General features: G+C 63.3%; 59 protein-coding genes and 1 tRNA gene (2 of these 60 running past the window's edge). 41 read left to right on the top strand and 19 right to left on the bottom strand.

Annotated elements, in window-relative coordinates:
• Together aroC and ribB are read left to right on the top strand one after the other, a co-directional pair.
• On the top strand, window positions 1-329 hold the end of the coding sequence (aroC, locus tag NKJ88_RS24100; protein WP_352445812.1) for a chorismate synthase. The gene continues 787 nt to the left of window position 1, outside the view; only the last 329 of its 1,116 coding nucleotides appear in the window; its start codon lies beyond the left edge, outside the window; the stop codon is at window positions 327-329.
• 74 nt (window positions 330-403) lie between these two features.
• A complete protein-coding gene (gene ribB, locus NKJ88_RS24095) occupies window positions 404-1,504 on the top strand; it encodes a 3,4-dihydroxy-2-butanone-4-phosphate synthase (protein ID WP_023668438.1) in 1,101 nt (366 codons plus the stop codon).
• Window positions 1,505-1,833: 329 nt separating this feature from the next.
• Here the strand turns inward: ribB and NKJ88_RS24090 are convergent, their stop codons facing one another.
• A complete protein-coding gene (locus tag NKJ88_RS24090) occupies window positions 1,834-3,057 on the bottom strand; it encodes an MFS transporter (protein ID WP_352445810.1) in 1,224 nt (407 codons plus the stop codon).
• A gap of 118 nt (window positions 3,058-3,175) precedes the next feature.
• Here NKJ88_RS24090 and NKJ88_RS24085 point away from each other — a divergent pair, with 118 nt between their 5' ends.
• The 8 genes from NKJ88_RS24085 to NKJ88_RS24050 all read left to right on the top strand — a co-directional run bounded on the left by NKJ88_RS24085 (window position 3,176) and on the right by NKJ88_RS24050 (window position 9,794).
• Window positions 3,176-3,784, top strand: a complete 609-nt coding sequence (locus tag NKJ88_RS24085) for a TetR/AcrR family transcriptional regulator (protein ID WP_023747550.1) — start codon at window positions 3,176-3,178, stop codon at window positions 3,782-3,784.
• Window positions 3,785-3,877: 93 nt separating this feature from the next.
• Window positions 3,878-4,861: a hypothetical protein gene (locus NKJ88_RS24080; RefSeq protein WP_023747549.1), complete on the top strand. Its 984-nt coding sequence runs from the start codon at window positions 3,878-3,880 to the stop codon at window positions 4,859-4,861.
• A gap of 71 nt (window positions 4,862-4,932) precedes the next feature.
• Entirely contained in the window at window positions 4,933-5,859 is a 927-nt protein-coding gene (locus tag NKJ88_RS24075) for a histone deacetylase family protein (protein WP_023747548.1), read from the top strand.
• A gap of 3 nt (window positions 5,860-5,862) precedes the next feature.
• On the top strand, window positions 5,863-6,114 hold the full coding sequence (locus NKJ88_RS24070; RefSeq protein WP_023668433.1) for an exodeoxyribonuclease VII small subunit: 252 nt from the start codon (window positions 5,863-5,865) through the stop codon (window positions 6,112-6,114).
• A gap of 38 nt (window positions 6,115-6,152) precedes the next feature.
• Window positions 6,153-6,419 (top strand): DUF2277 domain-containing protein, encoded by a 267-nt coding sequence (locus NKJ88_RS24065; RefSeq protein ID WP_023668432.1) that lies wholly within the window; start codon window positions 6,153-6,155, stop codon window positions 6,417-6,419.
• A 10-nt stretch (window positions 6,420-6,429) separates the two neighbouring features.
• On the top strand, window positions 6,430-7,350 hold the full coding sequence (locus NKJ88_RS24060; protein WP_023685413.1) for a pirin family protein: 921 nt from the start codon (window positions 6,430-6,432) through the stop codon (window positions 7,348-7,350).
• Window positions 7,351-7,450: 100 nt separating this feature from the next.
• On the top strand, window positions 7,451-9,364 hold the full coding sequence (dxs, locus tag NKJ88_RS24055; protein ID WP_023685414.1) for a 1-deoxy-D-xylulose-5-phosphate synthase: 1,914 nt from the start codon (window positions 7,451-7,453) through the stop codon (window positions 9,362-9,364).
• A gap of 145 nt (window positions 9,365-9,509) precedes the next feature.
• Window positions 9,510-9,794, top strand: coding sequence for a hypothetical protein (locus NKJ88_RS24050; protein WP_023668429.1), 285 nt, complete (start codon window positions 9,510-9,512; stop codon window positions 9,792-9,794).
• Here the strand turns inward: NKJ88_RS24050 and NKJ88_RS24045 are convergent.
• Window positions 9,791-10,192 (bottom strand): GFA family protein, encoded by a 402-nt coding sequence (locus NKJ88_RS24045; protein ID WP_023692079.1) that lies wholly within the window; start codon window positions 10,190-10,192, stop codon window positions 9,791-9,793. The two genes, NKJ88_RS24050 and NKJ88_RS24045, sit on opposite strands and share 4 nt — an antisense overlap.
• 146 nt (window positions 10,193-10,338) lie before the next feature.
• Between NKJ88_RS24045 and NKJ88_RS24040 the strand changes: the two genes are divergently transcribed.
• Window positions 10,339-11,133, top strand: coding sequence for a TlyA family RNA methyltransferase (locus tag NKJ88_RS24040; protein ID WP_023668427.1), 795 nt, complete (start codon window positions 10,339-10,341; stop codon window positions 11,131-11,133).
• On the top strand, window positions 11,130-12,365 hold the full coding sequence (locus NKJ88_RS24035) for a class I SAM-dependent RNA methyltransferase (protein WP_023668426.1): 1,236 nt from the start codon (window positions 11,130-11,132) through the stop codon (window positions 12,363-12,365). Before NKJ88_RS24040 ends, NKJ88_RS24035 begins: the two co-directional genes overlap by 4 nt.
• Before the next feature lie 66 nt (window positions 12,366-12,431).
• Here the strand turns inward: NKJ88_RS24035 and NKJ88_RS24030 are convergent, their stop codons facing one another.
• From NKJ88_RS24030 to NKJ88_RS24010, 5 genes are all read right to left on the bottom strand, one after another.
• Window positions 12,432-12,821: a type II toxin-antitoxin system VapC family toxin gene (locus NKJ88_RS24030; RefSeq protein ID WP_023687145.1), complete on the bottom strand. Its 390-nt coding sequence runs from the start codon at window positions 12,819-12,821 to the stop codon at window positions 12,432-12,434.
• Entirely contained in the window at window positions 12,808-13,083 is a 276-nt protein-coding gene (locus tag NKJ88_RS24025; protein WP_081725433.1) for an AbrB/MazE/SpoVT family DNA-binding domain-containing protein, read from the bottom strand. The genes NKJ88_RS24030 and NKJ88_RS24025 overlap by 14 nt, the downstream gene beginning before the upstream one ends.
• Before the next feature lie 79 nt (window positions 13,084-13,162).
• Window positions 13,163-14,866 carry a metalloprotease TldD gene (gene tldD / locus NKJ88_RS24020; protein ID WP_352445805.1) on the bottom strand — a complete coding sequence of 568 codons (1,704 nt, stop codon included), beginning with the start codon at window positions 14,864-14,866 and terminating at the stop codon, window positions 13,163-13,165.
• On the bottom strand, window positions 14,863-15,060 hold the full coding sequence (locus NKJ88_RS24015; protein WP_155923284.1) for a hypothetical protein: 198 nt from the start codon (window positions 15,058-15,060) through the stop codon (window positions 14,863-14,865). Before NKJ88_RS24015 ends, tldD begins: the two co-directional genes overlap by 4 nt.
• Window positions 15,061-15,129: 69 nt before the next feature.
• Window positions 15,130-15,714 carry an invasion associated locus B family protein gene (locus NKJ88_RS24010; protein ID WP_352445804.1) on the bottom strand — a complete coding sequence of 195 codons (585 nt, stop codon included), beginning with the start codon at window positions 15,712-15,714 and terminating at the stop codon, window positions 15,130-15,132.
• A gap of 363 nt (window positions 15,715-16,077) precedes the next feature.
• Here NKJ88_RS24010 and coxB point away from each other — a divergent pair, with 363 nt between their 5' ends.
• The 13 genes from coxB to NKJ88_RS23945 all read left to right on the top strand — a co-directional run bounded on the left by coxB (window position 16,078) and on the right by NKJ88_RS23945 (window position 26,012).
• On the top strand, window positions 16,078-16,974 hold the full coding sequence (gene coxB, locus NKJ88_RS24005; protein WP_050485823.1) for a cytochrome c oxidase subunit II: 897 nt from the start codon (window positions 16,078-16,080) through the stop codon (window positions 16,972-16,974).
• A 38-nt stretch (window positions 16,975-17,012) separates the two neighbouring features.
• Window positions 17,013-18,665, top strand: a complete 1,653-nt coding sequence (ctaD, locus tag NKJ88_RS24000) for a cytochrome c oxidase subunit I (RefSeq protein ID WP_023668420.1) — start codon at window positions 17,013-17,015, stop codon at window positions 18,663-18,665.
• Window positions 18,666-18,736: 71 nt separating this feature from the next.
• Window positions 18,737-19,681 (top strand): heme o synthase, encoded by a 945-nt coding sequence (locus tag NKJ88_RS23995; protein ID WP_352445802.1) that lies wholly within the window; start codon window positions 18,737-18,739, stop codon window positions 19,679-19,681.
• Entirely contained in the window at window positions 19,678-19,833 is a 156-nt protein-coding gene (locus NKJ88_RS23990; protein WP_023668418.1) for a cytochrome c oxidase system small membrane protein, read from the top strand. Before NKJ88_RS23995 ends, NKJ88_RS23990 begins: the two co-directional genes overlap by 4 nt.
• A gap of 8 nt (window positions 19,834-19,841) precedes the next feature.
• Window positions 19,842-20,468, top strand: a complete 627-nt coding sequence (locus NKJ88_RS23985) for a cytochrome c oxidase assembly protein (RefSeq protein ID WP_023692073.1) — start codon at window positions 19,842-19,844, stop codon at window positions 20,466-20,468.
• Window position 20,469: 1 nt separating this feature from the next.
• Entirely contained in the window at window positions 20,470-21,351 is an 882-nt protein-coding gene (locus NKJ88_RS23980) for a cytochrome c oxidase subunit 3 (protein ID WP_023668416.1), read from the top strand.
• 77 nt (window positions 21,352-21,428) lie between these two features.
• Window positions 21,429-21,569, top strand: coding sequence for a L,D-transpeptidase family protein (locus tag NKJ88_RS23975; RefSeq protein ID WP_023668415.1), 141 nt, complete (start codon window positions 21,429-21,431; stop codon window positions 21,567-21,569).
• Between the two features lie 13 nt (window positions 21,570-21,582).
• Complete coding sequence (locus tag NKJ88_RS23970) at window positions 21,583-21,969, top strand: DUF983 domain-containing protein (protein ID WP_023685423.1); 387 nt, start codon at window positions 21,583-21,585, stop codon at window positions 21,967-21,969.
• Window positions 21,966-22,721, top strand: a complete 756-nt coding sequence (locus NKJ88_RS23965) for an SURF1 family protein (protein ID WP_352445801.1) — start codon at window positions 21,966-21,968, stop codon at window positions 22,719-22,721. The genes NKJ88_RS23970 and NKJ88_RS23965 overlap by 4 nt, the downstream gene beginning before the upstream one ends.
• 163 nt (window positions 22,722-22,884) lie before the next feature.
• On the top strand, window positions 22,885-23,895 hold the full coding sequence (gene ispH / locus NKJ88_RS23960) for a 4-hydroxy-3-methylbut-2-enyl diphosphate reductase (RefSeq protein WP_023692071.1): 1,011 nt from the start codon (window positions 22,885-22,887) through the stop codon (window positions 23,893-23,895).
• Between the two features lie 7 nt (window positions 23,896-23,902).
• Window positions 23,903-24,865: a homoserine kinase gene (locus tag NKJ88_RS23955; RefSeq protein ID WP_352445799.1), complete on the top strand. Its 963-nt coding sequence runs from the start codon at window positions 23,903-23,905 to the stop codon at window positions 24,863-24,865.
• The gene (gene rnhA, locus NKJ88_RS23950) at window positions 24,862-25,398 is read left to right on the top strand and encodes a ribonuclease HI (RefSeq protein WP_023692070.1); all 537 of its coding nucleotides are present in this window, start codon (window positions 24,862-24,864) and stop codon (window positions 25,396-25,398) included. Before NKJ88_RS23955 ends, rnhA begins: the two co-directional genes overlap by 4 nt.
• A gap of 29 nt (window positions 25,399-25,427) precedes the next feature.
• Window positions 25,428-26,012: a histidine phosphatase family protein gene (locus tag NKJ88_RS23945; protein ID WP_352445797.1), complete on the top strand. Its 585-nt coding sequence runs from the start codon at window positions 25,428-25,430 to the stop codon at window positions 26,010-26,012.
• Between the two features lie 63 nt (window positions 26,013-26,075).
• On the opposite strand, the gene NKJ88_RS23940 is transcribed toward NKJ88_RS23945, so the two are convergent.
• The 3 genes from NKJ88_RS23940 to NKJ88_RS23930 form a co-directional block, all read right to left on the bottom strand.
• Window positions 26,076-26,555 carry a DUF2938 domain-containing protein gene (locus NKJ88_RS23940; protein WP_023731307.1) on the bottom strand — a complete coding sequence of 160 codons (480 nt, stop codon included), beginning with the start codon at window positions 26,553-26,555 and terminating at the stop codon, window positions 26,076-26,078.
• An 87-nt stretch (window positions 26,556-26,642) separates the two neighbouring features.
• Entirely contained in the window at window positions 26,643-27,125 is a 483-nt protein-coding gene (locus NKJ88_RS23935; protein WP_023668407.1) for a peroxiredoxin, read from the bottom strand.
• Window positions 27,126-27,236: 111 nt separating this feature from the next.
• Window positions 27,237-28,043 carry a protein-disulfide reductase DsbD domain-containing protein gene (locus NKJ88_RS23930; protein ID WP_352445795.1) on the bottom strand — a complete coding sequence of 269 codons (807 nt, stop codon included), beginning with the start codon at window positions 28,041-28,043 and terminating at the stop codon, window positions 27,237-27,239.
• 215 nt (window positions 28,044-28,258) lie between these two features.
• Here NKJ88_RS23930 and NKJ88_RS23925 point away from each other — a divergent pair, with 215 nt between their 5' ends.
• The gene (locus NKJ88_RS23925) at window positions 28,259-28,867 is read left to right on the top strand and encodes a YqgE/AlgH family protein (RefSeq protein ID WP_023668405.1); all 609 of its coding nucleotides are present in this window, start codon (window positions 28,259-28,261) and stop codon (window positions 28,865-28,867) included.
• Window positions 28,868-29,062: 195 nt separating this feature from the next.
• Here the strand turns inward: NKJ88_RS23925 and NKJ88_RS23920 are convergent, their stop codons facing one another.
• From NKJ88_RS23920 to thrC, 4 genes are read right to left on the bottom strand one after another with little or no spacing between them, the layout of a single operon-like run.
• The gene (locus NKJ88_RS23920) at window positions 29,063-31,951 is read right to left on the bottom strand and encodes an EAL domain-containing protein (RefSeq protein WP_023706671.1); all 2,889 of its coding nucleotides are present in this window, start codon (window positions 31,949-31,951) and stop codon (window positions 29,063-29,065) included.
• 3 nt (window positions 31,952-31,954) lie between these two features.
• A complete protein-coding gene (locus NKJ88_RS23915) occupies window positions 31,955-32,551 on the bottom strand; it encodes a GNAT family N-acetyltransferase (RefSeq protein WP_023668403.1) in 597 nt (198 codons plus the stop codon).
• Window positions 32,552-32,565: 14 nt separating this feature from the next.
• Window positions 32,566-33,858 carry a M16 family metallopeptidase gene (locus NKJ88_RS23910; protein ID WP_023668402.1) on the bottom strand — a complete coding sequence of 431 codons (1,293 nt, stop codon included), beginning with the start codon at window positions 33,856-33,858 and terminating at the stop codon, window positions 32,566-32,568.
• 14 nt (window positions 33,859-33,872) lie between these two features.
• Complete coding sequence (thrC, locus tag NKJ88_RS23905) at window positions 33,873-35,270, bottom strand: threonine synthase (RefSeq protein ID WP_352445792.1); 1,398 nt, start codon at window positions 35,268-35,270, stop codon at window positions 33,873-33,875.
• A 128-nt stretch (window positions 35,271-35,398) separates the two neighbouring features.
• Here thrC and NKJ88_RS23900 point away from each other — a divergent pair, with 128 nt between their 5' ends.
• The 7 genes from NKJ88_RS23900 (at window position 35,399) to NKJ88_RS23870 (ending at window position 38,679) form a co-directional block, all read left to right on the top strand.
• The gene (locus tag NKJ88_RS23900) at window positions 35,399-36,130 is read left to right on the top strand and encodes a hypothetical protein (protein ID WP_023692064.1); all 732 of its coding nucleotides are present in this window, start codon (window positions 35,399-35,401) and stop codon (window positions 36,128-36,130) included.
• Window positions 36,131-36,329: 199 nt separating this feature from the next.
• A complete protein-coding gene (locus NKJ88_RS23895) occupies window positions 36,330-36,653 on the top strand; it encodes an ArsR/SmtB family transcription factor (protein ID WP_023698528.1) in 324 nt (107 codons plus the stop codon).
• Window positions 36,650-37,075 (top strand): SRPBCC family protein, encoded by a 426-nt coding sequence (locus tag NKJ88_RS23890; RefSeq protein WP_023816778.1) that lies wholly within the window; start codon window positions 36,650-36,652, stop codon window positions 37,073-37,075. The genes NKJ88_RS23895 and NKJ88_RS23890 overlap by 4 nt, the downstream gene beginning before the upstream one ends.
• Before the next feature lie 57 nt (window positions 37,076-37,132).
• Window positions 37,133-37,525, top strand: a complete 393-nt coding sequence (locus tag NKJ88_RS23885) for a VOC family protein (protein ID WP_023668397.1) — start codon at window positions 37,133-37,135, stop codon at window positions 37,523-37,525.
• Between the two features lie 25 nt (window positions 37,526-37,550).
• Window positions 37,551-37,772 carry a hypothetical protein gene (locus NKJ88_RS23880; RefSeq protein WP_023668396.1) on the top strand — a complete coding sequence of 74 codons (222 nt, stop codon included), beginning with the start codon at window positions 37,551-37,553 and terminating at the stop codon, window positions 37,770-37,772.
• Window positions 37,773-37,775: 3 nt separating this feature from the next.
• Complete coding sequence (locus NKJ88_RS23875) at window positions 37,776-38,234, top strand: DUF1801 domain-containing protein (RefSeq protein WP_023732088.1); 459 nt, start codon at window positions 37,776-37,778, stop codon at window positions 38,232-38,234.
• 13 nt (window positions 38,235-38,247) lie between these two features.
• Window positions 38,248-38,679: a DUF1801 domain-containing protein gene (locus tag NKJ88_RS23870; protein ID WP_245260083.1), complete on the top strand. Its 432-nt coding sequence runs from the start codon at window positions 38,248-38,250 to the stop codon at window positions 38,677-38,679.
• A 5-nt stretch (window positions 38,680-38,684) separates the two neighbouring features.
• Here NKJ88_RS23870 and NKJ88_RS23865 read toward each other — a convergent pair whose 3' ends face one another.
• Window positions 38,685-39,371, bottom strand: a complete 687-nt coding sequence (locus NKJ88_RS23865; protein ID WP_352445788.1) for an HAD family hydrolase — start codon at window positions 39,369-39,371, stop codon at window positions 38,685-38,687.
• A gap of 187 nt (window positions 39,372-39,558) precedes the next feature.
• Here NKJ88_RS23865 and NKJ88_RS23860 point away from each other — a divergent pair, with 187 nt between their 5' ends.
• On the top strand, window positions 39,559-40,692 hold the full coding sequence (locus tag NKJ88_RS23860) for a site-specific DNA-methyltransferase (protein WP_023668392.1): 1,134 nt from the start codon (window positions 39,559-39,561) through the stop codon (window positions 40,690-40,692).
• A gap of 219 nt (window positions 40,693-40,911) precedes the next feature.
• On the opposite strand, the gene NKJ88_RS23855 is transcribed toward NKJ88_RS23860, so the two are convergent.
• Window positions 40,912-41,523, bottom strand: a complete 612-nt coding sequence (locus NKJ88_RS23855; protein WP_023668391.1) for an HAD family hydrolase — start codon at window positions 41,521-41,523, stop codon at window positions 40,912-40,914.
• Window positions 41,524-41,545: 22 nt separating this feature from the next.
• Window positions 41,546-42,667 (bottom strand): A/G-specific adenine glycosylase, encoded by a 1,122-nt coding sequence (gene mutY / locus NKJ88_RS23850; protein ID WP_023668390.1) that lies wholly within the window; start codon window positions 42,665-42,667, stop codon window positions 41,546-41,548.
• 50 nt (window positions 42,668-42,717) lie between these two features.
• On the opposite strand from mutY, the gene NKJ88_RS23845 reads away from it, so the two are divergent.
• The 4 genes from NKJ88_RS23845 to NKJ88_RS23830 all read left to right on the top strand — a co-directional run bounded on the left by NKJ88_RS23845 (window position 42,718) and on the right by NKJ88_RS23830 (window position 49,191).
• A complete protein-coding gene (locus tag NKJ88_RS23845) occupies window positions 42,718-43,224 on the top strand; it encodes a DUF721 domain-containing protein (RefSeq protein ID WP_023687168.1) in 507 nt (168 codons plus the stop codon).
• Window positions 43,225-43,391: 167 nt separating this feature from the next.
• Window positions 43,392-44,123 (top strand): DsbA family protein, encoded by a 732-nt coding sequence (locus tag NKJ88_RS23840; RefSeq protein ID WP_023687169.1) that lies wholly within the window; start codon window positions 43,392-43,394, stop codon window positions 44,121-44,123.
• A 69-nt stretch (window positions 44,124-44,192) separates the two neighbouring features.
• The gene (gene smc, locus NKJ88_RS23835) at window positions 44,193-47,651 is read left to right on the top strand and encodes a chromosome segregation protein SMC (protein WP_352445785.1); all 3,459 of its coding nucleotides are present in this window, start codon (window positions 44,193-44,195) and stop codon (window positions 47,649-47,651) included.
• Window positions 47,652-48,882: 1,231 nt separating this feature from the next.
• Window positions 48,883-49,191, top strand: a complete 309-nt coding sequence (locus NKJ88_RS23830) for a hypothetical protein (protein WP_023670691.1) — start codon at window positions 48,883-48,885, stop codon at window positions 49,189-49,191.
• 117 nt (window positions 49,192-49,308) lie between these two features.
• Here the strand turns inward: NKJ88_RS23830 and NKJ88_RS23825 are convergent.
• Together NKJ88_RS23825 and NKJ88_RS23820 are read right to left on the bottom strand one after the other, a co-directional pair.
• Window positions 49,309-49,383, bottom strand: a tRNA-Gln gene (locus tag NKJ88_RS23825).
• Window positions 49,384-49,493: 110 nt separating this feature from the next.
• On the bottom strand, window positions 49,494-49,838 hold the full coding sequence (locus NKJ88_RS23820; protein ID WP_023687172.1) for a VOC family protein: 345 nt from the start codon (window positions 49,836-49,838) through the stop codon (window positions 49,494-49,496).
• A gap of 215 nt (window positions 49,839-50,053) precedes the next feature.
• On the opposite strand from NKJ88_RS23820, the gene ppdK reads away from it, so the two are divergent.
• The 3 genes from ppdK to NKJ88_RS23805 all read left to right on the top strand — a co-directional run.
• Window positions 50,054-52,759, top strand: coding sequence for a pyruvate, phosphate dikinase (ppdK, locus tag NKJ88_RS23815; RefSeq protein WP_352445783.1), 2,706 nt, complete (start codon window positions 50,054-50,056; stop codon window positions 52,757-52,759).
• 173 nt (window positions 52,760-52,932) lie between these two features.
• Window positions 52,933-54,033, top strand: a complete 1,101-nt coding sequence (locus tag NKJ88_RS23810) for a glycosyltransferase family 9 protein (RefSeq protein WP_023703202.1) — start codon at window positions 52,933-52,935, stop codon at window positions 54,031-54,033.
• A gap of 89 nt (window positions 54,034-54,122) precedes the next feature.
• Window positions 54,123-54,840: the 5' portion of a polysaccharide deacetylase family protein gene (locus NKJ88_RS23805; RefSeq protein ID WP_050590348.1), read on the top strand. The gene runs 59 nt beyond the window's last position; the window shows 718 of its 777 coding nt (coding positions 1-718); the start codon lies at window positions 54,123-54,125; its stop codon lies off the right edge, out of view.

Here is a 54,840-nt window from a genome sequence, read left to right as displayed (position 1 = left end):
GCGAACAGAATGCCGACGAGATGCGCATCGGCAATGACGGCAAGCCGGTCTTCCTGTCCAACAATGCCGGCGGCATTCTGGGCGGCATCTCGACCGGCCAGGCGATCGTCGCCCGCTTCGCCGTCAAGCCGACCTCGTCGATCCTGACGCCGCGAAAATCCATCGACAAGGACGGCAACGACGTCGACGTCATGACCAAGGGCCGCCACGACCCCTGCGTCGGCATCCGCGCCGTGCCGATCGGCGAAGCCATGGTTGCCTGCGCCATCGCCGACCATTATCTGCGGCACCGGGGACAGACAGGCCGGGGATTAGGCAGTAGGGATTAGGCAATAAGCCTGCCCGTACTTCCTTCCCTAACTCCTACTGCCCAACCCCTATTCCCTGCGAGCGAAGCGAGCCAATGCCATACGATCAGAAGAAAATCGTCGAAGCCATCCGCGCCTTCGAGCGCGGCGAGATCGTCGTCGTCATGGACGATGACGGGCGTGAGAACGAGGGCGACCTGATCGTTGCCGCCGTGCATTGCAGCCCGGAGAAAATGGCCTTCATCATCCGTCACACCTCCGGCATCGTCTGCACGCCGATGCCGCGCGAGGAGGCCAAGCGGCTCAATCTGCAGCCAATGGTCGCCGACAATGATTCCGCCCACACCACGGCCTTTACCGTCAGCGTCGATTTCAAGCATGGCACCACCACCGGCATTTCGGCCGAGGACCGCACGCTGACCGTGCGCAACCTGGCCAACGGCAATGTCGGCGGTTCGGATTTCGTTCGCCCCGGCCACATCTTCCCGCTGATCGCTAGGGAAGGCGGCGTGCTGATGCGTTCGGGCCATACCGAAGCCGCGGTTGACTTGTGCAAACTTGCCGGCCTGCCGCCGGTTGGCGTGATCTCGGAGTTGGTCAATGACGACGGCACCGTCAAGCGCGGCCCGCAGGTGGCGAGCTTTGCCGAGGAACACGGCCTCAAGCAGGTCTCGGTCGCCGACCTCATCGCCTACCGGCAGCGCAAGGAAACGCTGGTCGAACGCGTCGCCTGCTCCGAAATCGACACACTCGGCGGCAAGGCACAGGTCTTCACCTACACGCTGCCCTGGGACTCCATGCACCATGTCGCGGTCGTTTTCGGCGACATCCGTGACGGCGAGGACGTGCCGGTGCGGCTGCATTCGGAGGATGTGGTGACCGACGTGTTCGGCACCAGCCACCGGCTCGACGCCATTATGAAGGCGATGGGCGAACGCAAGCGCGGCGTCATCGTCTATCTCCGGGAGGGTTCGGTCGGCGTCGCCCATCAGGAGCGCAACCGGCCGATGAGTGCCGACCGTGAGGACCACGAAGAGGCCCGCCGCCGTGAGAACGAGTGGCGAGAAATCGGCCTCGGCGCCCAGATCCTGAAGGATCTCGGCATTTCCTCGATCAACCTGATCGCCTCGCGCGAGCGCCACTATGTCGGGCTTGAAGGCTTTGGGATTCACATCGCGAAAACTGAGATTATCTAGTTCGTCGCGCAAGAGCGACGCTGCCGAAAAAATTGCGCGGGCAGGTCGCCTGCTTCTGCGATTTGCTGAAGCCTCCACGCGTTCGTCATCCTATGGCGAAGCAAGGAGCGAAGCGACGCGGCGCAGACCATAGGATCCATGCCGCGACTTCGACGCGTTGCAACGGTGCAGAAGTCTGCTCCGCTGCACCCTTCGGTCAAGGTAACGGAATGGGTCCTCGGGTCTGCGCGGCCGCTTCGCTCCCGCTCGCGCGTGGATGACGACACCAGAGGCCTCACCTAATTCCGAACGTTTGCGATCGTCTCCAAAGCCAACGTCAGGCCATATCCTCACTCCGCGGGAACGGCGGCCGCGTCGCATCCGTCCAGCTCGCATGTGTGGGTGGCCAGGCTGCGCTGGCCCAGCAACACCGTCACCAATGCGATGACGCCGGCCGCCACCGAGACCCAGAACCCGTTGCGGGCGCCGAATTCATCCACCACCGCACCGGCGGCAAACGAACCGAGCGCCATGCCGATGCCGATGCCTGTCATCACCCAGGTGATGCCTTCGGTCAGCATCGTTTCCGGCACGTGGCGTTCGATCAGGCCGAAGGCGGTGATGAAGGTTGGCGAGATCGCCACGCCGCTGATGAAAACGGTCAGCGCCAGCAGCAGCACCGTGTCGGCGGTGAGCGGCAGCAATGTGCCGAGCGCAACGAGGGCGACCGCGAGGGCCAACTGGCGCTGCAGCGGCGCTTTCAGGTTGAGCGCGCCGACGATAAGGCCGAGCACGAACGATCCCAGCGCATAGACGCCGATGACGAGGCTGGCGGCGCCCGGCTGGCCGAGTTCCTTGGTGATCGCCACCGTGCTCACTTCCGTCGTCGCGAAGGTGGCGCCGACGAAGATCAGGGCGAAGGTGATGATCTGCACCGGCCTGAGCCGGATTGCCGAGCCGCTCGAGACATGATTCACCGGCCGCACTTGTGGTTCGGTCGAACGCTGCAGGATGAAGGCTGCCGAGCCAAGGGCGAGGAATAGCGTGCTGACCAGGACACCGGCTTCCGGGAACAGAGCGGCACTCAAGCCCACCGACAGCGATGCGCCTGCAATGTAGACGAGTTCGTCCGCCGCCGATTCGAAGGCGAATGCGGTGTTCATCTGCGGCCGGCCGCGAAAAATCTCGGTCCAGCGCGCGCGCACCATCGCCGGCATGCTGGGCATGGCGGCGGCCGCCAGTGCCGACACAAACAGCGTCCACACCGGCCAGTCCTGATTGGCTGCGGCAATCAGCACCGCGAAGGCGAGCACGGTGAGGATGGTGGTCGGAATCACGATCCGCGTCTGGCCGAGGCGATCGACCAGCCGTGATATATGCGGCGCCACGAAAGCGTTGCTCAGCGCGAACGTCGCCGAGACAGCTCCCGCCAGCCAGTATTCGCCACGCGTCTGCGAGAGCATGGCCACGATGCCGATCGGCGCCATGGCGATCGGCAGCCGCGCGAGGAAGCCCGCGGCGGCAAACCCCTTGGCTCCAGGGGCACGAAAGATTTCCGAGTATGGGTTTTGCATGGCTGGTTCCTCGACAAAGGCCAATTCGACAATTACATACGATGCGTATGAATATAGGTAGTCGATACGCCGCGTATGTCAATTGGCATACGAAGCGTATGTGAATAAGGCCAGAACCATGCACAGACCCCGCAAGGAGATGATTGCCGAAACGCGCGCCAAGCTGATCACGGCGGCCCGCCACGCTTTCGGCACGATCGGCTATGCCGACGCGTCGATGGACGACTTCACCGCCTCGGCCGGGCTGACGCGCGGTGCGCTCTATCATCATTTCGGCGACAAGAAGGGCCTGCTGCAGGCCGTCATCGCCGAAATCGATGGCGAGATGGCCGTCCGCATCCATGAGATTGCGTCGCGGGCGCCAAGCCGCTGGCAGCGTTTCGTCGACGAATGCACGACCTATATCGAGATGGCGCTGGAGCCGGAAATCCAGCGCATCATGTTTCGCGACGGTCCGGCTGTGCTCGGCGATCCGGCGCAATGGCCGAATGCCAATGCCTGCGTCGGTTCAATGACCGATCATCTGACCAGGCTGCAGCAGGAGGGGGTGGTCGTCCCCGGCGTCGACCCGGAAACCGCCGCAAGACTAATCAACGGCGCCAGCAGCCAGGCGGCACAGCGCATCGCCAATTCGAACGACCCCGAAGCCACGTCGAAGACCGTGGTGGCGGCCTTCCAGCAGTTGCTTGAAGGCTTGCTTAAAAAGCAGGACTCGCAGCCGGTCTGAAATCTCGCCAGCCGATCCCCGGCATTGCCGAGATTGACAATTCCCGGCCCGGGTTCATCCTCGCCGTCCATCTCTGAGGGGAGATTCGGGCGCATGTGGGATTTCGAAATCGGCAGGTCGGTGTCCATCATGATCAGGACATGGCCTTTCATTGCCCTTCGCATGATCATCTATTTCGGCATCACGCTCGCCTATATCGTGGCGACCGGCAGCGGCGCCTCCGTCGGCTATGGCGTCGGCCATGTCTCCACCGATCCCGACGGGCCGCTGTCCTTTGCGCTCTGGGGCGGCATCGTCGGCATCGGCGTCGTTTCGATCGCGCTGTACTGGATCCGCGAATACATCCTCTATGTCGTCAAGGCCGGCCATATCGCCGTCATGGTCCATCTGATCGATGGCCGCGAGATTCCCAATGGCCAGGACCAGATCGCCTACGCCAAGGATGTGGTGAAGGAACGTTTCGCCGAGGCCAACATCCTTTTCGTGGTCGACCAGCTGGTCAAGGGCGCCATCCGCGCCATCACCGGCCTGATCGGCGGCATCGCCGCCTTCCTGCCCATTCCGGGCCTCGGCGGCCTGGTCGCTTTCATCAATACGGTCATCCGCCTGTCGCTGACCTATGTTGACGAGATCATCCTCGGCTACAACATCCGTATCAACTCGTCGTCGCCCTTCGAAACCGCCCGGCAAGGCGTCGTGCTCTATGCCCAGAACGGCAAGACCATGGTCAAGAACGCCGTCTGGCTGGCGGTCATCATGTGGGGTGTGTCCTTCGTCATCTTCCTTTTGATGCTGGCGCCGGCCGCCGCCATCATGTGGTTCATTCCGGGGCAGCTCGGCGGCTGGGCCTTCGTGCTCGCCATCCTCCTTGCCTGGGCCTTCAAGGCGGCCTTCATCGAACCCTTCGCCATAGCCTGCCTGATGCAGGTCTATTTCAAGACCATCGAAGGCCAGGTGCCGAACGCCGAATGGGACCAGCGGCTGGCCGAGGGGTCGTCCAAGTTCAGGGAACTCAGGGATAAGGCGCTGGCCTCCTTCGGCGGCTCGCGCTGGACGCAGCCCGCGCCCGGGGTGTAATCCCTGTTGAACGTCGGGGCGGTGAGGCGTCAAACCATGGTCAAAGCGGCCGGGCGCGCCTATATCGGGTCATGGTCACCAGGCTCTACACCCATCCGATCTTCCTCGAACATCTGACGCCCCCCGGTCATCCGGAGCGGCCGGACCGCTTGCGCGCTATCGAGCGCGTGCTCGACGACGAGGCCTTCACCGCACTCGATCGGGTAACGGCGCCGCAAGGCGACGAGGCCACAATCCTCTACGCCCACCCCGAGGATTTCGTCGCCCGCGTCCGCGCCGCGATCCCTGAAAGCGGCATTGCCTCGATCGACGCCGACACCAGCGCCAGCCCGAAAAGCTGGCAGGCGGTGGTGACCGCCATCGGTGCCGCCAACGCCGCTGTCGACGACGTCTTCGAGGGCCGCGTCGCCAATGCCTTCGTCGCCTCACGTCCGCCCGGCCACCACGCCGAAAAGACCACGGCGATGGGCTTTTGCCTGTTCAACACCGCGGCGATTGCCGCGCGTTATGCGCAAAAGAAACACGGCGCCGAGCGCGTCGCTATCGTCGATTGGGATGTCCATCACGGCAACGGCACGCAGGACATCTTCTGGGACGATCCCTCGGTGCTCTATTGTTCGACGCACCAGATGCCGCTCTATCCCGGCACCGGCGCCAAGAGCGAAACCGGCGCCGGCAACATCGTCAACGCCCCGCTGGCGCCGCAGACCGGCTCGGACATGTTTCGCGATGCCTTGCTGTCGCGCGTCCTGCCGGCGCTCGACAATTTCGCGCCCGATCTGATCATCATTTCCGCAGGCTTCGACGCTCACCATCGCGACCCGCTGGCCGAGATCAACCTCAGCGAGGACGATTTCGACTGGGCGACAGGCCAGTTGCTGGAACGCGCCGGGCGCCACAGCGGCAACCGGCTCGTCAGCCTGCTTGAGGGCGGCTACGATCTGCAGGGACTGGCATTTTCGGTCGCCGCCCATGTCGGGCGGCTGATGAAGGGGTAAAGTATGGCTGGCGAAGCAAATGAAGACGTGAAGGCGATGAGCTTCGAGCAGGCACTCGACGCGCTGGAAAAGATCGTCGATGATCTGGAACGCGGCGACGTGCCGCTCGACCAATCGATCAAGATCTATGAGCGCGGCGAGGCGCTGAAGGCCCATTGCGACCGGCTGCTGAAGGCGGCCGAAGACAAGGTCGAGAAGATCAGGCTGTCGCGTGATGGCAAACCGGTGGGAACGGAGCCGCTCGACGCGGAGTAGTGGAATGGGGCGGGCATAAAGCAGATAGGAGTTCAAGCATGTGCAGAAACATCAAGACCCTGTTCAATTTCGAGCCGCCGGCGACCCATGACGAGATCCGCGACGCCGCCCTTCAATTCGTGCGCAAACTGAGCGGAACGACGCGCCCCTCGCAGCGCAACCAGGCAGCCTTCGACCGTGCCGTCGAGGCGATCGCCGAATCGGCGCATGAATTGCTGCATTCGCTGGAAACCACGCATCATCCGCGCAATCGTGAAGAGGTGGCGGCCAAGGCAAAAGCCAAATCGGCGCTCCGCTTCGCCTGAGGACATCCAGATGAGTTTCTTCCCCGGCAAGGACCCTGAGCCTGGCGATGCCTTCGCCAGCGACCAGATCGAGCTCATGGTCATTCCAAACGCCAAGGACATTGGCGGCTTCCAGGTTCGTCGCGCTCTGCCCACGGCAAAGCGGCGGCTGGTCGGTCCCTTCATCTTCTTCGACCGCATGGGGCCGGCGATCTTGCGCGCCGGCCAGGCGATGGATGTGCGCCCGCACCCGCATATCGGGCTTTCCACCGTCACCTATCTGTTCGACGGCAATATCAGGCACCGCGATTCGCTCGGCACCGAGATGGTCATCCAGCCCGGCGACGTGAATTTGATGACCGCCGGCCGCGGCATTGTCCATTCCGAGCGCACGCCCGAAGAACTGCGCGGCGCGCCGATGTCGGTCTCCGGCCTGCAGACATGGCTGGCCTTGCCCGACGGCAAGGAGGAAGTGGCGCCGGTGTTCGAGAACACGGCCGCGCTCCTTCTGCCCGAGATCGACGCCGAAGGTGTTTCCGGCCGCGTGGTGATCGGCGATTTCCAGGGACTGCGCTCGCCGGTAAGAGCCGACACCGAGACGCTCTACGCCGATCTGAGGCTGGCGCCCGGCGCCAGCGTCAAAATTCCCGCCGACGCCGAGGAACGCGCCATCTACACGCTGGACGGCGATGTCTCAATCTCGGGCGACCGTTTTCCGGCCGAACGGCTGCTGGTGTTCCGGCCTGGCGACGAGATCGTCGTGTCGTCCGAGCGCGGCGCCCATTTCATGCTCTTCGGCGGCGCTTCGCTCGGCTCTCCGCGCCACATCTGGTGGAACTTCGTCTCGTCGTCGAAGGAACGCATCGAACAGGCCAAGCAGGAATGGAAGACGGGCCGCTTCGATATCGTTCCTGGAGATGAGGAAGAGTTCATTCCGTTACCGGACAATTAACGTCAGCATCACCCGCGTCACTGACACGCATTTACATTCGGGCGACGCAGGCATATTTCGCCATGATCGACGCGCATCATAGCTGAGCAGGCCCTTAACAGTGAACGCAACGCTGCATACGCCGCTTCTCGACAAGGTCCGCATTCCAGCCGACCTGAAGAAGCTTGACGAAAGCGAGCTGCCGCAGCTGGCCTCGGAGCTGCGCGCCGAGCTGATCGATGCCGTCTCGCATACGGGCGGGCATCTCGGCGCTGGCCTCGGTGTCGTCGAACTGACGGTGGCGCTGCACTATGTCTTCAACACGCCGGAAGACCGCGTGATCTGGGATGTCGGCCACCAGGCCTATCCACACAAGATCCTGACCGGCCGCCGCGACCGCATCCGAACGCTCAGGCAAGAAGGCGGCCTGTCTGGCTTCACCCGTCGCGCCGAGAGCGAATACGACCCGTTCGGCGCCGCGCACTCCTCGACCTCCATTTCCGCTGGCCTCGGCATGGCCATGGCGCGCGACCTCTCCGGCGGCCACAACAATGTCATTGCCGTCATTGGCGACGGCGCCATGTCTGCCGGCATGGCCTATGAAGCCATGAACAATGCCGGCGCGCTCGATGCTCGCCTGATCGTCATTCTCAACGACAACGACATGTCGATCGCGCCGCCGACCGGCGCCATGAGCGCCTATCTGGCGCGGCTTGCCTCTGGCAAGACCTATCTTGGCCTGCGCGACTTCGGCAAGAAACTGACCTCCTATCTCGGCAAGCGTGCCGATCGCGCCATCAAGCGGGCGGTCGAGCATGCGCGCGGCTACGTCACCGGCGGCACGCTGTTCGAGGAGCTTGGCTTCTACCATATCGGCCCGATCGACGGCCACAATCTCGAGCATCTGATCCCGGTGCTGAAGAACGTCCGCGACCATGCCGACGGTCCGGTGCTGATCCATGTCGTGACCCAGAAGGGCAAGGGCTACGCGCCGGCCGAGGCTGCGGCCGACAAATATCATGGCGTGAACAAGTTCGACGTCATCACCGGCGCGCAGACCAAGGCCCCGGCCAATGCGCCGGCCTACACCAAGGTGTTTGCCGAAAGCCTGGTCCAGGAAGCCCGCCTGGACGAACGTATCGTCGCCGTCACCGCCGCCATGCCGAACGGCACCGGCCTCGATTTGTTCGGCGAAGCGTTTCCGACCCGGACCTTCGATGTCGGCATTGCCGAGCAACATGCCGTGACCTTCGCCGCCGGCCTCGCCAGCGAGGGCTACAAGCCCTTCGCCGCCATCTATTCGACCTTCCTGCAGCGCGCCTACGATCAGGTCGTCCATGATGTGGCGATCCAGAAACTGCCGGTGCGTTTCCCGATCGACCGCGCCGGTTTCGTCGGCGCCGACGGCGCCACTCATTGCGGCGCCTTCGACACCACCTTCCTGGCGACGCTGCCGGGCTTCGTGGTGATGGCGGCCGCCGACGAGGCGGAGCTTCGCCACATGGTGCGCACCGCCGCCTATTATGACGAAGGCCCGATCGCCTTCCGCTATCCGCGCGGCAATGGCGTCGGCGTCGACATGCCGGAGCGCGGCTCGGTGCTCGAAATTGGCAAGGGCCGCATCGTCAGGGAAGGCACCAAGGTGGCGCTTCTGTCCTTTGGCACAAGACTGCAGGACTGTCTGCTGGCGGCCGAGGAACTCGGCGCGGCAGGGCTTTCGACGACGGTTGCGGACGCCCGTTTCGCCAAGCCGCTGGACGAGGATTTGATCCGCCGTCTCGCCCGCTCGCACGAAGTGCTGGTGACGGTGGAAGAGGGCGCTGTCGGCGGTTTCGCCAGCCACGTGCTGCAGTTCCTCGCCCATGAAGGCTTGCTGGAAAGCGGTCTGAAAGTTCGGCCGCTTGTGCTGCCGGACGAGTTCACCGACCACGCCAAGCCGGAAAAAATGTATGCCGATGCCGGGCTTGACGCGGCCGGCATCGTGCGCACCGTGTTCGTCGCGCTCGGCCATTCCGCGCGCGCGCAGCGCGCCTGAATCAAACCTCACGCAGCTGAAGCAGGTGCCTGTGCAAGCCTGACACTTTGTTAACGCTTCTCTTTGGCGTTTCGCTCACCGTCTCTTTTGGCCGTTTTTCAACGCCGCCCTGCTAGAACTGCCTCCAGGCAGGGAGTTAAAAACAATGCGAACGCTTCTGTGCGGCGCGGCCCTTTTGGCCGTCATCGCCGCGCCGGCCATGGCCGAGACGCGCTATGACCGCAAGCTCGAACAGGCGGTGGCAGGCATCGTCGCCCGCAAGATGGGCGATATCAGGGGCGCTTTTTCCTACAAGCAGGTTCCGCAGCTTGTCGTCGTGCCGGACGCACCAGTCGTTGCTGTCGAGCGCCCGCGCAAGCAGGCTTCAGATGACGGAAGCGACGGCCTGATGCCGGCCGTTGAACGGCAGGTCTCACGCACGATCTTCTAAAACCACATATCGCGCACGCAGCGCCCATCGCGCGGCAGGTCGTCATAAGTGTCCAGCCCGTCGAAATGGTCGATCGGCAGGTCGGCGACCGCCTCCGGCGGTGCCAGCCTGACATTGACGGCGATCCGCGTGCGGCCGCTGTCGCTGCGGCGCAAACCGCGCCAGGCAAGCACACAGGCACATGTCGGGCAAAACAGGATTTCCAGCGACGGCGTCTCCTTGCCAGCGCGGGTGTAGGACTGCACAGGCCCCACAAGCCGGATACGCTCGTCGACAAAGTCATAGGCCCAGAGTGTGCCATAGCGGCGGCAAAGCGTGCAATTGCAGGCCGTGATCGGGCCGGGATCGCCTTCCAGGGTCCAGTGGGCGGCGCCGCAATGGCAGGTTCCCGTCAGCATTCGTCTTCCTCCGCATTGCCTGAGCCTCTACATCTTGCCGGACTGGCTGCGCTATTCAACCGGGCGGACTGGCTTGCGGCCCGGGTCTCGACGTCCTCCTATGCCAATGTCCTTGCCTTCGCGGCCGGCTTTCGCCATGAAGGCCGATGAACTCCCCTCTGCCAGCCAGCACACGCCAGCGGCTCGACGAATTGCTCGTCCAGCGCGGCCTGTTTGCGAGCCGCTCGCGCGCCCGCGACGCGGTCGAGCGCGGCACCGTGACGGTCGACGGCGTGGTCGCCCGCAAGCCCGGCCGGACGGTTCTGCCGCACTGTCTCATCGTCATCGACGACCCGGCGCAGGGTTATGTCTCACGCGCGGCGCTGAAGCTGATCGCCGGGCTCGACCATTTCAGTCTCGATCCCGCGGGCAGTGAAGCCCTCGATATCGGCGCCTCGACAGGCGGCTTCACCCAGGTGCTGCTCGAACGCGGCGCGGCCCATGTCACTGCCATCGATGTCGGCCACGGCCAGATGCATCCCGGTGTCTCGTCCGACCCGCGCGTCACCGTGATCGAGGGCCTCAACGCTCGCGAGCTCGCGGCTGCCGATCTCGGCGGCCGTATCCCCGATTTCATCGTCTCCGACGTCAGCTTCATCTCGTTGAAACTGGCGATGCCACCGGCGTTGGCATTGGCACGGGACGGCGCTCGTGCGGTGTTTCTGGTCAAGCCGCAATTCGAGGCCGGCCGCGAGGCGATCGGCAAGGGCGGTCTTTTGAAAGACCCTTATGACGCCGCCCGTGTGGCCGGCTTGCTGCAGGAATGGCTCGAAGGCGTCCCTGGCTGGCGTACATTGGGCTTGCACATGTCGCCGATCGAAGGCGGGGACGGCAACCGCGAATTCCTGCTTGCCGGGATCAAGGATGCCGGGACCAAGGATGCCGGGACCAAGGACCGATGAGCACGGGCTTCACCATCAAGAGACTGGGTTCGCAGGGCGACGGCGTCGCCGAGACGGAAACCGGCGAGCTGTTCATTCCCTTCACCCTGCCCGGCGAGACCGTCACCGCCGCGCGCGAGAGGGATCGCGCCATGCTGATGGCGGTATTGGAGACGTCGCCGCTGCGTATCGATCCGGCCTGCCGGCATTTCACCGAATGTGGCGGCTGCGCCGTCCAGCATCTGCAAGCCGACGCTTACCAGCAATGGAAACGCGACAAGGTCGTGCATGCCTTGAAAGGCATTGCCGGCGACATCGGCGCCCTGGTGCCGTGTGCGCCACACACACGCCGCCGCGTCGTGCTTGCCGCCAGGCGCGCCGACACAGGCATGCTGCTTGGCTTCCATCGCCATCTGTCGCCGGAAATCATCCCCATCGAGGAATGTCCGATCTCGCTGCCGGAGATCGTTGCCGCGCTCGATCGCTTGAGGTCGGTCGCCGACCTGGTTTGCGCCACCACCAAATCGTTCCGGATGGCGGTCACTGTGACGGGCTCGGGGCTTGACGTCGCTGTCTATGAGTCGGGCAAGCTGGGCGAGAACCAGCGCCGGGTCGCCTCCAACTTCATCATGGCCAATGGCTTTGCCCGGCTTTCGATCGACGACGAGATTGTCATCGAGCCGAAAAAGCCGGTGGTCATGTTCGGCACCGTCGCTGTCGCCATACCGCCTGGCGCCTTCCTGCAGGCAACGCAAGCCGCCGAACAGACGATGGCCGATCTCGTTGGCGGACATCTGAAGCGTGCCAGGAAAGTCGCGGATCTTTTCGCCGGCTGCGGCAGCTTTGCGCTTCGGCTGGCGGCCAAATCCGAAGTCCACGCGGTCGAAGGCGACGCGGCAGCCCTTTCGGCGCTCGACCGCGGATCGCGCTTCGCCACCGGCCTGAAGCGGGTAACCGGCGAACGCCGCGACCTGTTCCGGCGGCCGCTGACGTTCAAGGAGCTGAATGCTTTCGATGGCGTCGTCTTCGACCCGCCGCGCGCCGGCGCCGAGGACCAGTCGAAGCAGATCGCCCGCTCGGATGTGCCGTTCGTCGCCGCCGTCTCCTGCAATCCGGTGACGCTGGCACGAGACCTGCGCATCCTGATTGACGGCGGCTACATCTTGAAGAGCGTCACGCCCATCGACCAGTTCCTGTGGTCGCCGCATGTCGAGGCCGTGGCGCTGCTGGAGAAGCCGAAACGGCGACGTTAATCCGCCGATTTTCACAAGGCCGTGCTTGAGTTTGCCGCCCCCCGCAAGACGTAGCCGGCTGGCAAACTAGCCTTCGCGAACGCTTTCGTACCCGGCCGCTTGTGCGGCCTTGATGAACTTACGGTCGAAGGACACAAATGCTGAGCAGTGCGAGGACTTGCCCAGATGGAGCGCATCGGCGAAATCCATTCCCGTCTCGGCTAGATCGACCGCGGAAGAGACCATCGCAGCATCCTCTATCTCGACAGTGGGAAGCCCGCCGAACACCCGCAGTGCATTGACGATCGAGGCCTGATCATAACCATAGCCGCTGCGCAGCACCCACTCAGCCTCCAGGATCACCGTGACGGCGACGAAAACGGGCTGACCGTCGATCAGCCGCCGGGCTCGCGGGGACTGCTCGGGATCGTCGTTCGTCAGATACCTGACGACAACGTTGGTATCAATCGCGAGCATGGCGCCGCCGTGCTTCAGCAAGGACGGCCGCGTCCATCTCCTCCAAGGTCTTCGGTCTGCCACTGTGCGGCAGGACACCAAAGACATCTTCTGGTCGTGTCGGGGCAAAGGCAGGCGCCGGTCTCAAAAGTACACCGTCCGGTGTGTCTTCGACCTGCAGGCGCGTGCCCGCGCCCCAGTCCCTCCGTTTGCGGATAGCGCTGGGCAGGATGACTTGTCCCTTGGTCGAGACGGTCGTTATAAGCTTTTCTATTGCACCCATTGCGGTATTACCCTTGTGTAAGACAAAGGTAAGATATCCCTGTGAGGGGAACTATTCAAGCCCGCCGACGTCTCCTCGCTCAAACCCTGGTGCCGCCGACCGTCATCTGGTTCATCCTGAGATGCGGCTGGCCGACGCCGACCGGCACGCCTTGTCCGGCCTTGCCGCACATGCCGATGCCGGTGTCGAGTTTCATGTCGTTGCCGATCATCGACACACGGTGCATGGCGTCCGGTCCGTTGCCGATCAGCATGGCGCCCTTGATCGGCTGCGTCACCTTGCCGTTTTCGATCATGTAGGCCTCGGTGCAGCCGAACACGAACTTGCCTGAGGTGATGTCGACCTGGCCGCCGCCGAAGGATACGGCATAGATGCCGTTCTTGACCGAGGCGATGATCTCGTCCGGCTCCATGTCGCCCGCCGTCATATAGGTGTTGGTCATGCGCGGCATCGGCTGGTGCGCATAGCCTTCGCGCCGGCCGTTTCCCGTGGCTTTCATGCCCATCAGCCGGGCGTTCTGGCGGTCCTGCATGTAGCCGACAAGCTTGCCGTCCTCGATCAGCACATTGCGGGCCGAAGGCGTGCCTTCATCGTCGACGGTCAGCGAACCCCGCCGCTCCGGCATGGTGCCGTCATCGACCACGGTAACGCCCTTGGCGGCGACCTGCTGGCCGAGCAGGCCGGCAAAGGCGGAGGTCTTCTTGCGGTTGAAGTCGCCCTCCAGCCCATGGCCGACGGCTTCGTGCAGCATCACGCCTGGCCAGCCGCTGGACAAAACGATGTCGAACGTTCCGGCCGGCGCGGGAATGGCTTCGAGATTGACCAGCGCCTGCCTGAGCGCCTCCCTGGCCGCATGCTTCCAGGCGTCCTCGACCAGGAACTCGCCGAACGCCTTGCGCCCGCCCATGCCATAGGAGCCGCTTTCCTGGCGGTCGCCGTCGCCGACGACGACGGAAACGTTGATGCGGACCAGCGGGCGGATGTCGCGCACGATCTGGCCGTCGGCGCGCACGATCTCGACATGCTGCCAGGACGCCGCGAGCGAGGCCGTCACCTGGCGCACGCGCGGGTCCTCGGCGCGCAGCCATGCGTCGATTTCCTGCAACAGCTTGGCCTTGACCTCGAAGGAGGGCGAGGGGATCGGGTTCTCCTCGCCATAGAGATGGCGGTTGGTGCGCGCGGGTGCCGCGGCAAGCGTGCCGGAATAGCCGCCCCTGACTGTCGAGACGGCGTCGGCGGCGCGCAGCAGCGACGCCTCCGAAAGATCGCTGGAATGAGCGTAGCCGCTGGCCTCGCCGGCCACGGCGCGCAGGCCAAAACCCTGGTCGGTGTTGAAATTGGCGGTCTTCAGCCTGCCATTGTCGAACATCAGCGCTTCGCTCTCGCTGTATTCGAGGAACAGTTCGCCGTCGTCGGCGCCGTTCAGTGTGTCGGCGACGATCCGCTTGATGCGATCATCTGAAATGTCGAATTGGCCGGTCAGGCTGTTCATGGCAGGTCCGCTCACAGGAGGAATGGTGTTGCCACGATGTAGGCGCGAAGACGCGCCTGCACAATCCGCAATGACGATCCGCAGCAGGTAGAAGCGGGTAGCCCCGCCCCTGAACATGACATCCATCTTGAAGTTCGACCCGTCACCCGAAAAGGCCTTCACCCAGCGATATTTCTTGTTCCATTCATTGGCCTGGTCGGCCGTGAAGGGGTCGGTATAGCCCGAGGAGAACTGGATCGACTTGCACTTCTCATGGTTTTCGCAGCCATAGAAGTAGATGACATATTTCATGCCCTGAAGCCGGCCCGAGACCATCGGATCGCCCCGTCGTCCTTGTCCATCTTGGCCGAGCCATAGCCTTTCGCAAGCTCGAAAATGACGGCCGGATCGGGCGCCGTGATGATTTCGGAATCCTCGGCAAAGGCGACGGAAACGGCGCCGGTCAGGATTAGACCGGTCGACAAAAGCAAAGAACAAGCACGCATGATGACCCCCACAGCCAAAGATCAAACCCGTGGGAATTGTGAGGAAAGACGGTTTCGCAAGCATCAAGCTCAGGGCAGGGCGGCAAAACCGTCGGCGAAGCCCTTGAGGTCGACGGGGATGCCGATGCCTTCTTCCGGCGTCTGGAAGACGATGAAGGTGGCCGACGTCCCGGTCTTCAGCGTATCGAGCAGCGGCTTTTCGAGAATGACCTCGGCATAGCAGCCGTCTTGGAAGCAGCGCACGAAATAGGCGCGGCCAATATCCTTGCCGTCGACATTGAGGCCCAGGCCATTGGGCAGCAGAACGCCGAGCGGGGCCAGCACGCGCAGGATCTCGGCCTTGTTGTCGGCGGTGCGCAGGACGACGACGGACAGTCCCATTTCCGGGCGATCCTCGGCAACGACGTTCTGCATCATCACGCATTGTTCCGAGGTGGCGCCGGCCGGCGTGTCGCAGATGATCGACCACGCGCCATGCGTTGACTTGACCGTGCCGCTGGGCTGCGCTGCATTGGCGACGCCGCTTGCGGACGAGCCGATACCGATCAGGGCGGCGAGAAAAACGACCTTCGCCCCGCTTCTCGAAAGCCAAGCGCTTTTCGAATGCCAGGCGCTCTTCGAATGCCAGGCGTTTCTCGAAAGCCAAGAGGTCATGACGGCTCCATTGCGAATCACGGCACTTTAAGCCGCGCCAAGGCCAAGTAAAGGATAGGGCGACCGCCGGTCAGCCCCGGCAGGCGCAATAATGCGCTTTTCCCTAGCAAATTCGCCCGAATTGCGACCGTCGGGCGCATTCCTGACACAAGCCCGCATAGCCTGTCTGTCGACGACCCGCGCGGGCCACGAGGCCGTCGAAACAGCGCGGCAGCACTTGCGCGCAAAAATGCCGCACGGTTTCGCCCGCTCCTTTCTTGCGGAGGGAAATAGAGTATGGTTTGAACCACCCTTGGGACTGTCCGGGATTCCCATCCCGGCATTGTTCGATATTCTTGCGTCGCGATCGCGAGGAACCGGGAGATGAAGAGGGCGATGAGAAAATTCCCAGCAAGCGCCAAATTGATGGCAACGGCAGGCGCCGCCGCCGCATTTTTCGCCGGTGCCTCCGCCCATGCGGCCCAGCCGCAGCCGTGGGAGATGACTTTTCAGCCGCCGGCGACAGACATGATGCGGCAGATCGAGTGGTTCGGGAACTACACGATGTGGTTCGTCGTCCCGATCACTGCTTTGGTTCTGGCGCTTCTCGCCTGGTGCATCTTCAGGTTCCGCGCCAGCAAAAACCCGGTTCCGTCCAAGACCAGCCACAACACGCTGATCGAGATCATCTGGACAGTCGGGCCGGTCGTCGTCCTGCTGTTCATCGCCATTCCCTCGTTCCAGTTGCTGACGGCGCAGTACACGCCGCCGGAAGAGGCCAAGCTGACCGTCAAGGTAACGGGCAATCAGTGGAACTGGGACTATGAGTACCAGACCGAGAACACGCTCTCCTTCAACTCGGCCATCCTGCAGGACGCCGACCGCGCCGCGATCGGCAAGGAAGACCGCAAGGTCTATCCGCGCCTGCTGGCGGTCGACAACGAGCTGGTCGTGCCGGTCAACACCATGACGCGCGTCCTGGTTACCGCAGCCGACGTGATCCATTCCTTTGCCGTTCCGGCCTTCGGCATCAAGATGGACGCGGTTCCCGGCCGCACCAACGAGACGTGGTTCAAGGCGGAAAAGGAAGGCATCTATTACGGCCAGTGCTCGCAGCTCTGCGGCAAGGACCATGCCTTCATGCCGATCGCCGTCCGCGTCGTATCCGATGCGCAGTACAAGACCTGGCTGGCAGCAGCCAAGACCGACCTCCCCGGCGCCAACAAGGCGCTGATGGCCGAGGTCGACGGTACCAACAAGGTAGCGGCCGCCGGCAATTGATGCCGCGGGTTAGCAAGAATTAGGGAACGGAGCCGACCATGGCAGAAGCTGCAGCTCACGACGACCACGACCACAAGCCCTATCATGGCTGGGTCCGGTGGGTGTACTCCACCAACCACAAGGACATCGGCACGCTCTACCTGATCTTCGCGATCTTCGCGGGCATCGTCGGCGGCGCGCTTTCGGTCGTCATCCGCATGGAGCTGCAGGAGCCGGGCATCCAGATCTTCACCGGTCTGGCGCAGATGGTCTATGGCATGAACGGCGATGCCGCCATCGACGGCGGCAAGAGCATGTACAACGCCTTCGGCACCGCGCACGCGCTGATCATGATCTTCTTCATGGTCATGCCGGCGCTGATCGGCGGCTTCGCCAACTGGATGGTGCCGATCATGATCGGCGCGCCTGACATGGCCTTCCCGCGCATGAACAACATCTCGTTCTGGCTGCTGCCGCCGGCCTTCCTGCTGCTCATCGCTTCGGCTTTCATGCCGAGCGCGCCCGGCGCCTATGGCGTTGGCGGCGGCTGGACGCTCTATCCGCCGCTGTCGACCTCCGGCCAGCCCGGGCCGGCCATGGATCTGGCGATCCTGTCGATCCACATTGCCGGCGCGTCCTCGATCCTCGGCGCCATCAACTTCATCACCACCATTTTCAACATGCGCGCGCCGGGCATGACGCTGCACAAGATGCCGCTATTTGCCTGGTCGGTTCTGATCACCGCCTTCCTGCTGCTCTTGTCGCTTCCGGTTCTGGCCGGTGGCATCACCATGCTGCTTACCGACCGCAATTTCGGCACCACCTTCTTCGCCCCGGATGGCGGCGGCGATCCGATCCTGTTCCAGCATCTGTTCTGGTTCTTTGGTCACCCCGAAGTGTACATCCTGATCCTGCCGGGCTTCGGCATCATCAGCCACATCGTCTCGACCTTCTCGAAGAAGCCGGTGTTCGGCTATCTCGGCATGGCCTACGCCATGGTCGCGATCGGCGCCGTCGGCTTCATCGTCTGGGCGCACCACATGTACACGACCGGCCTGTCGCTCGACACGCAGCGCTACTTCGTCTTCGCCACCATGGTCATCGCCGTACCGACAGGCGTGAAGATCTTCTCCTGGATCGCGACGATGTGGGGCGGCTCGATCTCGTTCAAGACGCCGATGCTGTGGGCGCTGGGCTTCATCTTCCTGTTCACGGTCGGCGGCGTCACCGGCGTCCAGCTCGCCAATGCCGGCCTCGACCGCTCGCTGCATGACACCTATTTCGTCATTGCCCACTTCCACTATGTGCTGTCGCTGGGTGCGGTCTTCGCCATCTTCGCCGGCTGGTACTACTGGTTCCCCAAGATGACCGGCTACATGTACTCGCCGGTGATCGCCAACACCCACTTCTGGGTCACCTTCGTCGGCGTCAATTTGATCTTCTTCCCGCAGCATTTCCTCGGCCTGGCCGGCATGCCGCGCCGCACCATCGACTATCCCGACGCGTTCGCCGGCTGGAACATGGTGTCGTCCTACGGCTCCTATATATCGGCCGTCGGCGTGGTGATCTTCCTCTATGGCGTGTTCGAGGCCTTCCAGAAGAAGCGCGTCGCCGGCGCCAACCCGTGGGGCGAGGGTGCAACGACGCTCGAATGGCAGCTGCCTTCGCCGCCGCCTTTCCACCAGTGGGAACAGCTGCCGAAGATCAAGTAAGGCAGCCCGAATACGAAACCGCCGGCCCGCCGGCGGTTTTCGGCCAACGGAATGATTGGACTTATGTACGCATGGCCCTTGTCGACGACCCAATGATTGACGAAGCGGGCTTTCGCATGTCGGAAGCCACGTCGGGCGATTTCTTCGCCCTGCTGAAGCCGCGCGTCATGTCGCTGGTGGTGTTCACGGCCTTTGTCGGCATGGTCGCTGCGCCCGTGACCATCAACCCGCTGCTGGCGGTGATCGCCATCCTGGCCATTGCCATCGGCGCCGGCGCCTCGGGTGCGCTCAACATGTGGTACGACGCCGACATCGATGCGGTGATGAGCCGGACCGCCGGCCGCCCGGTACCGTCCGGCCGCATCCTGCCCGGCGAAGCCCTGAGCTTCGGCCTTGTGCTTTCGGTGCTGTCGGTGATGACGCTGGGCGTGCTGGTCAACTGGCTGTCGGCGGCGCTGCTTGCCTTCACCATCTTCTTCTACGCCGTCGTCTACACGATGTGGCTGAAGCGCTCGACGCCGCAGAACATCGTCATCGGCGGCGCCGCCGGCGCCATCCCGCCGGTCATCGGCTGGGCCGCGGTGACCGGAACGGTGAGCCTGGAAAGCCTCGTCCTGTTCCTGATCATCTTCCTGTGGACGCCGCCGCACTTCTGGGCGCTGGCGCTGTTCAAGTCCGACGACTACGCCAAGGCCGGCATCCCGATGATGCCGAACGTTGCCGGCCAGGCCTCGACCCGCCGCCAGATCTTTGCCTACGCCCTGATCCTGGCGCCGATCGGCGTGCTGCCCTGGGTGCTCGGTTTCACTACCGCCTTCTATGGCGTCGCATCAGTGGCTCTCGGCGCCGGCTTCGTCTGGTATGCCTGGAAAGTGCTGTGCATGACCGATAGCGACGGCGTCATGAAGCCGGCCAAGGCTCTGTTCGCCTATTCGGTGCTCTACCTCTTCGCCATCTTCGCCATCTATCTTGCCGACTGTGTCGTCGGTCGCGCTTTGGCCATCGGTGGAGCATGACCATGATCGACAAGAAGCTTGAACTGGTCACGCTGACCGAAAGCCAGAAGAAGGCGCGGCGCAACCGTTCGGCGGCGATCGGCGTCGCGCTGGCGATTCTGGTCGTCATCTTCTACGTCGCGACCATCGTGAAATTCGGCCATACCGGATGAGGCCGATGATGACCCGCCAGACCGTGACCGATCCCAGGAAGAAGAACACCAACCGCGTCGTCGCCGCCGTCTGCGTCGCCTTTTTCGGCGGCATGATCGGGATGGCCTACGCCGCGGTGCCGCTCTACAAGATGTTCTGCCAGGCCACCGGCTATGGCGGCACGACGCAGCGCGCCGAAAAGCAATATGCCGGCCGCATCCTCGACCGCGACATCACCGTGCGCTTCGACGCCAACACCAACGGCATTCCCTGGCAGTTCCAGCCGGTCGCCCGCTCGGTCACCATCAAGATCGGCGAGACCACGCAGGCGCATTACAGCGCCACCAACAAGTTCGACCGCGCCGTTACCGGCCGCGCCACCTTCAACGTGCAGCCGGAACTGGCGGGCCCCTACTTCAACAAGGTCGAGTGTTTCTGCTTCACCGACACGACGCTGAAGCCCGGCGAGACGCTGGACATGCCGGTCGTGTTCTATGTGGATCCCGATATCGTCAACGTGCCGGAACTGAAGGACTTGAAGACGATCACCCTGTCCTACACCATGTTCCCGGTCCAAAAGAACAAGCCGGTGGCGTCATCGACGCCGGACAGCAGCAGCAAAGTTTCAGATACCGAAGCAAATCTCGGGGGTTGATATGGCAGACGCGCACGCAAAACCACAACACGACTACCATCTCGTCAACCCGAGCCCGTGGCCCTTCCTGGGGTCGATCGGCGCGCTGGTGACTGCAGTCGGCGGCGTCGCCCTGATGCAGTATCTCAAGAACGGCGATTTTCCAATTTTCGGCCACAACATCGCCAATCCATGGCTGTTCTTCATCGGCCTCGTCATCGTCCTCTACACGATGTTTGCCTGGTGGTCGGACACCATCAAGGAAGCGCATGAGGGCCACCACACGCGCGTCGTGTCGCTGCATCTGCGCTACGGCATGATCATGTTCATCGCTTCGGAAGTGATGTTCTTCGTTGCCTGGTTCTGGGCCTATTTCGATGCCAGCCTGTTTCCGAGCGAAGTGCAGAATTACGCCCGCACCGCTTTCACTGGCGGCGTCTGGCCGCCGAAGGGTCTCGAAGTCCTCGATCCGTTCCATCTGCCGCTCTACAACACCATCATCCTGCTTCTGTCGGGCACCACGGTGACATGGGCGCACCATTCGCTCATCCATGGCGACCGCAAGGGCCTGATCAACGGCCTGGTGCTGACCGTCGGCCTCGGCATGCTGTTCACCATGGTGCAGGCCTACGAGTACATGCACGCTCCGTTCGGCTTCAAGGATTCCATCTACGGCGCCACCTTCTTCATGGCGACCGGCTTCCATGGCTTCCACGTCATCATCGGCACCATCTTCCTGCTGGTCTGCCTGATCCGCGCCTGGAAAGGCGACTTCACGCCCAAGCAGCATTTCGGCTTCGAGGCGGCTGCCTGGTACTGGCACTTCGTCGACGTGGTCTGGCTGTTCCTGTTCGCATCGATCTACGTCTGGGGATCGGTCGGCGCGGTGATCGAAGGCCACTGACGGCTTTCACCGAACGGACAAATCAGAAGGGCGGTCGCGGCAACGCGGTCGCCTTTCTTCTTTTCGGCGCCCCATCAATGGCCAACGGATTCGGCTGGTCGGGCTGGCTGCTTCAATTGGTCGACTGGACCGATGGCTGCATTGGGGTTACCGACTGCGACATGGACGAAATCTGGACTATGGTGCCGGATGGAACGCTGATCGAAATCGAGCCGTAAAGCATGACTATCCATGAGTGAAGATAGGGCGATCTGGCCACCCATTGAGCCGATCTCGGCCGGCCTGCACGGACGCTGCCCGCGCTGCGGCGAAGGACGGCTGTTTTCCGGCTTCCTCACCGTCGGCAAGCGCTGCAACAATTGCGGCCTCGACTATTCCTACGCCGATGCCGGCGACGGCCCGGCGGTGTTCGTCATCCTGATCATCGGCTTCATCGTCGTGGGGCTGGCGCTGTGGGTGGAGGTGACGCTGAGCCCGCCGCTCTGGCTGCATTTCATCATCTGGATACCGCTGGCCGTGGGACTGTGCCTGACGGCGCTGAGGTTGATCAAGGGGGTGCTGCTGACGCTTCAATACGCCAACAAGGCGGCCGAAGGCCGCCTGGACCAGGGGCAATGAACGAGGCTCTGACCAAGCCCGCCGGCCGCTTGCGGCCGAAGACGGCATTGCTGCTCGGCCTCGGCCTGGTGGTGTTCGTCATCCTGCTCGGGCTTGGCACATGGCAGGTGCAGCGCCTGTACTGGAAGGAAGCCCTTCTGCAGACCATCGACCAGCGCACCCATTCAGCGCCGCAGCCGCTGGCGGACGTCGAGAAGGAATTCGCCGCAACCGGTGATGTCGACTACACGCCGGTCACCGTCAGCGGGACGTTCCTGCACTCCGGCGAGCGGCATTTCTACGCCACCTGGGACGGCGACGCCGGCTTCAACGTCTACACCCCGCTGGCCCTCGACGATGGCCGCTATGTCCTGATCAACCGCGGCTTCGTTCCCTATGATGTCAAGGATGCCGCCAAGCGGCCGCAAGGGCAGGTGACCGGCAAGGTCACGGTCACCGGCCTGGCGCGCAACCCGCTGCCGGGCAAGCCGTCGATGATGCTGCCCGACAATGACGTGGCCAAGAACATCTTCTACTGGAAGGATCGTGACGTCATGGCGGCGAGTGCCGGCCTGCCGGCCGGTGCCGTGCTGGTGCCGATCTTCATCGACGCCGACAAGACGCCGAACCCGGGCGGGCTGCCGGTCGGCGGCGTGACCATCATCGACCTGCCGAACTCTCATCTGCAATATGCCTTCACCTGGTATGGCCTGGCGGCGGCTCTTGCCGCGGTTCTGATCGTCAGGCTGCGCCGTCCGGCAAAGACTGAATGATCCAGAGCATCATCCCGAAAAGTGGGAACCGGTTTTCGGACAAGATCATGCTCCAACAAAGAGTTAGATCAGGCCGACCATTCAACCTGATCTCAACTGCCCTTGACAGGGCAGGGGTGCACACCTCATTTCGCGTCACGATACGATCAACCGATCTGGAATCATGCTGCAGACTGCCACAAAACCACCGCTGACGATCCGGCTCTGCCAGCCGCGCGGCTTTTGCGCCGGTGTCGACCGCGCGATCCAGATCGTCGTGCTGGCGTTGAAGAAATACGGCGCGCCGGTCTATGTCCGCCACGAGATCGTGCACAACCGCTATGTCGTCGAGGGCCTGCAAAGCCTTGGCGCGGTTTTCATCGAGGAACTCTCGGAAATCCCGGCCGAGCACCGCAAGTCGCCGGTTGTCTTCTCGGCCCACGGCGTGCCGAAATCGGTGCCGGCCGACGCCAAGGCACGCGAGCTCTTCTATCTCGACGCCACCTGCCCGCTGGTGTCCAAGGTGCACAAGCAGGCGATGCGCCATCAGCGGCTCGGCCGCCATGTGCTTCTGATCGGCCATGCCGGCCATCCCGAAGTGATCGGCACCATGGGCCAACTGGCTGAAGGCGCCGTCACGCTGATCGAGACCGAAGCCGACGCTGGGACCTTTGCCCCCGCCGACCCGGAAGCGCTCGGCTTCGTAAGCCAGACAACGTTGTCGGTCGAAGACACTGCCGGCATATTGCGGGTGCTGCAGGAGCGCTTCCCGCAACTGCATGCACCGGCCGCCGAATCGATCTGCTACGCCACCACCAACCGCCAGGAAGCGGTCAAGGAAACCGCCGCCGGCGCCGATCTCTATCTGATCGTCGGTGCGCCCAATTCCTCCAATTCGCGCCGTCTTGTCGAAGTGGCGGAGCGCGCCGGCGCCACCATGTCGCTTCTCGTACAGCGCGCCGCCGAAATTCCGTGGAATGACATCACAAATATCTCGACGCTCGGCCTGTCTGCCGGCGCGTCGGCGCCGGAGATCATCGTCGACGAGATCATCGACGCCTTCCGCCAGCGCTTCGAGGTGAACATCGACCTGGCGATCACGGCCACCGAAACGGAGGATTTTCCAGTCATGCGGGTTCTGCGCGATGTCGAACTGACGCGGGCCGACATGGCCTTCGTCAACGGAGCCGCGTGAACAGCCCATGGCGGTCTACACCGACGTCAATGAGGGCGAACTCGGCGCGTTCCTGAGGGCATATCCAGTCGGCGAACTCTTGTCCTACAAGGGTATCGCCGAAGGCACGGAGAATTCGAATTTCCTGCTGCACACCTCAAGCGGCTCTTACATACTGACGCTCTACGAGAAGCGCGTCGACAAGGCCGACCTGCCGTTCTTCCTCGGCCTGATGGGCCATCTCGCCCGTAAAGGCATTTCCTGTCCGCTGCCGGTGACCGCGCATGACGGCACCGTCATCGGCACGCTGGCCGGCCGGCCCGCGGTCATCATCACCTTCCTCGAAGGCCTGTCGCTGCGGCGGCCGACAGCGGCGCATTGCGCGGAGGTCGGCAAGTCCCTCGCCGCACTGCATTTGGCCGGGCAGGATTTTGCGATGACGCGTGACAACGCACTGGCCATCGAGGGCTGGCGCAAATTGTGGAACGCCTCGCGCGACCGCGCCGACGAGGTCGAGCCGGGACTGGCGGCCGAGGTCGACGCTGATTTCGCCGACTTCGGACGCCATTGGCCGCAAGGCCTGCCGGCAGGCATCATCCATGCCGATCTGTTTCCCGACAATGTCTTCTTCCTCGGCGAAAGACTGTCCGGCCTCATCGACTTCTATTTCGCCTGCAACGACCTCTACGCCTATGACGTCGCCACCTGCCTCAATGCTTGGTGTTTCGAGAAGGATTTCTCCTTCAACCTGACCAAAGGCACGGCGCTGCTGGCCGGCTATCAGAGCGTGCGGCCTTTGAGCGATGGCGAGAAAGCAGCGCTGCCGATGCTTTCGCGCGGTTCGGCGCTGCGCTTCATGCTTACCCGGCTCTATGACTGGCTGACGATTCCCGAGGGCGGGCTGGTCATGAAGCGCGATCCGACCGAATATATCCGCCGCATGCGCTTCCACCGCGCGATCAAGTCGCCTTCTGAATACGGACTGACATGACCAAGCAGGTTGAAATCTTCACCGACGGTGCCTGCTCGGGCAATCCCGGTCCCGGCGGCTGGGGCGCCATCCTGCGCTTCAACGGCAAGACCAGGGAATTGTCGGGCGGCGAGGCCGAGACGACCAATAACCGTATGGAGCTGCTGGCCGCCATCTCGGCGCTGAATGCGCTGAAGGAGCCGTGCGCCGTCGAGCTTCACACCGACAGCAAATATGTCATGGACGGTATCTCCAAATGGATCCACGGCTGGAAGAAAAACGGCTGGAAGACCGCTGACAAGAAGCCGGTCAAGAACGGTGAACTGTGGCAGGCGCTGGATGAGGCCAATCGGCGCCACAAGGTGACCTGGAACTGGGTCAAGGGCCATGCCGGCCACACCGAGAACGAACGCGCCGACGAACTCGCAAGGGAAGGCATGGCGCCGTTCAAGAGGGGCTCAGCCAAACCTGCGGCGCCGAAAGTGGCGCTGAAGCCGGCGGCATCCGAGAAGCAGCCGGCGCCGCGGGCACGGCGCTCGACCCAGAGCTATTGAGCTCAAGCTATCGGCAGGAGACCTCACTCATGCCGATCGTATACTACATCACCCATCCCCAGGTTCAGATCGATGCCAACGTTCCCGTGCCGCACTGGGGGCTGTCCGAGATCGGACGAGCGACAGCATCAGCCATGCTCGATCAGCCATGGGTCGGGTCGATTCGCCGTGTCGTCTCGTCGGCCGAGCGCAAGGCGATCGAAACCGCCGAGATCCTTGGCAAACACCTCGGCCTCGCGGTCGAGGTGAGGGAGCGCATGCATGAGAACGATCGGTCGGCAACCGGCTTCCTGCCGCCGCCGGAGTTCGAGGTGGTCGCCGACCAGTTCTTCGCCGACCCGCACAAAAGCATCCGCGGCTGGGAACGGGCCATCGACGCCCAGCAACGCATTGTCAGCGAGGTCGAAACGGTGCTGGGTGCTGCCGACGGCGGCGACATTGCCTTCGTCGGCCATGGCGGCGTCGGAACGCTCTTGCTGCTCTCGCTCAGCGGCCGCGCAATCAGCCGCGAGGCGGATCAGCCGGCCGGCGGTGGTAATTACTTCGCCTATGATGTCGGCACGCGCCGCGTCGTCCACGGATGGCGGCCGATAGCTAGTCTGGCGCCGCGCTAAAGCGGATGTCAGGAGATCATCGATACCGTAGCCGCGATGAAGCCGCGCGAATAGAACCTGTCCTCAGCGGATCAGCAGGGCCGTGCCGTAGAGGCCGAGCGCGAACACCGTGTGCGAGATCACGTTGAAGGCGCGGATCTGCATCGCGTTGGGGCGCTTTGAGGCGGCCCAACCGGCGCCCATGCCGGGCGCCAGCAGGAACCAGCCGGCGCCGATGGTGACCATGCCGAGGATGAAGGCCGGCAGGAAGGTCGGCGCGTCCAGCCATGCCGTGCCCACCAGCGCCACCAGGATGAAGCCGTAGACGATGCCGGTGACATAGTGGAAAGCCCAGCCCAGCGCCTGCTCATGCGCATAGGATGCGGCTTGGGCGATATCGTCGTGGAAAACCTTGCCTTCCCTAAGGTGCCAGACCCAGCGGCCGGGCGGCCCCCAGTTCGGCCGCGGCTGGCTGAGCGCCAGATGCAGGAACAGCGCCCAAAGATCCATCAGCACCGTGGCGCCGATGCCGATCGCAACGCTGCGCCAGATGATGTCAAACATCGTCGATGTCCCCCAAAGCAGGCAATCCGGCTGGAAGCGCGTCGTCGTCAGGCCATGGCGCTCATGAGCCGAGGCGGCCGCCGCGGTTTAGAGCTGGCTCAGAATGTGAGCGGCACCCGACGTGTCGACTCCTGGCTTGGTCTCGACGTTGAGCGCGGTGACCTTGCCGTTGTCGACGATCATCGAGAAGCGCTTCGAGCGCAATCCCATGCCGCCGCTGGAATAGTCGGAGTCGAGGCCGATCGACTTGGCGAAGTCGCCATTGCCGTCGGCGAGATAGAGGATCTTGCCTTGACCGCCGGTGAAATTGGCCCAGGCACCCATGACATGGACGTCGTTGACCGACACGACGGCGATGGTGTCGACGCCGCGGGCCAGGATGGCATCGTGGTTCTCAAGATAGCCCGGCAGGTGGTTGTTGCTGCAGGTCGGCGTGAAGGCGCCTGGGACGCCGAACAGCACGACCTTCTTGCCCGCGAAAATCTCGGCCGAGGTGATCACCTTGGCGCCGTCGGCGGTCATTTCCTTGAAGGTCGCATCGGGCAGTTTGTCGCCAACGGCAATCGTCATGATGGTCCTCGTGTGAAAAGCAGGGAAGGTTTCTTGCGATAGCGAAATCGGGCATCTCCCGCAACCGCCGACAAGGCCTGGATCAAGGGAAAGCCCTGATCGGGTTCGGTATCAGGGGAACGGCAGAACGCCCTCGACCGCGCCTTCGGCACTTGTCAGGGTGTAATACAACCCGCCATCGGTCGGTGTCGTCGACGGCCGGTCGAGGATCGGAATGGTAAACACCAGCCGGCCGTCCTTTTCGCTGCGTGCAGGCGCCCCGAACATATAATCGCGTCCCCCGGCGACGAATAAATCCGCCGCCTCCGGATCTCCGGGAAAAGTCGCCTCGACGATCAGCGTCTCATGGTCGCCCGGCAGCACCTTGATCCCGAAATCGGGCTTGGCAGGCGCGGGCAAGGTGGCGAGTGCAGCCTTCACCAGCGCCGCATCCTCGGCATTGTCGGGATCGGCGGCGGGATCGACGCTCAGCCGCGTCTGCACCGGAATACAGATCGTCTCGCAGATGCCAAGAAAGATGTCGGCATCGATGACGGCCGCATCCCCAGGCGACGACAAAGTGAATGTCACCGGCAGCGAGACCGGATGGTTGTAGCCGGCCCATTTGCCGTAGCCGTCGTCATGGCGCTGCGGCGGCGGGAAGGAAAACGCAGCATCGGTGATGTTGGTGCTGGCCGAAACGTCGATCTGCGGCGGCACGCCGGCGTCGCCCGGATCGCGCCAATAAGTTTTCCAGCCGGGCTTGAGCGCGATGTCGAGCACGCCCTGTATGCGACCGGCCTCGTCGGCCTTGCCTGATGTCACCAGCCGCACCCTGCCGCCTTCGCTGTTGTACCAGTCGGAAGAGGACGCGGCGGCGGGAATAGCTGCTCCGCATCCAATGGCGGCGCCGAGCAGCAGGATTTTCAATCTTTGCATGGCGTTGATTTGATCGTCAGTTCATGGCCGCGCAATGTTTTCATGGCGCTCTGCGTATCATATTTGCGTGACCTTCGGGCAAGGAACAGTTGGGTTCAAGCAATCGGCCGAGCGAAGTTCGCACTCAAGATTCAGTTGTTCCAACCATTGGGCTTTGGCCGAATCCCACGCGGCGCATCTTTTCGGCGTCCCGGAAACGCGTTACGCTCCCGTCCATGGACTTGTTGCGCCACAAAAAGACGGCCGGTGGACGCGGCTTTCTTGACGACCAGTTTCTGATTGCCATGCCCGGCATGAAGGACGATCGCTTCACGCGCTCGGTCATCTACATCTGTGCGCACAGCGATGAAGGCGCCATGGGCCTGATCATCAACCAGACGCAGCAGATGCTGTTTCCCGATCTTCTGGTGCAGCTCGGCATCATGAACGAGCAGGAGGCGATCAGGCTGCCGGCGCAGGCTCGCGACTTCGTGGTGCGCAATGGCGGCCCGGTGGACCGCAGCCGCGGCTTCGTCCTTCACTCGGGCGACTACCGGGTGGAATCCTCGCTCACCGTCTCCGACGATATCTGCCTGACCGCGACGGTCGACATATTGCGCGCCATCTCGTCCGGCCGCGGCCCGCGGCGCGCGTTGATGGCGCTCGGCTATTCCGGCTGGGGCGCCGGCCAGCTGGAAACCGAGATCGCCGAGAATGGCTGGCTGACCTGTCCGGCCACGCCGGAGCTTCTGTTCGACGCCGACATCGAGCGCAAATACGACCGCATCCTGGCATCGATCGGGATTGATCTGGCGCATTTGAGCCTGGCCGCGGGGCACGCCTGAGGCCTCGCCTCGCCGACGTTCCGCCGAACCTTCGCGACTAGCCGAAGCCGCCCGCCACTTTCGTCATCCTAGGGTCTGCGCTGCGTCGCTGCGCTCCTTGCTTCGCCCTAGGATGACGAAGGCGCGGTCGCTTCAGCTAATTTTCGCGGTTCATTCCAATGTAACCACGCGCCTGCACGACGCATGCCTCACCCATCACGCCTGCGTCATCGGGTACTGCTCTTTCAACGCCTTCAGCACCTGGTCGCCTGGCATCGGCGCGCCGAACATGAAGCTTTGCACATATTCGCAGCCCATCTGGCGCAATTCCAGCGCATCGCTTTCGTCGGAAATGCCCTCGGCCACCACCGACAGGCCGAGTTCATGCGCCATGTTGACCATGGATTTGAGCAGCACCGCCCGCTTCGGCGTCGCGTCGTCGACGAAGCTCTTGTCGATCTTGATGGTGTCGAAGGGGAAGCGGGTCAGATAGGCGAGCGAGGAATAGCCGGTGCCGAAATCGTCCAGCGACAGGCCGATGCCGAGCTGCTTGAGTTTGGTCAGCACATGCGAGGTCTGCTCTGGATTGTCCATGACGAGCGATTCGGTAAGTTCGAGCCGGAAGCAGCGCGGCTTCAGATTGGCGCGGGCGATGACCGAGCGGACATCGCTGACCAGGTCGCGGCGGATCAGCTGGCGGCTGGACAGATTGACCGACACCGACAGCGGGGTGTCGCCGATCTGCTTTTGCCAGCCGGCGAGGTCTTCGGCCGCCTGCTGCATGGCAAACAGCCCAAGCTGCACGATCAGGCCACAGCTTTCGGCGACCGGAATGAAATCGCCGGGCGGGATCATGCCGCGGCGCGGATGGTCCCAACGCAGCAGCGCTTCGAAGCCGGCAATGCTGCCGTCCTCCAGCCGCACGATCGGCTGGTAGGCAAGGGTGAATTCGCGCCGCTCGATGGCGCGGCGCAGATCGGATTCGAATTGCAGCCGGTCGGTGCCGACGGTGCGGAAGGCCGGCCGGAACGGCTCGATCCTGTCGCCGCCGAAGCGCTTGGCCTGGTGCATGGCAAGCTCGGCGTCCTTGACCATGTCTTCTGCCGAAGTCTGCGCCGAGGTCCAGGTGATCAGGCCGATCGAGGCGGTCAGCACGATCTCGCGCTTGGCGAAGGTGATCGGGTTGTTGATCGCGTGCTTGATGGCGTCTGCCACCGCCGCGATGCGGGAGGGTTCCTGTTCGGAGAGCAGCATCAGGGCGAACTGGTCACCGGCAAAGCGCGACAGCGAATCCTTCGGTTTCAACAGCCGGTGCAAGCGGCGCGCAATGGTGAGCAGGATGGTGTCGCCGGCCGAGATGCCAAGCCCGTCATTGACCTGCTTGAAACGGTCGATGTCGATGACGAAGACGGTGGGGCGCACCTTCTCTTCGGTGCGCGCGATCGAGATGATGGCTTCCAGCCGGTTCATCAGAAGTTCGCGGTTGGGCAGGCCGGTCAGATTGTCGTGAACGGCATCGTGCAGCAGCCTTTCCTCGGACTTTTTCTGCTCGGTGACGTCGACCATGGTGCCGACGCAGCGAATCACTTCGCCATCCGAGCCGATCACCGGCCGCGCCCGAAGCAAGAACCAGTGGTAGTGCCCGTCGGCGCCGCGCAGGCGGAAATTCTGCGAGACCCGGCCGCGCCGATGTTCGAGCACCACGTCGAGCGTGGTGCGGAACGTGTCGCGGTCGTCGGCATGCAGCACCGGCAGCCAGTTGCGGGCCGCACCCCCCAGGCTGTTGGGAGCGAGGCCAAGCTGGATGCTGACGTCGGGCTTGGTGACGACGCGGTCGCGCAGCACGTCCCAGTCCCACACCGTGTCGCCGGAGCCGGCGACGGCCAGCGCCTGGCGCTCGAGATCGGAGAACAGGCCCTGATGCAGCGCGCCGCCGGCAAAGGCATGCTGCATGACGGTGAAGCCGATCAAAAGGATGATCAGGATCAGCCCGCCGCCCAATGCCGGCTGGGCGATGTCGTTGTCGAGCATGCCGGTGATCGCCATCCACGACCCGCATAGCCATAGCAGCACCATCACCCAACTTGGCACCAGCATGATCGCACGATCATAACCACGAAGACCGAGCAGGATGATGAGGCCAAGCCCGGTCAGCGCGGTGGCGGCGAAGGACAGCCGGGCAATACCGGCGGCGACGGCCGGATCGATGATGGCCACACCCGCAATCAGCACCAGGCCGAGGATCCAGACCAGCGCGCCATAGCTGAAATGGCCGTGCCACCGGTTGAGGTTGAGATAGGCGAACAGGAACACCACGAAGGTCGCCGCAAGCGCCACCTCCGTTCCCGCCCGCCACATCTGCTCGTTCCCGGGCGATATCTCTATGATCTTGTTTAGAAAGCCGAAATCGACGCAGATATAGGCAAGTACCGCCCACGCAAGTGCGGCTGTCGCCGGAAACATCGAGGTTCCCTTGACGACGAAAAGGATGGTCAGGAAGAGCGCCAGCAGCCCGGCGATGCCGATGACGATGCCGCGGAACAGCGTATAGGAATTGACCGAGTCCTTGTAGGCTTCCGGCTCCCATAGATAGACCTGCGGCAGCTTCGGCGAGGCGAGTTCGGCGATGAAGGTGATCACCGTTCCCGGGTTCAGCGTCACCCGGAACACGTCGGCGTCGGAGCTTGACTGGCGGTCGAGCGCGAAGCCCTCGCTGGGGGTGATCGCGGCGATGCGGGTGGCGCCGAGATCGGGCCAGAAGATGCCGGAATTCACCAGCCGGAAATGCGGCGCCACGATCAGCCGGTCGAGCTGCTGGTCGGTGGTGTTGGCGAGCGCGAATACCGCCCAGTCGCCGCTCGAGCGCGCGTCATTGGCCTCGACCTCGATGCGCCGCACGATGCCGTCGGGACCGGGCGCGGTCGACACCTGGAAGTTTTCGCCCTGATTGACGTAGATCTGGACGGCGCGCGACAGGTCGAGCGCGACATCGTCGCGGGCAATCTTGATCGGTTCGACGGCGAAGGCCGGGAGCGCCGCGCAAAGCGTGACGACAACCGCCAGAACAAAGGCCAACAGCGACCCGTTTCGCAGGAAATTCGTCAAAAATCAGTCCTTCGTTCCAGCGCCCGGCGGATCGTCCGCGATCCGGGCGTAGAGGTAGTGGTCCTGCCAGATGCCGTTGATCCTGAGGTAGGATCGCAGAAGTCCTTCGCGCCGGAATCCGGCTTTTTCAAGCACGCGGATCGACCGGACATTGTCGGGAATACAGGCAGCTTCGATCCGGTGCAACCTCAGCGTATCGAAGGCGAAGCGGCAGACCACCTTGACCGCGTCGGTCATCAGGCCGCGGCCGCCGAACCGCTCCCCGATCCAGTAGCCGACATGGCCGCTTTGCGAGACGCCGTGGCGGATATTGCCGAGCGTAATGCCGCCTGCAAGCTTGCCGCTCGCCTTCTCGAAGATGAAGAAGGCGATGGCGGTTCCCTGCGCATAGTCTTCGCGGTAGCGGCCGATGCGCAGCCGCCAGGCGGTGCGGTCGAGTTCATCGGGCGTCCAGCGCGGCTCCCACGGTTCGAGGAAGGCACGGCTTTCGCCGCGCACCGCCGACCATTCGCGATAGTCGTTGGTGTAGGGCACGCGCAGCATGACCCGGTCGCCTTTCAGTGCCGGCAGGTCACGGCGAAAGAAAGGGAGCGCGAACACCGGCGCTTGAAGGCTTAGACGGCGAGCTTGCGGGCCGTGGTGTGCGTGCCCGCAAGCGAATCGAGAATCGCCTCATAGGGCGCGAGCGTACCCACCGGTCCAACCGCAGTCAGCGTCGGCTTGGTCGAAAACAGCCGGGACGAAAGGTCGGTCAGCCGCTCGACGGTCAGCGCCGACAGCCGTTCCATCAATTCCTCCTTGGCGATCGGCCGACCGAACAGAAGCAGCTGCCTGGCGATCTGCGAGGCGCGGCTGGCCGGGCTTTCAGCCGACATGATCAGGCCGGCGCGATATTGCGCGCGGGCGCGGTCGAGCTCTTCCTGAAGGATATTCTCGCCGGCCTTCTGCAGCTCGTCGATAATGACCGGCACCAGTTCGGCAATGTCGCTCTGCCCGGTCGCGGCATGAACGCCGAAGATGCCGGTATCGGAAAAACCCCAGTGGAAGGCATAGACCGAATAGCACAGGCCACGCTTTTCGCGGACCTCCTGGAACAGCCGGGACGACATGCCGCCGCCGAGGATCATCGACAGCACCTGCGAAGCGTAGAAATCGCGCACATGATAGGCTCGGCCTTCGAAGCCGAGCACGATCTGCGCGTCCATCAGGTCGCGATCCTCGCGGAAATCGCCGCCGACATACTGCGCATATTGGGGCATCGTGCTGTCGGACTTGCTGCGGAAACCGCCGAGCTGTTTTTCGACCTCGCGCACGAAATTGTCATGCTTGATGTCGCCGGCCGCGACGATCACCATCTTCTCGGCGCCATATTGGCGCTCGATGAAATCATGCAGCTGTTTGGAGGTGAAGGATTTGACGGTTTCCGGCGTGCCGAGGATCGAGCGGCCGATCGTCTGGTGGCGGAAGGCGGTCTCGGTGAAACGGTCGAAGACGATGTCGTCGGGTGTGTCGTGCGCGGCGCCGATCTCCTGCAGGATCACATGCTGCTCGCGCTCCAGTTCCTCTGGGTCGAATTCGGACTCCTGCAGGATATCGGCAAGGATATCCACCGCCAGCGGCACATCGTCGGACAGCACCCTGGCGTAATAGGACGTCGTCTCGACTGATGTGGCGGCATTGATCTCGCCGCCGACATCCTCGATTTCCGAGGCGATCTCGAAGGCCGTCCGCCTTTTCGTACCCTTGAAGGCCATATGCTCGAGCAGATGGGCCATTCCGTGCTCGTCGTCACGCTCATTGCGGGCGCCGGACTTGACCCAGGCGCCAAGGGCAACGGATTCGAGGCTTGGAAGGGTTTCGGTGGCGACTGTCAGGCCGTTCGACAGACGGCTTACCTCAACACCCATATGGCAAGTACTCCCTAACGCGCTGCCCTTGAGTGGCGGCTCACGTAATCTTCCACCATTTTCAGGTCGGATGGAAGTACCGTGTACTTTTCGTCGGCTGACATCAAGGACCCCAGCCATGCGGGCAGGGCCGGCGACACGCCGCAGGCGGCTTCGACCGCGGCCGGGAACTTGGCCGGGTGCGCCGTGCCCAGCACCACCATCGGCACTGCACCGTCAGCCTTGCCGGCGGCGACATGCACGGCCGCGGCCGTGTGCGGATCGAGCAGATAATTGCTGGATTCGAGCGTCGAGCGAATGGTGGCTGCAACTTCGTCCATAACAGCGCGTCCGGCGTCGAATTCGGACCGCATCCGGTCGATTTCCGCGGTTTCGATGGTGAAGGCGCCGGATTGTTTGAGGCCGGCCATGTAACGCCGCACCGTCTCTGCGTTACGGTCGCAGGCCTCGAACAGCAGTCGCTCGAAGTTCGACGATACCTGGATGTCCATCGATGGCGACGTCGTCGCAAACACACCCTTGGTGCGGTATTCACGGGTCGCGAAAGTGCGCGCCAATATGTCGTTGTCGTTGGTGGCGACGATCAGCCGCTCGATCGGCAGGCCCATCTTCTTGGCGGCGTAACCGGCGAAAATATCGCCGAAATTGCCGGTAGGCACGGTAAAGGAGACCGGCCTGTCCGGCGCGCCGAGCGAAAGCGCCGAGGAAAAATAATAGACGATCTGGGCCATGATGCGGGCCCAGTTGATCGAATTGACGCCCGACAGCGACACGCGATCACGAAAACGATGATCGTTGAACATATCCTTCAGCAGGCCCTGGCAATCGTCGAAATTGCCTTCGATCGCCAGCGCCTGGACGTTGGCGGCAGTCGATGTCGTCATCTGCCGCTGCTGCACCGGCGAGACGCGGCCATGCGGGAACATCACGAAAATGTCAGTTCGGTCGCGGCCGGCGAAGGCATCGATGGCGGCGCCGCCAGTGTCACCCGAGGTCGCGCCGACGATGGTGGCGCGCTGGCCACGCTCAGTCAGTACATGGTCCATCAGCCGGGCAAGCAGCTGCATGGCAACGTCCTTGAAGGCCAGCGTCGGACCGTGGAAGAGCTCGAGGATGAACGTGTTGGCGCCGGTCTGCACCAGCGGGCAGACGGCCCGGTGGCGGAAGGTGGCATAGGCTTCTCGCACCAGGCGCTCGAAGACGGGTGCGGCGATCTCGCCGCCGAGGAAGGGCGTCAGCACGCGGATGGCGAGGTCCGCATAGGGCAGGCCGCGCATGGCGCGGATCTCGGCTGCCGAAAACTGCGGCCATGTCTGCGGCACATAAAGCCCGCCGTCGCGGGCCAGCCCCGCCAGCACCGCATCGGCAAATCCAAGCACGGGCGCATCCCCGCGGGTACTCACATAGCGCATCGTCAAAGGTCCATTGCTGCCGCCGGTTTCATCCACGGCAATTGGTTAATTTTCCGAGCCGCCTCAGTCGCATTTTTGCCGTGGCGTTGCTATACGTCACCAACTTTGCGAGAGGGAAGTGCAGTTTCATGGCGTTTCATAAGTTCAACCGTCGCTTTGTCGCGGGTCTGGCGCTAACCGGCTTTATGCTTGCCGCCGCCGGTTGCCAATCGAGCGACAATGGCATCCTCAATCTCGGTTTCGGCAAGAAGACCGACCCGAATGCGCCAATACCGCCTCAGGATCCCAAGGTTCTCGCCAGCCAGTTGCAGGCCTACTGCCCGAAAGTGACGGTGCGTGACGGCACCGCATACTTCAATACCTACGCCAAGGGCGCGCCGCAGCCGAAAAAGAAAAAGGCTGATGCAACACAGGATGCCGAGGCCGCTGCCGCCGCGCAGACGGCGCCTGACGGCTCCATCGTCGATCCGAACAAGGATCCGGCCAAGATCATCTACCAGGCCTCGATCAGCGATGTGAGCCGCGATTGCAGCCGTGCCAACGGCCAGTTGACGATGAAGGTTGGGGTTGCCGGCAAGATCGTGCCGGGACCGCTGTTCGCCCCCGGCACCATCACCATGCCGATCCGCATTGCCGTCATGCACGGCCCCGACGTACTTTATTCGCAGATCCACCCCTATCAGATCCAGGTCAGCGATCCCTCGACCGCCACCCAGTTCGTGTTCACCGATCCCAACGTCGTCGTGCCCGAACCCTCCGCCCGGGATTACACTGTCTATGCCGGCTATGACGACACCGCGCCGGCGGCGGCGGACAAGAAGTCCGGCAAGAAAAAGAAGCGCGCTCCGGCGACGAACTAAGCGCCTGGGCGCCGTCGCTGCTGCGACGGTGCCGGTCAACTCTTTGAAAGATCCAAACGATCCGATCGTAATCCTGCAGGCGTGCGCCTGCGGCAGGTCGCGTCTGCGCTTTAATCTCGATCCATTCCGCCAGCGCACTTGACTCATCCATATCCCGGCGGTTATACGTCAATCAATAGCTCGCAGGTTATTGATCCCGATGCCGGACGCCCACGATACTTTGTTCAGAACGCTTGCCGACCCGACCCGGCGGGCCATCTTCGAGCGCTTGTGCCGCCAAGGTGAGCAGACCGTGGGGGCGCTGACGGCGCAGTCCGGGGTCTCGCAACCGGCGGTGTCGAAGCATCTCGGCGTCCTGAAGCTGGCCGGCCTGGTGCGTGACCGCCACGCCGGACGCCAGACCCACTACAGCGCGCAGCCCGAGGCACTTGGTCCGCTGACCAACTGGACAGTTCAAATGACAGGATTCTGGGAGAGCCGCTTCGATGATCTCGAGAACCTGCTGAAAAGGATGGACCAGTGAGCAATCCCGAGCTGCGCACCGTCGTCGTCGAACGTGAAATATCCTGGCCGGCGGAGAAGATCTGGCGCGCGTTGACGCAGCCGCATCTGATGGAGGAATGGCTCATGAAGAACGATTTCAAGCCTGTCGTCGGCCACAGCTTCAATCTTCGCGGCGACTGGGGCGGCGTGCTCGATTGCGAGGTGCTGGCCATCGAGCAAGGCAGGACGCTGTCCTACAGCTGGGATTTTTCGCATGAGGATGCCGCCTACAATCTGAAGAGCGTGGTGACGTTCACGCTCACGCCCACCAGCACGGGGACCCATCTGCGCGTCGAGCAGTCGGGTTTCCATCCGAGCCAGAAGCAGGCCTATGGCGGCGCCAGGGCCGGGTGGCAGCAATTCCTCACCAAGCTGGAGCAGGTCCTGGCGAAGCCGGATTGAAGCCTGCCGGTACCATGCCCTGATCGCGGGGCACCGAATGCAAAAAGGAGGAAATCGATGAAGATCAAGCTGACCAGCGTCTATGTGGACAACCAGGACAACGCACTGCGCTTCTACACCGACGTGCTGGGCTTTGCTGTGAAGGCCGACTTCAGCAATGGGCCTTTTCGTTGGCTGACCGTCATCTCACCCGATGAGCCCGAGGGAGCCGAGCTACAGCTGGCGCTCAACGACAACCCGGCCGCCAAGGCCTACCAGCAGGCCATCTTCAAGCAGGGGCAGCCCGCGCTCATGCTGTTCACCGACGACGTCAAGGGTGATTACGAGCGCATCAAGGGACGCGGCGGTGCGTTCGCCATGGCGCCGACAGAAGTGACCGGCTCGACCATCGCCCAGCTCAACGACAGCTGCGGCAATCTCATCCAGATCACCCAACTGGCGCGTTGGTAGGCGCTGGTTTCAAGAGGAAGTTGCAATGAACTTGAGCAAATGGATACGTCAAACCCATCGTTGGCTGTCGATCATCTTCACGCTGACCGTGGCAGCCAATTTCATCACCATGGCGTTCGGGCAACCTCCGGCCTGGGTGGTCTATTCGCCGCTGCTGCCGCTATTCCTGCTGCTGTTCAGCGGCCTCTACATGTTCGTGCTGCCTTACGTCGCGAGATCGCGTGGCGAGCAGGGCGCGCAAGGGTAGGACATGGCCAAGGCGCCGGGAAAATCGAAGGTCGCAAAACCGGCCCCAGACAAGCCGGAAAAGCCGGTCCTGCTTTCGGGCGGCAACCCGCAGATCCCGAAGGCCTATGGGGACGCTCCGGTGCAGGCGTATATTGCTGCCATGCCGGGCTGGAAAAGCGATGTCGGGCGCCGGATCGACGCACTTATCGTCAGCGCCGTCCCCGGCGTCTACAAGGCGGTGAAGTGGAACTCACCGTTCTATGGCATCGAGGGCGACGGTTGGTTCCTCAGCCTGCATTGCTTCACCAGATACGTCAAAGTCGCCTTCTTTCGCGGCACGTCGCTCGATCCTGTGCCTCCCGGCCGTTCCAGGCAAAAGGAAGTGCGCTATCTCGACATCCATGAAGGCGAAGAGATCGACGAAGCCCGCTTCGCCTCCTGGGTGAAGCAGGCCAGCCGATTGCCCGGCGAGAAGATGTGAACGGAGGCAGACCATGAAGATCAGCATGTCGAGCAAGGACGAGGGAGGCGCCTCTGCCTCCGAGCGGATAGATGCCCGAATCCGGGAGCTGGACGATTGGCGGGGCAAGACGTTGGCCAGCCTGCGCAAGACCATCCTCGACGCCGACCCGGAAATCATCGAGGAGTGGAAGTGGATGGGCAGCCCGGTATGGTCACGCGACGGCATGATCGCCGTCGGCAACGCTCACAAGGACAAGGTGAAGCTGACCTTTTCTCACGGCGCCAGCCTGCCGGATCCCGACAGGCTGTTCAACAATGGGCTCAACGGCAAGGTGTGGCGCGCCATCGATGTGTCGGAGGGCGACGTGATCGATGCGGATGCGCTGAAAGCGCTCGTCCGCGCCGCGATTGCCTACAACAGGGCTAAGAAGAAACCGGCCAGGTCGGCCAAAGCCAAGGACTGATCGGTTCAGGCGTCCGACCACTCCGACAGAGCGGCAATCACACTTTTCAGTTCGGCCCAGCGGCGGATGACGGTTTCGGCTCCGGCTTCGGTCAGCACATCGGCATGGCCGGGATAGCTGTGCGCGGCGCCGGTGAAGCCGATCACGCGCATGCCGGCGGCCCTGGCGCCGGTGACGCCGTGCACCGAATCCTCGATGACGAAGGTGTTTGCCGGATTGGCGTTGAGTTGCTCCGCCGCGATCAGGAACACATCCGGCGCGGGCTTGGTTTTCTTGCTTGGTACTTCCAGCGCTGAAAAAATCCGGCCGGGGAAGAACGGCAGCAGGCCCACTTTCTCGAGCATGAACTCGATCCGCTCCAAGCGTGAGTTCGAGCAGACGCAGCGCGGCGCGGTGACCGCGGCGACCGCCTCGCGCACGCCGTCGATGGCGCGCACGTCGCTGCGCAGTTTGCGGTCGACCAGCTCTTCGGCCCGGTCGATCATCGAGGCCTGGAACGGGATGGCGGATTTTTGCTCGACCCGCATCATGATGTCCTTGAAGGTCAGTCCGGCATAGGTTTCGGCGTATTCCTCAGCCGAAATTTCATATCCGGCCAAGGTCAGCAATTCGGCCTCGACGCGGGCTGCGATGATTTCGGAATCGACGAGCACGCCGTCGCAATCGAAGATGACAAGATCTGGCTGGGGCATGGCAATCCGAACGAGGAGGGTGATGGAGGCCCGGCAAGGCTCAAGCGGCGCGACATACACCAACGGGCCGGGCTGCGCAAATTGACGACGTCAGGGCTGCCTGGACCGTTGCGTCCTTCACCGAATATTTACGCTGATCGGTAACCATAACGGGGAGTAAACAGTAACGCGTGCCTTGGGTGTAAAAATGTCTGCCGTGCGTCTTCTCGCCGACCTCTCCCACGCCCCCCAGCAATCCGAGTGGCTGGACACGATCCTCAAGGGCGATTGTGTCGCCGCGCTCGACCGGCTGCCGGAAAAATCCATCGACGTCATCTTCGCCGATCCGCCTTACAATCTGCAGCTCGACGGCGATTTGCACCGGCCCGACCAGTCCAAGGTCGACGCCGTCGACGATGACTGGGACCAGTTCGAGAGTTTCGAGGCCTATGACGCCTTCACCCGCGCCTGGCTCCTGGCGGCACGCCGCGTGCTGAAGCCGAATGGCACCATCTGGGTCATCGGCTCCTACCACAACATCTTCCGCGTCGGCGCCAAGATGCAGGATCTCGGCTTCTGGATCCTCAACGATGTCGTCTGGCGCAAGACCAACCCTATGCCGAATTTCCGCGGTCGCCGCTTCCAGAACGCGCATGAGACCATGATCTGGGCTTCGCGCGACCAGAAGGGCAAGGGCTATACCTTCAATTACGAAGCCATGAAGGCATCGAACGACGACATCCAGATGCGCTCCGACTGGCTGTTCCCGATCTGCACTGGCGGCGAGCGGCTGAAGAACGACAATGGCGACAAGCTGCATCCGACGCAGAAGCCGGAAGCGCTGCTCGCCCGCATCATGATGGCCTCGACCAAGCCGGGCGACATCGTGCTCGACCCGTTCTTCGGATCCGGCACAACCGGCGCCGTGGCCAAGCGGCTTGGCCGCCATTTCGTCGGCATCGAGCGCGAGCAGGCCTATATCGACGCCGCCAATGAGCGCATCGATGCCGTGCGGCCGCTGGAAACCGCCGATCTCACCGTGCTCACCGGCAAGCGCGCCGAGCCGCGCGTCGCCTTTGTCAGCCTCATCGATACCGGGCTTATGCAGCCCGGCGCCACGCTTTACGATGCCAAGAAGCGCTGGTCGGCCAAGGTACGCGCCGACGGCACGGTGGCGATCGGCGACAGCGCCGGCTCGATCCACAAGATCGGCGCCGAAGTGCAGGGCCTGGACGCCTGCAATGGCTGGACCTTCTGGCACTATGAGCGCTCGGGCGGCCTGACCCCGATCGACGAACTGCGCCGCATCGCCAGGCTCGGCATGGAACGGGCAGGGGCCTGACGCTACCACATAAAGGTCGGCGCCCTACGGCGCCCCCCTCTGGCCTGCCGGCCATCTCCCCCACGAGGGGGGAGATCGCGCGCTTCATTGTTTTCGCCAACCTTCAACGTTGTAAGAAAGAGCCGTCGGCGAGGCTGCCAATCTCCCCCCTCGTGGGGGAGATGCCCGGCAGGGCAGAGGGGGGCGCCATAAAGCGCTACCTCGACCCCTCTGCGTAGCTCAGGTCGCGATGCCATACCGCTCAAGGTCCGCCTTGAGCGTTTTTGCATCTGTGAACAGCACAGCATTCCAGCCAGCCGCCCTGGCTCCGTCGACATTCCTGGGGCTGTCGTCGATGAACAGCGTGGCGGAGGGCTCCAGGCCGAACGCGACCACGTGATGGTCGTAGATGGCGCGGTCGGGCTTGATCTCACGGATATCGGCCGACACGGTCACGCCGCGCGGGCGGCTAAGGAAATCGAAGCGCAGTCTTGCCTCGGCAAGCGTGTCGGCGGCGAAGTTCGTCAGCATGGTCACGTCGCGGCCGCTCTCGATCAGGCCGAGCATGATGGCGACGCTGTCCTCATAGGCATGCGGCACCATGTCGTTCCAATAGCGCCGGAAATTGCGAATGTTTTCAGCATGATCCGGGTAATCCGCGATCAGCAGCGCTTCCGCCTCTTCCCACGTCCGGCCACGATCCTGCTCGATGTTCCAGTCATGCGTGCAGACATTGTCGAAGAACCACTTGCGCTCTTCGGCATCGGGAATGAGGCGGCTGAACGGAATGTTCGGATCGTAGTGGAGCAAGACGCGGCCGATGTCGAACACGATATGGCGGATTTCAGTCATTTCTGGCCTTTCAAAGCGAATGCTAGTCAATTGGGCGGTGTTTTTTGGTTGCGCCCGGTATCGCTGCTTCGATGACCTTTTTCATGACGGTCGGCAGCGCTTCTCCGGAAATGTCATGGGCCAGCGACCAGAAATGCCCTTCCGGCGCATCACTTTTCACTTGAGCGTGAAAAACTTCGAGCTCGAGCGCGAAATGGGTGAAGACATGCGCGATCTCTCCAGCGCGCCGCCAGTCGGCAGGGAAGGGCGCTGCCTCCGAAGTGGTTGCACCGTCGATCCGCGCTGTCCAACCTGTGGTCGGCACCTCGGTCATGCCGCCGAGCAGGCCCTTGTCAGGCCGCTTGCGCAACAGGATGGCGCCGTCGCCGCGCTCGGCGACGAAGGCGGCACCCCGCCTGAGTGGTTTGTCGACCTTGGGCAGGCGGACCGGAAAGCGCTCGGGGTCGCCGGACAGGATGGCGCTGCAATCCTCGCGCACCGGGCACAGCATGCAGCGCGGCCGTCTTGGCGTGCAGATCGTGGCGCCAAGGTCCATCATTGCCTGGGCGAAGTCGCCCGGCCTTGTCTGCGGAACCAGTCTTGCGACGAGCGCGCGGATTTCAGGCTTTGCCTCGCTGAGCCGCGTTGCGATCGAATAGAGCCGCGAGATGACACGTTCGACATTGCCGTCGACGACCGCCGCCGGACGGTCGAAGGCGATCGCCGCGATCGCCGCCGCCGTATAGGCGCCGATCCCCGGCAATTCCCTCAATCCCGTTTCGTTGTCGGGAAAACGGCCGCCCTGGCTCGCAACCAGATCGGCGCAGGCCTTGAGGTTGCGCGCCCGTGAATAATAGCCGAGCCCGGCCCAGGCCTTCATCACATCCTCGGCCGGCGCAGCCGCCAGCGCCTTCACATCAGGCCATTTCTCGACAAAGGCGCGAAAATAGGATTTTACCGCTTCGACCGTGGTCTGCTGCAGCATCACTTCCGAAAGCCAGATGCGATAGGGGTCCGGCCGTGCACCGCCGGCCGCGGCGTGCGGCGTGATCCGCCACGGCAGTTCGCGATGGTGCGCGTCGTACCAGGCAAGCAGACGCGCGGCGATCTCTCCCGATAGAGTTGGTCCGGATGCGGCCTTGCGGGTCTGTTCGTGCAGTGCCATTGATCGCGGGCTGGCTCTAGGCTGGTGAGGAGCGTGGCTGGAGAACGTACATGGCAGGGAGAACGCCTTACGGCAATCCCGTTCCGGTGAGCGATCTCGCGACCGCGATCCTCGACCCCGTGCTGCGCAAGCGGGCCGGCATTTCGATCGGGCTGGTGCAGTCATGGGAAGAGATCGCCGGCCCCAGGCTCGCCGGCCATTCGCGCCCCGAAAAAATCCAGTGGCCGCGCCGCATGCATGAGGACGATCCGTTCGAGCCGGCGGTGCTGGTCATCGCCTGCGAGGGCATGGCCGCGCTGCACCTACAGCACGAGACCGGCGAGATCATCAACCGCGTCAATGCCTTTCTCGGCTTCAACGCGATCGGCAGGATCCGGATCGTGCAAAAGCCGGTGCTGAGGGACAAAGCCCGGCCGAAACCGACGCCGAGAGCACTGACTTCTGTCGAAAAGGCCAAATTGTCCGATACCGTCGGCAAGATCGAGGATGAAGGCTTGCGCGCCTCGCTGGAGCGTCTTGGCGCCACAATTCTTGGCCAAAGGAAGCGGCCAAGGTAATCAACCGGTAATCAGTCGGTCATGAACGCGTCATCTATCTCGCGCATTCGTGATCCTGCATGTAGAGTTTGGCGATTGGAATGGGGACGGCGATGCCTTAATTCCCGCCAACTCTCGCCTTTTCTAGCCTTTGCGTTGCAAAATCAAACCACAGTCAGGTGATTCGCATGAACCGTAGCTTGTCCCGCAGAAACCTCCTGTCTTCGCTGGCCGTCATTCCGGCAGTGGCTATGCTCGCCGCATGCAGCGATTCAGGCGAGGATGCCAAAGCAGCGGATGTGAAGCCTGCGGCTCCCGCGGTGCCTGCTTCGACGCCTGCCACTCCGGCCGCCGTCAAGGTCCCGGAGTCTTCCGGCAATGTCGACATGGCCGAACTGCTGAAGCCCGGCGCTTTGCCCGACAAGCAGCTCGGCAAGGATGACGCCAAGGTCACCATCGTCGAATATGCTTCGATGACCTGCCCGCATTGTGCGCATTTCGCGGCGACCACCTTCCCTGAGTTGAAGACCAAATACATCGACACCGGCAAGGCGCGTTACATCCTGCGCGAATTCCCGTTCGATCCGAGCGCCGAGGCCGGTTTCATGCTGGCGCGCTGTTCGAAGGACAATTATTTCCCGATGGTCGACGTGCTGTTCAAGCAGCAGGCCAACTGGGTCGGCGTCAACAATACCAAGGATGCGCTGCTGCAGATCTCCAAGCTCGCCGGTTTTACACAGGAGTCCTTCGAGGCCTGCTTGACGGACCAGAAACTTCTGGACGATGTGAGATCGGTCCAGAAGCGCGGCGCCGATGAATTCAAGGTCGACTCGACACCGACCTTCTTCATCAACGGGAAAACCTACAAAGGTGCGATGTCGATTGAGGAAATATCGGCCATCATCGACCCTCTGCTCTGACGTCCAGGCGGCGCCGGAGCGACTGCGCTTCGGCGTCAGCGCACCTTTGTGCCTTCCAGGCAGGCGCGAATGAAGTTTTCGCGCCTTCGCCTCCTCGGCTTCAAGTCCTTCGTCGAACCCGGCGAGTTCGTCATCGAACGCGGCCTGACCGGCATTGTCGGGCCGAATGGCTGCGGCAAGTCGAACCTTGTCGAGGCGATGCGCTGGGTGATGGGCGAAAGCTCATACAAGAACATGCGCGCGTCCGGAATGGACGACGTGATCTTTTCCGGCTCGGGAACGCGCCCGGCCCGCAACACCGCCGAAGTCACGCTGTTCCTCGACAATAGCGACCGGACCGCGCCCGCCGCCTTCAACGACGCCGATGAATTGCAAGTGTCGCGCCGCATCGAGCGCGAAGCCGGCTCGCTCTACCGCATCAACGGCAAGGAAGCCCGCGCCAAGGACGTGCAGCTTCTGTTCGCCGACCAGTCGACCGGCGCGCGCTCGCCATCCATGGTCGGACAGGGCCGCATCGGCGAACTGATCCAGGCCAAGCCGCAGGCGCGCCGCGCGCTGCTCGAAGAAGCCGCCGGCATTTCCGGCCTGCACACCCGCCGTCACGAGGCCGAGCTTCGGCTGAAGGCGGCCGAACAGAATCTGGAACGGCTGGACGACGTCGTCGGCGAACTGGAAAGCCAGATCGAAAGCCTGAAGCGCCAGGCGCGCCAGGCATCGCGCTTCAAGAACCTGTCGGCCGATATCCGCAAGGCGGAAGCCACGCTCTTGCATCTGCGCTGGACCTTGGCCAAAACCCAGGAGGGCGATGCGCGGTCGGCATTGGCGGTTGCCACAGCTCTGGTCGGCGACCGCGCCGCCGCCCAGATGGCTGCCGCCCGTGAGCAAGGCATCGGTGCCCACCGGCTGCCCGATCTGCGCGATGCCGAGGCCGCCGCGGCTGCCGCCTTCCAGCGCCTGTCGATCGCCAAGGCGCAGATCGAGGAGGAGGCAGGCCGCATCCGCGCCCGCCAGGCCGAACTCGAGCGCCGGCTGCAGCAGCTCGACGGCGACATCGCCCGCGAGGAGCGCATGGTCCGCGACAATGCGGATATTCTTGAGCGCCTGCGCGAGGAAGAAGCCACGCTCAACTCAGACAATGCCGGCGCCGCCGAGCGCGAAGCCACGACGCGGGCCGCTTTCGAGCAGGCCGGCGCAACGCTTATAACAAGCGAAGCAAAGCTCGCGGCGCTGACCGCCGAACGAGCAGAGGCCGCCGCCTCGCGCAACCAGATCGAGCGCACGCTGCGCGACACCGCCGAACGCCGCGATCGCTTTGCCCGCCAGCTGGCCGATGTCGACCGCGAGCTATCGGAGATCGTCTCGAAAGTCGCCGGCCTGCCCGATCCCGCCGAGAAGCGCGCTTTGGTCGAGGACGCGCTCGCCCGGTTGGAGGAAGCCGAGGCCGGCGCCATTGCTGCCGAACAGGCGGTCGCCGAGGCGCGCGCCACCGAGAGTGCCGCCCGTCCGCCGCTGCAGGATGCCAGGGCCGAACTCGCCGGCATCGAGACCGAAGCCCGCACGCTGGCCAAGATCCTCAATGCCGCCAGCGGCGATCTTTTCCCGTCGGTACTGGAGCAACTCAGCGTCGAACGCGGCTATGAGACGGCCCTCGGTGCTGCGCTTGGCGAGGATCTCGACGTGCCGCTCGACCGCAGCGCGCCGGTGCATTGGGGCGAAAGCCAGGTTGAACCAGGCGATGCGGCTTTGCCGGAAGGCCTCAAGAGCCTCGCCAGCGTGGTGCGCGCGCCTTCGCAGCTTGCCCGCCGGTTGGCGCAGATCGGCATCGTCGATGCGGCGGACGGCAAACGCCTGCAGACGCTGCTTGCCCCCGGCCAGCGGCTGGTCAGCCGTGACGGCGCGCTGTGGCGTTGGGATGGCTTGACCGCCAGCGCCGATGCACCGACCGCGGCCGCGCAGAGGCTGGCGCAGAAGAACCGGCTGGCCGAGCTCGATGCCGAGGCGGTGCAGGCGACGCAGATGATGCGTGAGGCAGAGGCTGCCCTTGCCCAGGCCGAACAGGCGCTGCGTGAGGCGAGCGAGGCCGAACGCAACGCCCGCCAGGCCGGGCGCGATGCCCAGCACGGCCTGGACGCCGCCCGCAGCGCGCTGGCCGAGGCCGAAAAGGCCGGTGGCGAGCTGGCAAGCCGCCGCGCCGCCCTGGACGAGGCGCGCGCGCGAATCGTCGACAGCCATGAAGAAACGGCCGCCGCCTTCGCCGAGGCCGAAATGCTGCTGCAGGACGCCCCCGATCTCGGCGACCTGCAATTGCAGCTTGAACAATCCGCCGCCAATGTCAGCCGCGATCGCGCAACCTTGGCCGACGCGCGCGCCGTCCATGAAGGCCTGCGCCGCGAAGCCGAGGCGCGCACGCGCCGGCTCGACGCCATCGGCGCCGAGCGCAGCAACTGGTTGCAGCGGGCCGAAAACGCCTCGACGCAGATTGCCTCGCTGGGCGAGCGCAGGGCCGAGGCCGAGGCCGAGCGCGAAACGCTGGCCGACGCCCCCGACGAGATCGACGCCAGGCGGCGCGCGCTGCTGTCGCAGCTGACCGAGGCCGAGACCTTGCGCAAGGCGGCCGCCGACCGTTTGCAGGAGGCCGAGAACAAGCAGGCCGAGCTGGACAAGGCCGCCACCGCGGCCATCCAGTCGCTGGCCGATTCCCGCGAAACCCGCGTCCGCGCCGAAGAGCGATTGACCGCCGCCGATGAGCGCCGGCTCGAGGTCGAGGCGCGCATCCAGGAAACGCTGAACACGCCGCCGCATCTGGTCATTCGCCATACTGGCCTGGAAGCCGACAGCCCGATGCCGAAAATGGCCGAGATCGAGCGCCAGCTCGACCGGCTGAAGGTTGAGCGCGAGCGGCTCGGCGCCGTCAATCTGCGCGCCGAGGAAGAGCAGAAGGAATTGTCGGACCGGCTGGAGACCATCGTCTCCGAGCGCGAGGACATCATCGAGGCGATCCGCAAGCTCAGGCAAGCGATCCAGAGCCTGAACCGCGAAGGCCGCGAACGGCTGCTTGCCGCTTTCGAGGTGGTCAACGGCCATTTCCAGCGGCTGTTCTCGCATCTGTTCGGTGGCGGCACGGCCGAACTGCAGCTGATCGAATCCGACGACCCGCTCGAAGCCGGGCTCGAAATCCTGGCACGTCCACCCGGCAAGAAGCCGCAGACCATGACGCTGCTGTCCGGCGGCGAGCAGGCACTGACGGCGATGTCGCTGATCTTTGCCGTGTTCCTAACCAATCCGGCGCCGATCTGCGTGCTCGACGAAGTCGACGCGCCGCTCGACGATCACAATGTCGAACGCTTCTGCAACCTTATGGACGAAATGGCCGCGACCACCGAGACGCGCTTCGTCATCATCACCCACAACCCGATCACGATGGCGCGCATGAACCGCCTGTTCGGCGTGACCATGGCCGAGCAGGGCGTCAGCCAACTGGTCTCGGTCGATCTGCAGGCCGCCGAGGCGATGCGCGAGGCGAGCTGACGCAGCATGCTTTGTTGATTTCGTCGGCGATGGCGTCGATCCGACTGTTGCAATAGGACCGTCGCCCTTGCGACCTGCTTGCGACGCGCATTCTGTAAGGTTCGAAGAGAAGGAATTTAAGCGCCACCTGAGAGCGAACGCCAAAGCCCACATGCAAAGCGCCCGGCCAACGCGAAAGCGATGCCTACAAGGCGCAGATGGCAATAGGCTCCGACCGCAATTCAGCTGCCACGTTTATCGGAAGCCCAGGAAGCTCAGTATCGCAATCACGATAACGACTGCTCCGATGAGCCAGATTATGTTGTTCACCGTATCTCTCCCGAACTAGTTGCTGGGAGTGAACTCGTAAGAGCCTACTAATGTTCCCGCATTTTCTGCGTCGAAACAAAATGGCGGCCATCGCTTCGTCGATTGCCAGACCAAGGTCCGAACAGGGTATGACTGAAGTCCTGACGTCGGAGCCATAGGCCTGAAGGCGGGCAACCTATGCCCTCCCGATACATTGGAACCGGGCTGCCGAGCATGAGTCCCTTCATCGGTGGTCAATCGGGTGCCCGCCATTCCTGAGAGGTTAGCGGGCACCCGATTGTCGTGACACCGCCAACGGCGTGCGTTTCAATAGCGAGGCTAACAGTGACCTTTGTCCAGAGATCTGTGCGTGACGGCGCAACCCGACCCGCAAACGACAACGACAGTCCTGCGGAAGTTTCTTCCGTTCTTGACCTCATACCATCGGCTGACGACGACAAGGTCGCTGAGCTTGTCAGGCGAACAGAGCGCCTGGCAATCGCAGTGGTTATCGGAATCGCGGTTCTGCTGATCTTGGCGCCGGTGGTTTACCTTGCACTTTCTTACGGGATCTGAGACGGCCCGACCTATGGGATCTGAAATGGCCTGATTGGTCTCGTAAATCTCACAAATTGTGCCGATGGTCTTCCTCGCAAGACAAGTGTTTCCCGTCACAGATCAGGAGATCGAACGCGACGACATAGAAGGGTCCTGTGCAGCGCTGCTTTGTCGAGTGGCGTAACCCTGGTGGTCGGCTTGAAAGAGCGCCTTTGCCAGAAGTTGCCAACAGGAGCTGCTGTCGCAACTTCTTCTTTCGATACGCCGTGTTGCACGGGAGCAGCCGTCACTGATCGCGCCCGTGGACCGACGACGCTACTCGGAACCAAAGGGATGGGACGCGGTTATCCCCGCGAAGGGATAATTAGCAGGTGGAGATATTACAATGAAAACAATGATCGTGAGCGCCTTGGCGCTGTTCATTGCCATGCCGACGATAGCTCCGGCAGCCGAAGCTGACGTGGTCATCACGACCCACCATCGACATCATCACAGGAGCGTAAAGGTCATCAATGACCAGGGTCAACGCCTTCATCACCGCAGACACGGCACGGTTGCCTTCTACGACCACGGCCGCAGACATCATCGCCGGGATACGGTCATCGTGACCGGCTCGATCGAGCGCAGCCATCATCGCTATTATCGACATCATCGGCATCATCCCGTCGTCATCCAGGACGACAACGATTACTGATCCTCTCCGCACGGCCCCGGCTCTGTCAACCGAGTCGGGGTCGCGTGGGAGTCAGATAGCTCCTGACGGCAGCCATCGACAAGGTCGGTAAATCATTGATTCCAAAGGCATGTGATTTGGCTGGGGCGCCAGGATTCGAACCTGGGAATGTCGGTACCAAAAACCGATGCCTTACCACTTGGCGACGCCCCAGCAAACGAGCTTTGCCCGCTGCGCGCGGCCTTATAGGACGAGCGGCACGAAAGCTCAATGCCGAGTTGGCCACTGTGCAAAACTGATCCACCGCTTGGCGCGGGGACGCGCTATTCGCCCCAGACCGCCAACTCGTTGCCAGCGGGATCGGTGAAATGGAACCGCCTGCCGCCCGGGAACGAGAATATCGGCTTGACGATCGTGCCGCCGGCGCTTTCGACAACGTCGAGGGTTGCTTCCAGATCCTGCGAATAGAGCACCGGCAATGGTTTCGCCGGAGCCTCGCCTGCATCGGCCTGGAAGCCGCCATCGAGCCCTTCGCCGAAGGCTGAATAGGTCGGCCCGTAATCGGTGAACGACCACGAGAAGGCGGCGCTGTAGAAAGCCTTGACGCTGTCCAGCGTTGCGCCCGTCGCGGGCAGTTCGAGATAGTCGAGTTTTCCGTTGAGTTTCATCACGCTGCTCCCAACTTGTTCCCTATATGTTCTATATCCTGGGCAGCGATCCGGCAAGTCTTTTCGACGCAGCTTTTGCTTAATCGATTGTAGTCGCCGGGCTTCGCTGCCACACCTTGCCTTTCGCACTGCAGCATAATAACGCTCGGGTCGGAACGCGGGGGAACCGGGTCTTGGCCCCGGTGTTCTATCTTCCGAGGACTTGGAGGGCGAGCATGACCAAATGGGTCTACACCTTCGGCGATGGCGCCGCGGAGGGACGTGCGGGCGACCGCAACCTTCTCGGCGGCAAGGGCGCCAATCTGGCCGAGATGTGCAGTCTTGGCCTGCCGGTGCCGCCGGGCTTCACCCTCACCACCGAAGTCTGCAACGCCTATTATGCCAACGGCAACAGCTATCCGGCCGCGTTGAAGGCCGACGTCGTCAAGGCGCTGGACCATATCGGGCAACTGACCGGGCGCCGTTTCGGCGATCCGTCGAAGCTGCTTCTGGTCTCGGTCCGCTCCGGGGCCAGGGCCTCGATGCCGGGCATGATGGACACCGTGCTCAATCTCGGCCTCAATGACGAGACGGTCGAGGCGCTGGCAGCCGATTCCGGCGATGCCCGCTTTGCCTATGACAGCTACCGCCGCTTCATCCAGATGTATTCCGATGTCGTCATGGGTCTCGACCACGAAGTGTTCGAGGAAATCCTCGAGGACCAGAAGGCCAGCCTCGGCCACGAGCTCGACACCGAACTGACAGCGCAGGAATGGCAGAGCGTCATTGCCCTCTACAAGGCCAAGGTCGAGGAGGAGCTCGACAGGCCGTTTCCACAGGACCCGCACGAGCAGCTGTGGGGGGCGATCGGCGCGGTGTTTTCCAGCTGGATGAACAACCGCGCCATCACCTACCGGCGCCTGCACGACATCCCGGAAAGCTGGGGCACGGCGGTCAATGTCCAGGCCATGGTGTTCGGCAATATGGGCGAGACGTCAGCCACTGGCGTCGCCTTCACTCGCAACCCCTCGACCGGCGAAAAGATGCTCTACGGCGAGTTCCTGGTGAACGCGCAGGGCGAGGATGTCGTGGCCGGCATCCGCACGCCGCAGAACATCACCGAGGCGGCGCGCATTGCCGCTGGCTCCGACAAGCCGTCGCTGCAGAAACTGATGCCGGACGCGTTTCGCTCCTTCGTCGACATCTCCGACCGCCTGGAACAGCACTACCGCGATATGCAGGACCTCGAATTCACCATCGAGCGCGGCAAATTGTGGATGCTGCAGACGCGTTCCGGCAAACGCACCGCCAAGGCGGCGCTGAAGATCGCCGTCGAAATGGCGCGCGACAAGCTGATCACGACGGAGGAGGCGGTCGCCCGCATCGATCCGGCCTCGCTCGATCAGCTGTTGCATCCGACCATCGACCCCAAGGCCGCGCGCGATGTCATCGGCGTCGGCCTGCCGGCTTCTCCGGGCGCGGCGACCGGCGAGATTGTTTTCTCCTCGGGCGATGCCGAGGATCTGAAGACGCAAGGTCGCAAGGCAATCCTGGTGCGCATCGAAACCAGCCCCGAAGACATTCATGGGATGCATGCTTCGGAAGGCATCCTGACCACGCGCGGCGGCATGACCAGCCACGCCGCCGTGGTCGCGCGCGGCATGGGCAAGCCTTGCGTTTCGGGCGCCGGCTCGCTGCGTGTCGACTACAAGGCCGGCACGCTGATGTCGATGGGCCAGACCTTCCGCAAGGGCGACATCATCACCATCGATGGCAGCAACGGCCAGGTGCTGAAGGGCGCCGTGTCGATGCTGCAGCCGGAACTGTCGGGCGATTTCGCCGCCATCATGGAATGGGCCGATGCGGTGCGCCGCATGAAGGTGCGCACCAATGCCGAGACGCCGCTCGATGCGCGCATGGCGCGCTCCTTCGGCGCCGAAGGCATCGGCCTCTGCCGCACCGAGCACATGTTCTTCGACGGCGAGCGTATCGTCGCCATGCGCGAGATGATCCTGGCCGATACCGAGAAGGACCGCCGCACCGCGCTTGCCAAGCTGTTGCCGATGCAGCGCTCGGATTTCCTCGAACTGTTCGAGATCATGGCCGGCCTGCCGGTGACGATCCGGCTGCTCGATCCGCCGCTGCACGAATTCCTGCCCAAGACGGAAGCGGAGGTGGCGGAGGTCGCCGCCGCCATGAACGTCTCGCTCGACAAGCTCAGGCAGCGCACCGAAGCCTTGCACGAGTTCAACCCGATGCTCGGCCATCGCGGCTGCCGCCTCGCCGTCTCCTATCCCGAGATTGCCGAGATGCAGGCGCGCGCCATTTTCGAGGCAGCCGTCGAGGCCGGCAAGAAAGCCGGCGCGCTGGTCGTTCCCGAGATCATGGTGCCGCTGGTCGGCCTGGTGAAGGAGCTCGACTACGTCAAGGCGCGCATCGATGCGATCGCCAAGGCTGTCATGGACGAGACCGGCGTCAAGATCGACTATCTCACCGGCACGATGATCGAGCTTCCGCGCGCGGCGATCCGCGCCCACGTCATCGCCGCTACGGCCGAGTTCTTCTCCTTCGGCACCAACGATCTCACCCAGACCACCTTCGGCATCTCGCGCGACGATGCGGCGTCCTTCCTCGAGACCTATCGGCAGAAAGGAATCATCGAGCAGGACCCGTTCGTCTCGCTCGACATCGAGGGCGTCGGCGAACTGGTGCGCATGGCTGCGCAAAAAGGCAGGGCGACGCGGCCCGACATCAAGCTCGGCATATGCGGCGAACATGGCGGCGATCCGGCCTCGATCCGCTTCTGCGAAGAGGTCGGCCTCGACTATGTGTCGTGCTCTCCCTACCGGGTGCCGATCGCAAGATTGGCCGCAGCCCAAGCCGCGGTGCAGATTGCCAAAACAGCAGTGCCGCGCCCCAAAAAGAGCGCCGCGGCATCCTGATTTCGACATAGTCATTTCGGCAGCGATGAAACGGCCACCCTGGGTGGCCGTTTGGCGCTAAGCTTACGATTTTGTAAGCAAATTCACGCTGATGTGCGCGGCTCAACACGCAATCCCGACATCGTTTCTGCCCAATTTCACGGCCCCCCAACCCGCCCGGTGCCGAGAAAAAGATGTTACAGATTTCGCCCAGACCCTTCCGCTCGATCCTGATTATCCAGACCAAGTTCATCGGCGATGTTGTTCTGTCCTCCACGCTCGCCAAGAACCTGCAGCTCGAATATCCCGGTGTCAGGATCGTCTTTCTCTGCGAGGCGCGCCTCGCCAGTTTCGTGACCGCCCACGGCATCGCCTCGGAAGTCGTGACCTTCCGCCGCGCCGCCATGCGCGGCACCCCGCTGGAGCGTGGGCGCGAGCTCTATTCTATGATCAGCAAGCTGCGCCAATTCCGTTTCGACCTGACCATCGACCTCACCGATTCAAAGACATCGCGGCTCATCGTCAGGTTCCTCAACGCCAGCACCCGCATCGGCTACAATCCTCCGGAAAGGCCGCTGCGCTGGCATGAGCGCCAGCCCGCCAATGTCTTTGCCGAGCCGTTCGGTTTTGGCGAACGTCACTATCTCTACCGCTACCTTTCGCCGCTCGAGCCGCTCGGCGTCGGCCTGCGCGTGCGGGTGCCGTCGATTCGGCCATTGCCGATGGAGACGGCGAGGGCCCAGGCATTGCTGGACAAACACCATTTGCGGCCAAACGGCTTTGTCGCGGTGCATGCCGGCGCCAGTTTTCACGGCCGGCGCTGGCAGCATGAACGCTTTGCCGCCGTGTTCGACACGATTTCGCGCGAAACCGGACTGGATTTCGTACTCGTCGGAGGCCCTGACGAGCGCAAGCCGGCCGAGCAGATCCTCGCCAGTGCCGCGTCGATCGTCAACCTCGTCGGCGCGCTGTCGCTGGAAACGCTGCTGGCGGTGTTGCAGCAGGCGCGGCTGTTTGTCGGCAATGAGAGCGGCCCCATGCACATGGCAGCAGCGGCCGGAACGCCGGTTGTCGGCCTGTTCGGCCTGACCAGCCCGGCCGTCTGGGGACCGGTCGGCGTGCCCAGCCTCGCCTTGCAGCCATCCATGCCGTGCAATTGCGTGGCGGGCAGCCTGTGCAATCCGCTCGATCCCAGCAAGGCCTGCTGCGTCTGGCGCCTCGAGGTCGAACCGGTCGTCGCGGCCGTGCGCGAAGTCCTGTCACGCACGCATGTGGAACTGGAACACGCCGTCTGACGGTGCGCGGCGGTCACATTGTCGGGATATCAGCTTTCTCACGGCCACTATCCCAATTTCCGCCTTGTTGCGGGTCCTGGGATGCGGCTATGACAGCGCCGATTCTCAGACAAGACAGGCATCCCTTGCAAAAGCTGTTTTGCGCCTTGGCGCTATCTATCCTGGCCGTGTCCTCGGCCCAGGCCGCGCCGCTTGTCGAGCCGACGCTGCATCTGAAGGCTGAGGATGGTGGCAGTGGCAATGTCGGCCGCGTCGCGCTTACGCTCGACGCCTGCGGCGGCCAGACCGATACGAGGATCCTGTCGGCGCTGGTGGAGAACCGGATTCCGGCGACGATCTTCGTCACCGGCATCTGGCTGAAGCGCAACGCCGCCGTCGTCGAGATCATGCGCGCGCATCCGGACCTGTTCGAACTGGAAAACCATGGCGGCCATCACATCCCGGCCGTCGACACGCCGCGCAAGATCTATGGCATCCGCAGCGCCGGCAGCCCGGAAGCGGTGCGGGCCGAAGTCGAATCGGGCGCCGCCGCTCTCGCTGGCACCGGCGAGCCGGCGCCGAAATGGTTTCGCGGCGCGACCGCCGAATACAGTCCGTCGGCCATCGCTATGATCCGCAGGCTCGGCTTCAAGATCGCCGGCTTTTCGATCAACGGCGATGGCGGCTCGTTGCTTGGTGCAAAAGAAACCGCCCGGCGCATCGCCGCCGCCAAGGATGGCGATGTCATCATCGCCCACATCAACCAGCCGACCCACGCCGCCGGCGAGGGCGTCGTGCAAGGTCTGCTCGCGCTGAAGGCCAAGGGGC

It is taken from the genome of Mesorhizobium sp. M0016, assembly GCF_040324035.1.
Taxonomy (GTDB): Bacteria; Pseudomonadota; Alphaproteobacteria; order Rhizobiales; family Rhizobiaceae; genus Mesorhizobium.
This window is presented reverse-complemented; position numbering and strand designations above follow the sequence as displayed.

Excerpts from the sequence above, each read along its gene's own strand:
- ribB (WP_023668438.1), top strand. The coding sequence starts at position 404 with ATGCCATACGATCAGAAGAAAATCGTCGAAGCCATCCGCGCCTTCGAG.
- NKJ88_RS24090 (WP_352445810.1), bottom strand. The coding sequence starts at position 3,057 with ATGCAAAACCCATACTCGGAAATCTTTCGTGCCCCTGGAGCCAAGGGG.
- NKJ88_RS24085 (WP_023747550.1), top strand. The coding sequence starts at position 3,176 with ATGCACAGACCCCGCAAGGAGATGATTGCCGAAACGCGCGCCAAGCTG.
- NKJ88_RS24080 (WP_023747549.1), top strand. The coding sequence starts at position 3,878 with ATGTGGGATTTCGAAATCGGCAGGTCGGTGTCCATCATGATCAGGACA.
- NKJ88_RS24075 (WP_023747548.1), top strand. The coding sequence starts at position 4,933 with ATGGTCACCAGGCTCTACACCCATCCGATCTTCCTCGAACATCTGACG.
- NKJ88_RS24070 (WP_023668433.1), top strand. The coding sequence starts at position 5,863 with ATGGCTGGCGAAGCAAATGAAGACGTGAAGGCGATGAGCTTCGAGCAG.
- NKJ88_RS24065 (WP_023668432.1), top strand. The coding sequence starts at position 6,153 with ATGTGCAGAAACATCAAGACCCTGTTCAATTTCGAGCCGCCGGCGACC.
- NKJ88_RS24060 (WP_023685413.1), top strand. The coding sequence starts at position 6,430 with ATGAGTTTCTTCCCCGGCAAGGACCCTGAGCCTGGCGATGCCTTCGCC.
- NKJ88_RS24050 (WP_023668429.1), top strand. The coding sequence starts at position 9,510 with ATGCGAACGCTTCTGTGCGGCGCGGCCCTTTTGGCCGTCATCGCCGCG.
- NKJ88_RS24045 (WP_023692079.1), bottom strand. The coding sequence starts at position 10,192 with ATGCTGACGGGAACCTGCCATTGCGGCGCCGCCCACTGGACCCTGGAA.
- NKJ88_RS24040 (WP_023668427.1), top strand. The coding sequence starts at position 10,339 with ATGAACTCCCCTCTGCCAGCCAGCACACGCCAGCGGCTCGACGAATTG.
- NKJ88_RS24035 (WP_023668426.1), top strand. The coding sequence starts at position 11,130 with ATGAGCACGGGCTTCACCATCAAGAGACTGGGTTCGCAGGGCGACGGC.
- NKJ88_RS24030 (WP_023687145.1), bottom strand. The coding sequence starts at position 12,821 with ATGCTCGCGATTGATACCAACGTTGTCGTCAGGTATCTGACGAACGAC.
- NKJ88_RS24025 (WP_081725433.1), bottom strand. The coding sequence starts at position 13,083 with ATGGGTGCAATAGAAAAGCTTATAACGACCGTCTCGACCAAGGGACAA.
- tldD (WP_352445805.1), bottom strand. The coding sequence starts at position 14,866 with ATGAAATATGTCATCTACTTCTATGGCTGCGAAAACCATGAGAAGTGC.
- NKJ88_RS24015 (WP_155923284.1), bottom strand. The coding sequence starts at position 15,060 with ATGCGTGCTTGTTCTTTGCTTTTGTCGACCGGTCTAATCCTGACCGGC.
- NKJ88_RS24010 (WP_352445804.1), bottom strand. The coding sequence starts at position 15,714 with ATGACCTCTTGGCTTTCGAGAAACGCCTGGCATTCGAAGAGCGCCTGG.
- coxB (WP_050485823.1), top strand. The coding sequence starts at position 16,078 with ATGAAGAGGGCGATGAGAAAATTCCCAGCAAGCGCCAAATTGATGGCA.
- ctaD (WP_023668420.1), top strand. The coding sequence starts at position 17,013 with ATGGCAGAAGCTGCAGCTCACGACGACCACGACCACAAGCCCTATCAT.
- NKJ88_RS23995 (WP_352445802.1), top strand. The coding sequence starts at position 18,737 with ATGGCCCTTGTCGACGACCCAATGATTGACGAAGCGGGCTTTCGCATG.
- NKJ88_RS23990 (WP_023668418.1), top strand. The coding sequence starts at position 19,678 with ATGACCATGATCGACAAGAAGCTTGAACTGGTCACGCTGACCGAAAGC.
- NKJ88_RS23985 (WP_023692073.1), top strand. The coding sequence starts at position 19,842 with ATGACCCGCCAGACCGTGACCGATCCCAGGAAGAAGAACACCAACCGC.
- NKJ88_RS23980 (WP_023668416.1), top strand. The coding sequence starts at position 20,470 with ATGGCAGACGCGCACGCAAAACCACAACACGACTACCATCTCGTCAAC.
- NKJ88_RS23975 (WP_023668415.1), top strand. The coding sequence starts at position 21,429 with ATGGCCAACGGATTCGGCTGGTCGGGCTGGCTGCTTCAATTGGTCGAC.
- NKJ88_RS23970 (WP_023685423.1), top strand. The coding sequence starts at position 21,583 with ATGAGTGAAGATAGGGCGATCTGGCCACCCATTGAGCCGATCTCGGCC.
- NKJ88_RS23965 (WP_352445801.1), top strand. The coding sequence starts at position 21,966 with ATGAACGAGGCTCTGACCAAGCCCGCCGGCCGCTTGCGGCCGAAGACG.
- ispH (WP_023692071.1), top strand. The coding sequence starts at position 22,885 with ATGCTGCAGACTGCCACAAAACCACCGCTGACGATCCGGCTCTGCCAG.
- NKJ88_RS23955 (WP_352445799.1), top strand. The coding sequence starts at position 23,903 with ATGGCGGTCTACACCGACGTCAATGAGGGCGAACTCGGCGCGTTCCTG.
- rnhA (WP_023692070.1), top strand. The coding sequence starts at position 24,862 with ATGACCAAGCAGGTTGAAATCTTCACCGACGGTGCCTGCTCGGGCAAT.
- NKJ88_RS23945 (WP_352445797.1), top strand. The coding sequence starts at position 25,428 with ATGCCGATCGTATACTACATCACCCATCCCCAGGTTCAGATCGATGCC.
- NKJ88_RS23940 (WP_023731307.1), bottom strand. The coding sequence starts at position 26,555 with ATGTTTGACATCATCTGGCGCAGCGTTGCGATCGGCATCGGCGCCACG.
- NKJ88_RS23935 (WP_023668407.1), bottom strand. The coding sequence starts at position 27,125 with ATGACGATTGCCGTTGGCGACAAACTGCCCGATGCGACCTTCAAGGAA.
- NKJ88_RS23930 (WP_352445795.1), bottom strand. The coding sequence starts at position 28,043 with ATGCAAAGATTGAAAATCCTGCTGCTCGGCGCCGCCATTGGATGCGGA.
- NKJ88_RS23925 (WP_023668405.1), top strand. The coding sequence starts at position 28,259 with ATGGACTTGTTGCGCCACAAAAAGACGGCCGGTGGACGCGGCTTTCTT.
- NKJ88_RS23910 (WP_023668402.1), bottom strand. The coding sequence starts at position 33,858 with ATGGGTGTTGAGGTAAGCCGTCTGTCGAACGGCCTGACAGTCGCCACC.
- thrC (WP_352445792.1), bottom strand. The coding sequence starts at position 35,270 with ATGCGCTATGTGAGTACCCGCGGGGATGCGCCCGTGCTTGGATTTGCC.
- NKJ88_RS23900 (WP_023692064.1), top strand. The coding sequence starts at position 35,399 with ATGGCGTTTCATAAGTTCAACCGTCGCTTTGTCGCGGGTCTGGCGCTA.
- NKJ88_RS23895 (WP_023698528.1), top strand. The coding sequence starts at position 36,330 with ATGCCGGACGCCCACGATACTTTGTTCAGAACGCTTGCCGACCCGACC.
- NKJ88_RS23885 (WP_023668397.1), top strand. The coding sequence starts at position 37,133 with ATGAAGATCAAGCTGACCAGCGTCTATGTGGACAACCAGGACAACGCA.
- NKJ88_RS23880 (WP_023668396.1), top strand. The coding sequence starts at position 37,551 with ATGAACTTGAGCAAATGGATACGTCAAACCCATCGTTGGCTGTCGATC.
- NKJ88_RS23875 (WP_023732088.1), top strand. The coding sequence starts at position 37,776 with ATGGCCAAGGCGCCGGGAAAATCGAAGGTCGCAAAACCGGCCCCAGAC.
- NKJ88_RS23870 (WP_245260083.1), top strand. The coding sequence starts at position 38,248 with ATGAAGATCAGCATGTCGAGCAAGGACGAGGGAGGCGCCTCTGCCTCC.
- NKJ88_RS23865 (WP_352445788.1), bottom strand. The coding sequence starts at position 39,371 with ATGCCCCAGCCAGATCTTGTCATCTTCGATTGCGACGGCGTGCTCGTC.
- NKJ88_RS23860 (WP_023668392.1), top strand. The coding sequence starts at position 39,559 with ATGTCTGCCGTGCGTCTTCTCGCCGACCTCTCCCACGCCCCCCAGCAA.
- NKJ88_RS23855 (WP_023668391.1), bottom strand. The coding sequence starts at position 41,523 with ATGACTGAAATCCGCCATATCGTGTTCGACATCGGCCGCGTCTTGCTC.
- mutY (WP_023668390.1), bottom strand. The coding sequence starts at position 42,667 with ATGGCACTGCACGAACAGACCCGCAAGGCCGCATCCGGACCAACTCTA.
- NKJ88_RS23845 (WP_023687168.1), top strand. The coding sequence starts at position 42,718 with ATGGCAGGGAGAACGCCTTACGGCAATCCCGTTCCGGTGAGCGATCTC.
- NKJ88_RS23840 (WP_023687169.1), top strand. The coding sequence starts at position 43,392 with ATGAACCGTAGCTTGTCCCGCAGAAACCTCCTGTCTTCGCTGGCCGTC.
- smc (WP_352445785.1), top strand. The coding sequence starts at position 44,193 with ATGAAGTTTTCGCGCCTTCGCCTCCTCGGCTTCAAGTCCTTCGTCGAA.
- NKJ88_RS23830 (WP_023670691.1), top strand. The coding sequence starts at position 48,883 with ATGAAAACAATGATCGTGAGCGCCTTGGCGCTGTTCATTGCCATGCCG.
- NKJ88_RS23820 (WP_023687172.1), bottom strand. The coding sequence starts at position 49,838 with ATGAAACTCAACGGAAAACTCGACTATCTCGAACTGCCCGCGACGGGC.
- ppdK (WP_352445783.1), top strand. The coding sequence starts at position 50,054 with ATGACCAAATGGGTCTACACCTTCGGCGATGGCGCCGCGGAGGGACGT.
- NKJ88_RS23810 (WP_023703202.1), top strand. The coding sequence starts at position 52,933 with ATGTTACAGATTTCGCCCAGACCCTTCCGCTCGATCCTGATTATCCAG.